The organism is Plantactinospora solaniradicis, from assembly GCF_042658085.1.
In the GTDB taxonomy this organism is placed as follows: Bacteria; Actinomycetota; Actinomycetes; order Mycobacteriales; family Micromonosporaceae; genus Plantactinospora; species Plantactinospora solaniradicis.
In genome coordinates this window covers 125,129-181,721 of the sequence record NZ_JBHSPR010000007.1, presented here as the reverse complement: position 1 = coordinate 181,721, position 56,593 = coordinate 125,129, and the positions used below count along the sequence as shown (strand labels likewise).

Here is a 56,593-nt window from a genome sequence, read left to right as displayed (position 1 = left end):
GTGCCGGGCGTGAAGGCGTACTCCCGGTCGAAGAACGGGGCCGGGCCGAGGCAGGCGTACGGCTCGGTGCGGACGAACCAGCGGGTCGGGCCGCCGAGGTTCGCCGGGTCGTTCCGGAAGACCAGGGTGGAGGCGAGTGCGGCGGGTGGCCCGAGGCCGTCGTGCCGGCCCACGAACCCCATCCACGGGCCGCGCCAGCCCATCAGTTCGTCGGCACCCGGGCCGTCCTCGGTCACCACCTGCCCGCCGATGAACGAGCGGGGGCCGTGCCAGAACAGTCCGCCGTATCCGGCGTTCTCCCGACCCTGGGTGGTCGGACTACCGACCGTGATCACCTCGGCGGTGTCGTTGCGGAGCACCGTCTCGAACTGAAGTCGCCAGGCACTCATGTTGGCCCACACGGCCACGGCCAGCCGACGCCGCTCGGAGACCACCCGGTTCCCGTTCGGGCCGACCCAGCGGAGCCGTTCGACCAGGCGTACGGCGTCGGCGTCGCGGCGCAGCGCCGGGAAGTCGACGTGCGCGACGAGCCCGAGGTTGTCGAGCGACCGGTAGCCCTGACCCCGGACGTACGTCGACCCGCCCCAGAAGTTGTACGGCCCGAAGTTGGAGATGCCGAAGCACAGCCCCTTGTGCCACAGGTGGTTGTGCGGGCGGTACAGGCTGACCACGTTGCCGGCGAGGGTCCGGATCGGATGGAGGTAGGGCCTGGGGGACTCGGCCCGGGGTTCCTCCGGCGTGTAGACGTAGTCGAACAGGTCCGCCCCGTGCCAACCGACCCGTACCGACCGGCCGATGTCGTGGCTGACGGTCAGTCCACTGCTGGGCCGCGTCGCCGTCGCCCCGGAGGTCACCCCGGTGGTCGCCCTGCTGGGCAGCGCGTTGGGCAGCGCGGCGGGCGCGGTGGCCGGCGCCGGTACGGCGACAGCCGGGACTGGGATGTTCACCATCGGGGTCCGTTGCCTTCCATCTTTCGGTAGAACGGTGATTCGGTGGAGAGTTCGGCCGGCCGGACGGCGGCGCGGGTGAACGCCGAGGCGTACACCCCGGCGACGAGTTGCATCGTGCGCCGGGTCTCGGCGGAGGTCACCGGTGCCGGCGTACCCATCCGGAGATTCCGCAGCACCTCGGCGAACTGCGCGCGGTGTGCACTGCGTACCCCGGAGGAGCCGGCGTGCCAGGCCGCCATCACCTCGTCGGCGAACTCCGGTGCGGGGGTGATCCGCCAGTCGTCGTCGCCGTAGCCGTACAGGTGGGTCAGCTCCACCGTGGCCCGCTCGAAGTCGAAGCGCAGGTAGCTCTCCTCACGGATCGACAGCATGCTGTTCACCACGCTGGCCACCGCGCCGTTGGCGAAGCTGACATGGGCCATGCTCAGGTCCTCGGTGTCCATCCGCCGGGCCTGCTGCCGGGCGAGCGCGGAGACCTCGGTCCAGTCGCCGAGGATCGCGCAGAGCAGGTCCATCTGGTGGATGCCGTGTCCCATGGTCGGCCCGCCGCCCTCGGTGTCCCAGCGGCCCCGCCACTCGACGTCGAAGTAGGCCTGGTCCCGGAACCAGGTGGTGTGACAGATCGCCACCAGCGGTCGGCCCAGCACCCCGGAGTCGAGCATCGCGCGCAGCCGCAGTGCGCCGGTGCCGAACCGGTGCTGGAAGACGGTGGCCAGCGCCGCCCCGTGCTTCCGCTCGGCCTCGATCAGGTTGTCCAACTCGGCCAGGCTCAGTGTCGGCGGCTTCTCGACCAGTACGTTGCTGCCCGCCTCCAGGCAGGCCAGCGCCAGGTCGTGATGGGTGCCGGGCGGGGTGCAGATGTGCACCAGGTCGGGCCGGTCCTTCTCCAACAGGCTGGCCAGATCCGGGTGGCGGGCCGGTACGTCGTGCCGGTCGCAGAACGCCGACAGCCGGTCGCCGTCGACGTCGACGGCACCGACCAGGCGTACGTCGTCGCCCAGTTCCCGCAGTGACTCCGCGTGAATTCGCGCGATGTTCCCGGTCCCGACGATCGCGGCACGGATGGGTTCCACAGAGGCTCCTTCGACGGTTGCCGGACGGCGCTATCCGCGTCCGGCACGGAGGGGGTCGTACGCGGAGAGGAAGCCGCACATGCCCAGGGTCGTCTGGTCGGGTCGGGCGATCCGGGAGACGGCGGCGGCGGCCAGGTGGCTGTGGTCGCCGCGCCGGAGGGCGTCGATCTGCTCCCCGGTCTGTCGGCTCACGGCCACCGGTCCGGATTCCCAGCGGGCCTGCCAGGCGTCCAGTTGCGGACCCGCCAGGGCGGTGGCCGCCGCGTAGAACTCGTCGAGCGCGGCGGTGTCTCCGGCCTCGTACCTGCGACGAAGTTCGGTGAATCCCTCGATCGCGAGGTCCCGGCGGGCCCGGGCCCGGTCGGCGGACGGCGGCCCGGAGCCGTCCGGCCCGGTTAGCGAGACCGCCCGCCGGTACGTCGGCAGGTCCGCCAGGTGTGCCGGTGGCACGGTGAGTACGGCGTCGCCGGCCTCCGGCAGTCCGCTGTTCTGCATCACCACGACGACTCCGAGCGCGCCGTCGTCGTTCACGGCCCGGTGGATGGTGCCGGGGGTGAACCAGACCACGTCGCCCGGGGTCAGCGTCGACTCCTCGAATCCCTGTGGTGTCAGTGTCTGTAGCCGGCCCCGGCCGGCGACCACGACGTAGCACTCCGCGCAGCAGAGGTGCACGTGTGGCGAGCCGCCGTGCAGGCCGTCGTCGGTCTGCCAGGGGTAGACCTGGAGTCCGCTGATGCCGACCGCGCCGGGGAAGGGCGGCATCCCGGCCGGGTTGCCGGGTGCCCCGCTGCCGGCGGTCACCGCGACTGCTCCGCGGCGAACGACTCGATTTCCTCCCGGTCCCAGGCGCGGTCGGCGAAGACCACCCGGTGGGTGAGCCGGAAGGTCTCCCCGGGTGCGAGTTCCACCTCCTCGTCGAAGGCGGGCGACGGGTTCACGGCGGGGAACGGGTCGTTGCGGACGAACCACTTCAGCGGGACGGGAGCGCTGGTGGTACCGGCGAAGACCAGCACGGTGCCGCCGCCGTCGACCTCGTCGTGCTGCCCGGTGTACGCCAGCCACGGCGATTCCCGGCCCATGCTCTCCGGGCCGCCGCCACCGTCGGCGGTGATGATCTGTCCGCCGGTCCAGCCGCGTGGCCCGCGCCAGAAGAAGCCGGTGTACCCGGCGTTCGGGCGACCGTGCGTCGTCGGACTGCCGAAGCGCAACTCCGCGCCGCGGATGTTGCGCAGCTCGGTGCCGAAGTCGAGCATCCAGCTTCCCCGGTCGGCGTCGACGCCGTGTATCCGCAGCTCCCGGCGTTCCGCGACCCAGTGCTCGTCGGTCGAGGTGATCCAGGTCAGCGACTCCCGCAGGGTCAGTTCGGTGTCGGTGACGTCGACCAGGTCGAAGGAGTCGTGCCGCATCCGCCCGATGTTGTCCAGCTTGGTGTAGCCCTTGTCGCGTACGTACGAGTGCCCGCCCCAGAAGTTCTGCCCCGACAGGTGGGAGATGGTCATCTGGATGCCCTTGTGCCACCGGTGGTCGTTCGGCCGGTACGCCGAGACGAGCGCGCCGCTCAACGTACGCAACGGGTGCAGATAGGGCTTGCGTGACTCGTAGTCCGGCACCGGCGGGTCGTACACGTAGGTGGCGATGTCCACTCCGGCGGCGTTGACCACGATCTGACGTCCGTGCTCGTGGGTGACGGTGAGCCCGCCGGTCGGCCCGGCCGTGCTGCTTGCGGAGGTCATGGAAGTGATCGTGCCTTTCACTCGGTGTGTGGACGCGGCACCGGTTGGGGCGAGACCACCATTGTCCCGAAGTCGGCCGGACATCGCTGGGGACCGACTCGACGGTGCGGCCAGATGAAGCGTGCTGACTGTCTCCAGTGGACATGACGGGTGGAATTTCCGGGCGGTAATCGTTTTCCGAGCTAACCGCTTTCGCACGTCAACGTCAAGATCCAGCCCGTCCTGAAAACCTTTCGGTGCAGGTCAGCACCGTACGCAGGGGTACCGTCACGGCTCGGCCGATCCGCCCGGTGCCGACCGCAGGAGCGGCGGCGGCAGGTTCAGCCGGCCGGGGACGCCGATTGCAGCACCACGTCCCAGGCGGCGAGGGTGGCATCGGCGATGCGCCGCAGCGTCTGCCCGGAGGCGCCGTCGCGGGCCCGCAGCGCCATCCCGAGCGACACGGCGTAGACGAACTCGGCCACGGTGTCGGTGTCGGTGCCGGTCGGGACGTCGCCCTCTGCCACACCCCGGTCGAGCCGCTGTCTCAGGTTGGCGACGTCGGCCTGCCGGCACTCGGCGAGGAACGCCCGGACCTGGTCGTTCTCGGCGCTGATCGTGGTGGCCGCGAGAGCCACCATGCAGCCGGTCGGGCGGGCCGGATCCACGTACGCCCGCGCGTAGTGGCGCAGCAGTGCCTCGAAGCCGGCCCGCGCGGTCGGCGCCTCCCGGAGCACCTGCCGGGGGATCCGCCCGTCGACCTCGTCGTACAGCGCCACCGCCTCCCGGAAGAGTGCCTCCTTGCTGCCGAACGCGGCGTACAGGCTGGGCGAGCCGATGCCCATCGCGGCGGTGAGGTCCGTCATCGACGCGCCCTCGTACCCGCGCTGCCAGAAGACCTCCATGGCTCGCTCCAGCGCCACGGCGCGGTCGAACGTCCGGGGCCGCCCTCGCCCGCCCACCGGCCACCGCCTTCCGCGCACCACGTCCACCGGTCAGGTCTCGTAGGCCTTCAACCCGATGATGCCGACCGCGATCAGGGCCACGAACAACATGCGCTGTGGGGAGAGGCTCTCGTCGAGGGCGACGATACCGGCGATGGTGACCCCGACCGCCCCGACACCCACCCAGACCGCGTACGCCGTTCCCACTGGCAGGTTCTTCAACGCCAGCGACAGCAGCACGAAGCTCAGCAGCGCTGTCGAGCCGGCGAGCAGGCTCGGCCAGAGCCGGGTGAAGCCCTCGGTGTGCTTCAGTGCCAGCGCCCAGACGATCTCGAGCAGGCCGGCGACGATCAGCAGGACCCAGGGCACGCTGTCCTGCTCACGCCGTCCCCGCCCTGCGTCCGCTGCGTCCGGTCATGCCGCGAAGCCGCCGTCCACGCTGATCGACGTGCCGGTGATGTACCGACCGCCGGGCCCGGCGAGATGGCTCACCGTCGCGGCGATCTCGGCCGGTTCGGCGTACCGGCCGAGGGCGATGAAACCGAGTTCGGTCTCGGCGGTCTCGCCGTCGGCCGGGTTCATCTCGGTGTCGGTCGACCCCGGATGTACGACGTTCACCGTGATGCCCCGGCCGCCGAGGTCGCGGGCGAGGCCACGGGTCAGGCCGCCGAGGGCGCTCTTGCTCATCGCGTACAGGCTGACCCCGGGGTACGGGACCCGCTCGACGAAGCAGCTGCCGATGCTGATCACCCGTCCGCCCTCGCCCATGTGCGGCACCGCCGCCTTGATCGTCAGGTAGACACCCCGGACGTGTACCGCGAGCGTGTGGTCGAGGTCCTGCACGGTGGTCTCCTCGATCGACCCGTACGGAAACACCCCGGCGTTGTTGACCAGGATGTCGAGCCGCCCGAGCTTCGTCGCCGTGTGGTCGACCGCCGACGTGACGGCCTCCGGGTCGGCGCTGTCGGCGGCGATCGCCAGCCCACGCCGGCCCAGTGCGGCGATCTCCCGCACCACCCGCTCGGCCCGGTGCTCCGCACGCAGGTACGTCAGCGCCACGTCGGCGCCGTCTCTTGCCAGGTGGAGGGCGATCGCGGCACCGATGCCACGACTCCCTCCCGTCACCAACGCGACCTTGCCAGCGAGCGGTCCCACGGCGTCCCCATTTCTGTGTCGATCGATACAATAATCGAATGCTACGGCCCGCCGCCCACCGGGGCAACCGTCGCCTCGCCCGGCGGAGTCGCGTGGTCGTCGATCCGGGCGGCTGGCATTCGTATGGATGGTGGGATGGCGTGCGGCGGGCGCGAGATGGCCGCCTCTGACGTCGTACCCCCAGAAGGCAGCGCCAGGTCGAGCCGGAGATGGAGAACCAACATGGCATTCACCGAGGAAGAGGTCCGCTACCTGAGGTCGCAGCCGATCGCGCGGCTTGCGACGCTCTCCACCGACGGGCAGCCGGACGCTGTCCCGCTCGCCTTCGAGTTCGACGGGACGTTCTTCTGGGTCGGCGGCTCCGGCCCATCGGTTCTCGACACCCGCAAGTTCCGCAACGTCCGGGCCGGGAACGACAAGGTCGCACTGGTCATCGACGACATGCCGTCCTTCGATCCGTTCGTGGCGCGGGGCATCCGGATCTACGGCCGGGCCGGGCAGCCGGTCGAACGGATCGGGATGGTCGGCCCCGGCAACTACCTACGGATCACGCCGACCGTCTCCTGGAGCTGGAACCTGGCCGGTGAACCCGTCGGCGACACCTGGTACGAGTCGAAGAAAACCCTCCATCAGATCCCGGCGCCGTAACGAAGAACGCGGTGGCGGCCACGCCACGGTCGCGGAGACCGGGTCTCGCCCCGCCGCAGCGGCTTGGCGGCCACCATTGGGCGGGTGGTGGGCATTAAGGTGCGGATGCCAGGCGTGCGGCCTGCCCGTACGTCGCCACCGATCAGCTCGTGGGGGCCGCCAACATGACCAAGCGATCATCCGGAACGATCACGCTGATGGATGTCGCCCACGAGGCCGGGGTGTCGGTGGCCACCGCCTCCCGGGTGCTGAACGGGAGCGGCACCCGGCAGGTGCGGGCGGACCTGACCGACCGCGTGCTCGCCGCCGCCGCCGCGTTGAACTACTCCACGAACGCCCAGGCCCAGGCGATGGCCCGGGGGCACACCAACGTGGTGGGGCTGCTGGTGCACGACATCGCCGACCCGTTCTTCTCGTCCATCGCGGCGGGCGTGATGCGCGCCGCCGAACAGCACCGCAGCATCGTGATGATGTACAGCACGACGGGGCGGGCCGAACGTGAACTCGACTACCTGGCCACCCTGCGCAGCCAACGTCCCCGGGCCGTCATCCTGGCCGGCAGCCGGTTCGCCGACCGTACCCTGCGGGACCGGCTCGGTGCCGAGCTGCGGATCATCGAGGAGACCGGGGCGCGGGTCGCGCTGGTGAGCCAGAACGTCCTGCCGCTCGACACGGTGCTGATGGAGAACCGCGAGGGCGCCCGGATGCTGGCGCGCAGACTCGTCGAGCTGAGGCACCGGCGGTTCGCCGTACTCGCCGGACCTCGTGCGCTGCTCACCGCCCGGGATCGGCTCGCCGGGTTCCAGGCCGGGCTGACCAGCGCCGGGATCACCCTGCCGAAGGGGCAGGTGGCGCACGGCGACTTCACCCGGGACGGCGGCTACGCCACGATGCGCGACCTTCTCGCCCGTGGCCTCGACGCCACCTGTGTCTTCGCCGTCAACGACGTGATGGCGGTCGGCGCCATCTCGGCGCTGCGCGACCACGGCGTACCGCTGCCCGGTGGCATGGCGGTGGCCGGCTTCGACGACATCGTCACGCTCCGGGACGTGACACCGTCGCTCACCACCGTCCGGCTGCCGCTGGAGGAGGTCGGGGCGGCGGCGCTCGAACTCGTGATGCAGCCCCGGGCCGAGCGGCCCCGGCTGCGGCGGGTCCGCGGCGAGGTGGTCGTCCGGGACAGCACGCCCGCGCTGGCCTGACGGTGTCCGGCCGTCAGCGCGCCCGCGCTGGCCTGATGTCCGGCCGTCAGTGCGCGCCGTGGGTCTGGGCGGTGCCGGTCATCCGGCGGCTGTGCTCGACCAGCGCCGGATAGTCGGTGGCGACGCCCCGCAGCAGCGCCTCGACCGCCCTGCCGATGTCGGCGTCGCCGGTCGCCGCGTGGCCGAACAGGGCACGGTAGTGCACCAGCGACCCGAGCATGTCCAGGACGAGGTCGCGGTCGAGATCGGTACGCAGGTCCCCGCGCGCGCTCGCGCGGTCGATCATCCGGCCCACGGCGGCCCGGGGCGGGTCGAACAGGGTGGTCATGAACGTCTGGCGTAGGGCCGGCTCCGGTGCGCAGTCCGCGAGCAACGGTCCCAGCACCTCCGGCCGGATGCGGTCGAAGAGCGCGACGAACAGGGTGATGCCCTCGTGCAGGTCGCACAGCGTGCAGCCGGTGTCGGGGGTACGCGCGGCGCCCAGCCGTACGGCCAGCGCCGCGAGCACCAGCCGAGGGCGATCGGGCCAGCGGCGGTAGATCGCCGGTTTGGTGGTGCCGGCCCGGCGGGCGATCTCCTCGAACGTCAGGTGGACGTAGCCGACCTCGTCGAGCACGGCCGACGTGGCATCCAGCACCGCCTGGTCGATCTGCGGATCGCGGGGCCGACCGCCACGGGGCGGCGGGGGAGACTGTCCGGCTTCCACGACGCCAGCCTACCTGATACGTTACGAGTCGGACCGGAACGATACTGCGAAACGGGAGTCGACGATGGAGATTCCGATCGGTGTGCTCGGTCTCGGCGCCATGGGCACCGGACTGGCGCGCGTCCTGCTCGGCCGGGCCCATCCGGTGACGGTCTGGAACCGTACCCCCGGCAAGGCCCGGGAGCTGGTGGCCGAGGGAGCGATCCTGGCCGACACGCCCGCCGACGCTGTGGCGGCCGGCGAGTTGATCGTGGTCAGCCTGACCGACTACGACGCGGTGGAGGAGGTGCTGGGGGCCGTCGCGGACGCCGTACCGGGCAAGGTCGTCGTCAACCTGACCACCGGGGCTCCCGACCGGGCCCGGCGGGTGGCCGACTGGGCCCGGCGGGCCGGTGCCGACTACCTCGACGGCGTCGTGCACGCCGGCCCCGACCAGCTCGGCGGCCCGGAAGCCACCCTCTTCTACAGCGGCTCCGAGCCGGCGTTCTCCGCCCATCGCCGGACCCTGGAGCAGCTCGGCACCACCCACCACCTCGGGCCGGACGCCGGTCTGGCCGGCCGGTACGACCTGGCGCTGCTCGGCCTCTGGTACGAGGCCGAGCTGGCCTACCTGAACGCGTTGGCGCTGGTGGGCGGCGCCGGCAACCCCGCCCTGGACGCCTTCGCCACGTTCGCCGGCCGGCAGTTGGGTCATGTCGCGCGGGCGGCGGCCGAGACGGCCCGCCAGGTCGGCGAACGCCGCTATCCCCGTGGGCCCGCCACCCTGGCCGAGCACGCCCCGGTGCTGGAGCAGTTGTCACGACTGAGGTCGGCGGCCGGTCTGCACCACACCCAGCTCGTCCACCTGCACGAGGTGGTGCGGCGACGCATCGACCGGGGTCACGGCGCCGAGGGCCTGACCGGCGTGATAGAGGAACTCACCGTCCCGATCCGGCCCGCATCGGCGCGGTGATCAGCCGGCCGGCGGCACCTCAGCCCTCCGCGCCCCGGTAGTTGTAGAGCTGGTCGACGAACTTCCGGCGCAGCGGGGGCAGTCTGCTGGTCACGCTGAAGTAGCCCCGGGCGGCCAGCATGGCGAACCGGCCGATGATCGGCTTGTAGATCGGATCGTCCCCGTTGGTGCCGTTGGTACGCAGCGAGTCGGCGACCCGGGCGAAGCCGTACCGGATCATCTCGGTTTCGTAGTCCGCGACCGCCTCCACCAGCGGTCGTTCGTCGGCCACCGCCGCGACCAGGTGCCGGCAGAGCAGCGCCGCGTCCCGCAGCGCGGTGTTGGCCCCGACCCCCCGCCCGGGGGTCATGGTGTGGATTGCGTCGCCCAGCAGCGTGATGTTGCTGCTCTTCCACGGCTCGACCGGTACGGAGGTGGCGACCTTGATCGGTATGACGCTGCCCGGATCACTGTGCCGGAGCAGTTCGCGCAGCGTCGGGTGCCAGTTCCGGGTCAGGTCGAGCGCGACCTTGGCGAGCCGTTCACCCCGCAGTTCCATCACGTCCGGGGGGAACCGGTCGGCGGCGCTCCAGATGATCAGGTTGATGCAGTCCCGGGTGTTGTCGTAGAGCAGTCCGGGCCAACTGCCGATCAGACTCGCGTCGGTCACCCCGACACCGGGCTTGACCGAACCGCGCTGGTCCCACTTGAACTCCATCACGTGCAGGACGCCCATCAGGCCCCCGGCGCCGAAGATCAGCGAGATTCCGCCCCGGATCTCGTCGGAGAGCAGGCTCCGGGTGTACTCGGTGAGCGGAATCTTGCTGGCGATGTTGATGCTTCCGGCATCCTTGACCTCGGCGTGCGGCAGATACTGCCGACGTACCGCCGAGTGGGTGCCGTCGGCCGCGACCAGCAGGTCCCCGGTCGCAGAGGTGCCGTCGGCGAAGTGGGCGGTGACGGTGCCGTCGTCGTGCCGCTCGTAGTGGGTGAAGGTCTTGCCGAAGTGGACCACGTCGTCCATGTCGGTGAGCAGAACCTGGCGCAGGGTCATCCGGGAGACCGACTGGTCGATGCTCGTCGGGTCCGCCCCGGGCCGCAGCGCGAAGGACGCCGTCCGGTGCAGTTGCTCGGTCAGCACGTTGAAGTACCGGGGCGCTCGGGCGCAGGTCGCGAGGAAGGTGGTGAACAACTCCGGCGGCAGGCACTCCCGCAGGGCCCGGCAACCGGTCGGGTTGATCCCGACCCGGTAGCCGAGGAGGCCGTCGCTCCGGGTCCGGTACCGCTCGTAGACCGCGACGCTGATGCCGGCACGCCGGAGGCCGTGCGCCAGGCACATGCCGCCGGTGCCGGCCCCGATGACGATGACGTGTAACGGTCTGCCTTGCATCGGACCCTCTTCCGCTGTCAACTCGGGTTGCCGGTCGCCGATCCGGGACCGTCCCACTGGTAGAAACACCGGGCCATGGCGTCGCGGGGGGACTGCCAGTTCGGTGAGTACGGCGAGATGTACGTCGAGAGCCGTTCCGTGACGCTGGCGAAGAGCGGATGCCGGTTGGCCTGCTCCAGCCGGGCCGGCGAGAACGCCTCCGTCTCCATCAGGTGCAGGCAGAGGTCGCCGAGCTGGTAGAGCGAGCGGTGTCGTACCCCCGTGACGGTGTGCAGGTCCGTCTCGTCGGATTCGGCGAAGATCTTCGCGATCTCCTCCTCGGTTCCCGGAACGATCCGGCCCACGATCAGCACGCGATTCATGTCGTCTCCCCACTGGCTGGTACGGGTCGGCCCGGTCGGCCGAGAGGCGACCGGTCAGGTCCCGGCCGGCTCAGCCGGCGGTGCGACGGGACGTTCCGGGCCCGGTCACCATGCCGTTGTCGACGTCAAGGGGACGTCACCCGGTGCGCATGCAACCCTTGCCCCGGTTGACGCCCCGGTGACGCCGGTGGCGCCACGATGAGAGCCGCCGAGCGCACGGACGAACACTGCCGTCGTCGGACTGGACCGGTCCCGTCTGGACGGCCCGGTCCCGTCCGGCGGAGGGATCTGTCCTGTGCCGGAGGAATCAGCGCGGGCCGGGTATCGCCGGCAGGGCCGACCGTTCGGCGTACGGCCCGGGGCGCGACGGCTGGGGCTTCGGGCGTGGCGAATGCGTGATCGTCGGCCGGGGAATCGGGGCGAGAACATCACTGAGCAGGCCGCACATCGCCTCGGACGGCTCCAGTTGGAGTTCCCGCAGCAACAGGTCGCGGTAGACGTAGAAGGCCTGTAGAGCCTCGTAGGCGTTGCCCTCGGCGAGGTGGGTCTCGACGATCAGCCGGTGCGGTGTCTCCCGGAGCGGCTCCGCCCGTACCGCCTCGAGGGCCGCCTGTAGAGCCTCGCCGTGCTGCCCGGCCCGCAGGTGGCTACGGGCGATCTCCTCCAGCATGTGCAGCCGCAACTGGCGCAGCCGTTCGCGTTCGGGCAGGACCCATTCGTCGTACCAGCCGGGTAGCAGGTCGTGTCGGCCGGTGGTGAGGATCTTCGCGGCCCGGCGGGGGTCGGCACCGTCCCGGACCCGCTCGGCGGCCCGGACGAGATCATCGATGTCCAGCATGACCACCGGGTCGAGTCGGACGGTGTCGCCGGCCGTCAGCACCGGGCAACTGCCCTCTTGCCGCAGCCGCCACAGTGCCGTACGCAGGGACGACATCGCCCGTTCCTCTGCGGTGTCCGGCCACAGCAGACCAGCCAGGTGCGCCCGGGTCGCGCCCGGGCGCAGGCCGATCAGCGCGATGATCCGTTGCAGTCCACGCGGCACGACGATGGGTACGTTGTCGTGCAGCAGGTTGAACCCGTCCAGGAGCAGTAGCTGGATCGTCTGAGCGGGCGGTTGGGCCGGCGCCCGGCGTGCCCCGTCGTGCGGCTCGCTCTCCTTCGAGGTCACGGCCCACCCTCCTGCATCCGGAACCCGTGTCCCGAAGTCCGCTCTGCCTGGACGGTGGCCGTCCAGCACTCCGGTACGCCGATGGTGCTCTGGACGCCGCCTCCGTCAGCCGGCCGCTGACGCCGCAAAGCGTGACGAAGGTTATCAATCACCGTCACGCTGGGTCAATCGGCTGGTCGACAATCCGACGTACCCGTCCGGTCAGATCTGTACCTGCCCTGACCTGGGTATAAGGGGCTCCCTTGTGCCATCGGCGGGGCGCTCGGGACGCCTGCACGGAGGTCAGGATCGCGCATCTTGCCCGATCACCGTCACCAGAGCGTCACCAAACCAGGTTCGTCTGGTACGTGATCGGGTGACATTCCGTTGACACCGCCTGGGCAGGGTGGTCACCAGTCATTGGACGAGGTGACGGTCGGGGGAGTGGTCGGGGGGAGCAGACCCGTTCGCGGCCCGGAATCGAGTGTCACCGCACGCGGAGCGCGGGAATCGCCCAGGGAGGCCACCCCATGGATCGCTCGCTGATCGTCGCGAAGGTTGTTCCGGCCGCGGAGCAGCAGGTGGCACAGATCTTCGCCGAGTCGGACCGGACCGAACTACCCCGACTGGTGGGTGTGCGGCACCGCTCGCTCTACCGGCTGCATGATCTCTACGTCCACCTTGTCGAGACCGACAGCCCCGGCTCGGCCGCCGTCGAGGGCGTGCGCCGGCATCCGGAGTTCGTCCGGGTGAGCGAGCGCCTGGCGCCGCACATCTCGCCGTACCTGCCGAACTGGCGGGTGCCGGCGGACGCGATGGCGCGCTGCTTCTACCGCTGGGACGCGTCGGCCGACTCCGCCGAGGGCCGGCGATGACCGGGCGAACGGCGACCGGAGCCGCCATCCGCCGGAATGCCTTCGTCGATCTCGACCAGCAGCCCTGGACCCGCTGTCGGTCGTGCCGAACACTGGTGTACCGGAAACGCCTGCGGCGCAACCTGGACGTGTGCCCCGAGTGTGGCGACCACCGTCGGCTGGAGGCGCCGGAGCGGATCCGCCAACTCGTCGACCGGGGAACGTTCAGCCAACTGCCCGACGTGGCGGTGCAGGTCGACCCGATCGGATTCGTCGACTCGATGCCGTATCCGCAGCGGCTGGCCGCCGCGCGTGCCGAAACCGGACTGGCCGAGGCGGTGCTCTGCGGCACGGCGAGCATCGGCGGTCACCGGCTCGTGCTCGCCGTGATGGACTTCCGGTTCCTCGGCGGCAGCCTCGGATCGGCGACCGGTGAGCTGATCACCCGGGCCGCGGAATGCGCCCTGACCGGCCGGCTTCCGCTGATCCTGGTCACCGCGTCCGGCGGGGCGCGGATGCAGGAGGGCGTACTGGCGCTGATGCAGATGGCCACCATCAGCCAGGCGATTGCCGCACTGCGCGAGGCGGGGCTGCTCACGGTCAGCCTGGTCACCGATCCCACCTACGGCGGAGTGGCCGCCTCGTTCGCGACCTGCACCGACATCGTGCTGGCCGAGAGCGGGTCCCGGCTCGGCTTCGCCGGCCCCCGGGTGATCCGGCAGACCATCCGGCAGACGCTGCCGGAAGACTTCCAGACCACGGACTTCCTGCTCCGGCACGGCCACGTCGACATGGTGGTGGAGCGGAGCGTCCTGCGCCCCCGGCTGGGCTGGCTGCTCGGCGCCGCACAGCGCCGGACCGGCGGCGGTGTCTGTCGCCAGGCCGGTGGCGGCATCTCGGGCCCGATCGGCGGCGGTATCTCCGGCCCGATCGGCGGCGGCACCTCACGGCAGAGCGGAACGGACGGCGACCGGCCGGTCGACGGGGCGAGCGGTCGTGCCGCCGGGGCCGAACCCGAGCGGCTGGCCACAACCGGCGGCGAGGGCTTCGGACTGCGGCGCCGAATCGACGGCCTCGACCCGGGCGACGGAACCGATGCCTGGCGGATCGTCCGCTCGGCCCGGCATGCCGGGCGGCCGACCACGCTGGACTACCTGGCCACCGCCTTCGACGGCTTCGTCGAACTGCACGGCGACCGACTGGGCGTCGACTGCGCGGCGATAGTCGCGGGCCTGGCCCGGCTCGGCGACCGGTACGTGGCCGTGGTCGGACACCAGAAGGGCCACCATCCCCGGGAACTGCGGGCCCGCAACTTCGGCATGGCCAGTCCGGCCGGCTATCGCAAGGCCCTGCGGGTCATGCGGTTGGCCGCCGGACTGGGCCTCCCGGTGGTGACCCTGATCGACACGCCGGGTGCGTACCCGGGGGTCGAGGCCGAGCAGCAGGGCCAGGCCGGTGCCATCGCCGCGAGCATCCTGGCGATGACCGGTCTGCGTACTCCGGTGGTGGCGGTGATCATCGGCGAGGGCGGCAGCGGTGGCGCACTCGCGCTGGCCGTGGCCGACCGGGTACTGATGCTGCGCAACGCCGTCTACTCGGTGATCAGCCCCGAGGGGTGTGCCGCGATCCTCTGGCAGGACCGGGCCGCCGTGCCCCGGGCCGCCGACGCGCTCCGGCTCACCGCGCCGGATCTGCTCCGGCTCGGTGTCGCCGACGCGATCATCGCCGAGCCTGCGGACGGTGCACACCGTGACCCGGCCGGAGCGGCCGCGCTGCTTCGCCGAGCCCTGGTGGACAACCTGACACCGCTGCTCGACGTGCCCACCGAGGAACTGATCCGGCTGCGGCGCCAACGCTTCCGCCGGTACGGGGCAGCGGCCAGCGTCGTCCCTACCCGAACGGAGTCCCGATGACCAGGGCGTCGGTCGCCGGAGAGCCAAAGTTGGCGGTGCCGGTCGGTAGGGCACCGGATCTGGCCGGAAAGCCGGAGTCGGCGGTGCCGGTCGGTAAAGCGGATCTGGCCGGGAAGCCGGAGCCGGAGCTGGGCCCGGAGTCGGAGTCGGTGCCGGTCAATGGGACGGGGGATCTCGCCGCGCTGTGCCGGCAGGCGAGCCGGCTGGTGGCGGAGACCGCCGGGCCGCTGCGCCGGATCCGTCTGCGCAGCGGCGAGGCCGTGCTGGAGATCGAGTGGCACGGCGGTGAGGCCGCCGCGGGCCCCGGGACCGGCGGCACGGAGCTGGCCGGCAGCGCGCCCAACCCCGGCCCGTTCGCCGTACCGGCGGCCACCGGAGCGGCCATCGGCACCGACGGCCGCCGGACCGTGCTCGCGCCGATGGTCGGCACCTACTACCAGGCCGCCGAGCCCGGTGGCCCACCGTTCGTCGAGGTCGGCGACAAGGTGGAGCCCGGTCAGGTGGTCTGCATCGTCGAGGCGATGAAGCTGATGAACGAGGTGGTCGCCGACCAGGTCGGCAGGGTCGTCGAGGTACTCGTGCACGACGGCGAACCGGTCGAGTTCGGACAACCGCTGATCGCTCTGGTACCCGCATGAGCGCAAGGACGGTGCGGCCATGTTCGAGAAGATCCTGATCGCCAATCGTGGCGAGATAGCGCTCCGGGTGGCCCGGGCCTGCCGCGAACTGGGCGTACGCTCCGTCGCGGTGTACTCGGTCGCGGACCGCGATTCCGCCGTCGTACGCCTTGCCGACGAGGCGGTCTGCATCGGGCCGCCGGACGCTCGGCAGAGCTACCTGAACGCCGCCGCCATCATCGAGGCGGCCCGGAAGACCGGAGCCGAGGCCGTGCATCCGGGCTACGGCTTCCTGTCCGAGGACGCCGACTTCGCCGAGATCTGCGCCGACAACGGACTGGTCTTCATCGGACCCCGGCCCGAGGTGATGGTGGCGCTGGGCGACAAGTCGAAGGCGCGGGCGTTGATGAGCGACGCCGGTCTTCCGCTTCCGCCGGGCAGCATGGAAACCCTCGGCACGGTCGCCCAGGCCAGGGCGGTGGCCGAGGAGATCGGCTACCCGGTGATCATCAAGTGCGCCGCCGGTGGCGGCGGTCGGGGCATGACGGTCGTGCTCTCCGCCGAAGACCTCGCCTCGGCGTACGACCGGACCAGGATCGTCGGGCAGGCCGCGTTCGGCGACGACCGGGTCTACGTCGAGCGCTATCTCAGCCCGGCCCGGCACGTCGAGGTGCAGGTGCTCTGCGACGGGTACGGCAACGGGGTGCACCTCGGGACCCGGGACTGTTCGGTGCAGCGGCGGCATCAGAAGTTGATCGAGGAGGGTCCGGCGCCGGCATTGTCCGGCGTAACCCTCGACGCGATCGCCGAGACCGCCCTGCGTGGCGCGCTCCGGGCCGGTTACACCGGGGTCGGGACCTTCGAGTTCCTGGTCGACGAGGCGGAGCGCTTCCAGTTCATCGAGATCAACTGTCGGATCCAGGTGGAGCACCCGGTGACGGAGATGATCACCGGCGTCGACCTGGTGCACGAGCAGTTGCACATCGCCGGGGGCGTACCGCTGCGGCTGCGCCAGGAGGACGTACGACTCCAGGGTGTCGCGATCGAGTGCCGGGTCAACACCGAGGACCCGGACCGCAACTTCATGCCCACTCCTGGCCGGCTGACCAGGTTCATCCCGCCGAACGGGCCGGGCACCCGGACCGACACACACGGCTATCCGGGCTATCTGGTCGGCCCGTACTACGACTCGCTGCTCGCCAAGGTCGTGGTCTGGGCGCCGGACCGGGACCTGGCGCTCGGCCGGATGGAACGCGCGCTGCACGAGTTCGAGGTCGACGGTCCCGGCGTACACACCACCATCCCGTTCATCCGACGGGTCCTCGACGACGCGGGATTCCGCAAGGGGCGGTACTCGACCGGACTGGTCGACCGGCTGCTCGGCGTCCCCGATTCGCCGAAGGACTCCGTCCCGGCCAGTTCGGCGCATCTTTCGAGGAGGACCAGATGACCGTGAGACACGAGGACCCGGCGTTGGCCGAGCCGTCCCGGCCCGGAGAGGAACCGGTCCGGAGCGTGGCGGAGCCCGCCGCGCCGCCGCAGGCGACCGTGGCGGAGATCATCGCGATCCTGGTCCGACACTGCGGCCTGGACGCCGACGCTGCGGCCGCGGCGCCGACGACCTCGTTGGAGGACCTCGGCATGGACTCGTTGGCGCTGCTCGAGCTACAGGCGGTGGTCGCGGACCGCTACCGGGTACAGCTTCCCGAGGAGGCCGGGCAGCTCAGCATCGCGGAGATCTCCGATCTCGTCGTGCGGCAGTCCACTCCGGAAACCGGGGCGGCTGGTCCGCAGGACGGTCGGTCCGCCGGTGACAAGGGTCGGCCCGGCCACACCGAGAACAGTGTGGTGATCGCGGCCCCGCCGCACCTGGTCTGGGACCGGACCAACGACGTCGGGAACTGGACCGGCCTGTTCACCGAGTACCAGTCGGTGCAGATTCTCGAGCAGCACGGCGACACCGTCCGGTTCCGGTTGACCATGTACCCGGATGAGAACGGCGTGACCTGGAGCTGGGTCAGTGAGCGCACCGCCGATCCGGCCCGGCGGGAGGTGCACGCGCACCGGGTGGAGACCGGGCCCTTCGAGTACATGCGGATCCACTGGCGGTACGACGAGGTGCCGGGCGGTACCCGGATGACCTGGACCCAGGACTTCGAGATGCGCCCGACCGCCCCGGTGACCACCGCCCAGATGACGGAGCGGATCAACGCCAACAGTCGGGTGCAACTGGACATCATCCGGGACAAGATCGAGCGGATCGCCGCCGAACTCGCGGCGACCACCCCGCCGGAGCAGGCGGTCGGCACGTCCGCCGGACCGCCGGCTCCCGGAGCTGTCGGTACGGCGGCCGCGACGGTCGGGGTCGGCGATGAGTGAGCACGATCGCCGGCTGATGGCCGCCCGCGACGTCGCGCCGGACCGCCGCCGAGGCGGCGAGATCCGGGTACTGCTCGGCCCGCGCACCGTCGGCAGCACCTCCGGCTTCCTGGGCGTGGCGAACCTCGCCCCGGGCGAGCGCATCGCCGAGCACTACCACCCCTACAGCGAGGAGTTCCTGTACGTCGCCCGTGGCGAACTGATCGTCGACCTCGACGACGAGCCGGTGCCGGTACGTACCGGAGAGGCTCTCTACGTACCGGTCAATGTCCGGCACCGGCTGCGCAACGTGGCGGACGAGCCCGCCGAGGTGGTCTTCCAACTCGGCCCGCTCGCGCCTCGGCCGGAACTCGGGCACGTCGACACCGAGTCGGCGGCGGAGGCCGCAGAGGGGGCGGAGGCGGCGAACTTCGGCGGCCGGCGGGAGGCCGGGGCTCTCGGCGGCCGGACCGAGGCCGCGCCGTGACCGGGCGGCGGGCCGTGGTGACCGGAATCGGAGTGGTCGCTCCGGGTGGAGTCACCCGGGAGAGCTTCTGGGACACCATCACCGCCGGCCGGACGGCCACCCGGCGGATCAGTTTCTTCGACCCGTCACCGTTCCGCTCCCAGATCGCCGCCGAGTGCGACTTCGACCCGGTCCGGGCCGGCCTCAGTGAAACGGAACAACAGCGGTCCGACCGGTACGTCCAGTTTGCCCTGGCCGCCTCGATCGAGGCGCTCTCGGACAGCGGTCTGGAGCTGTCCGACCCGACGCGCGAGCGCACCGGGGTGGTGCTCGGCTCGGCGGTCGGCGGCACCACGGCGCTGGAACGGGAGTACGTGGCGGTCAGCGACTCCGGTACGGACTGGCTGGTCGACCCGGACCGGGCCGGACCGTTCCTGTACCAGGCCCTGATGCCGAGCAGCCTCGCCGCCGACGTCGCCTGCCGGCACGGGCTGCACGGCCCGGCCCAGGTGATCTCGACCGGCTGCACGTCCGGGATCGACGCGATCGGCTACGGCCAGCAGTTGATCGAGGACGGCGAGGCCGACGTGATGCTCGCCGGCGCCTCGGACAGTCCGATCTCACCGGTCACGGTCGCCTCGTTCGACGCGATCAAGGCGACCACCCCGGACAACGACGACCCGGCGCACGCCTCCCGGCCGTTCGACCGGGACCGGCACGGGTTCGTGCTCGCCGAGGGCGCCGCCGTGCTCGTCCTGGAGGAGGCGGAACATGCGCGGCGGCGCGGCGCCCGGGTCTACTGCGAGGCCGCCGGGTACGCCAACCGGAGCAACGGCTACCACATGACCGGTCTTCGTCCGGACGGCGTCGAGATGGCCCTGGCGATCGACGACGCGATGGCGCAGGCCCGGTGCGATCCGGAGGACGTCTCGTACATCAGCGCGCACGGCTCGGGCACCCGGCAGAACGACCGGCACGAGACGGCGGCATTCAAGCGGGCGTTGGGCGATGCGGCGTACCAGGTCCCGATCAGTTCGATCAAGTCGATGGTCGGGCACTCGCTCGGCGCGATCGGCGCGATCGAGATGGCGGCCTGCGCGCTGGCCATCGAATTCGGTGTGGTGCCGCCGACGGCGAACTGGGTCAACCGGGACGCGGAATGCGACCTGGACTACATCCCGAACGTGGCCCGGGAGGTCCCGGTGCGGGTGGCGCTGTCGGTGGGCAGCGGATTCGGCGGCTTCCAGTCGGCGATGGTCTTCACCCGGTTCGGCGGGTCGCGGCGGTGACCGCCCGGGCCGTGATCACCGGGATCGGCGTCGTCGCGCCGAGTGGAATCGGTGCCGACGCGCACTGGAAGTGCGTCCTCGCCGGACAGAACCGGATCGGTCGGATCACGCTGTTCGATCCGGACCGCTACCCCGGACAGTTGGCGGGGGAGGTGGCCGACTTCGACGCGCTGCACCACGCCGACAACCGACAGGTGGTGCAGACGGACCGGTGGACGCACCTCGGGTTCGCCGCCACCCGGCTCGCCCTCGCCGACGCCGGCCTGCCGGAGGTGGCCGACGATCCGTACGGCTACGCGGTGACCCTGGCCAGTTCCTCCGGAGGAAACCTGTTCGGTCAGCGTGAACTCCAGCGGCTCTGGCGCGGCCCGGCCCGGACGGTCGGTGCGTACCAGTCGATCGCCTGGTTCTACGCGGCGAGCGTCGGCCAGCTCTCCATTCGGCACCAGTTCAAGGGCCCCTGCGGGGTGCTCGCCGCGGAGACCGCCGGTGGGCTGGACAGCCTGGCACACGCCGCCCGGATGATCCGCCGGGGTACTCCGGTGGTGCTTGCGGGCGGCACCGAGTGTCCACTGAGCCCATACGCGCTGACCTGTCAGCTCCGCAGCGGGCTGCTGAGCGCCTGTCCCGAACCGGATCGGGCGTACCGGCCGTTCGACGTGGCGGCCAGCGGGTACGTCCCCGGCGAGGGCGGTGCGATCTTCGTGGTCGAGGATCTGGACCACGCCCTGGCCCGGGGCGCCGACACCATCTACGCCGAGGTGGCCGGTTGGGGCGCCAGCCACGACGCCCGACACACCGCCCCGCACGATGGCGGTGCCGATGTCGACGGGACCCAGTACGCGCGGGCGATCCGGCTCGCCCTGACCCGGGCCGACATCGACCCGGCCGAGGTGGACGTCGTCTTCCCGGACGCGCTCGGTGTGCCACCGTACGACCGGAGCGAGGCGATCGCGCTGCGTACGGTGTTCGGGCAGCGGCCGCCACCGGTGACCACGCAGAAGCCGCTGACGGGCCGGGCCCACCAGGGCGGGGCGGCACTGGACGTCGCCACCGCGCTGTTGGCGATGCGGCACGGAACACTGCCGCCGACCGCCGGCCCGGACCGCCCGGCGCCCGGCTGCGAGCTGGACTTCGTCCGGGAGTCCGGACCACGGCGGGTGGACGTCGCACTGGTCTGCGCCCGCGGATTCGATGGATTCAACAGTGCCGTGGCGCTGCGGCACGGCCCGGTGGAGGTGTCCAGATGGCGGAGAGCATGACCGAGACGGCCAAGGCCCGGGTGGTGTTCCTGATCCGGGTGCCGCGCGAACGCGCCGAGGCGTTTCTCCAGGCGTACGAGCGGATTCGATACCAGGTCGCCGAGGGGGTGGACGGACACCTGGTCGATCAGGTGTGTGCCTCGCCGACCGATCCGGAACAGTGGCTGATCACCAGCGAGTGGGAGTCGCTCGGACATTTCGAGGCATGGGAGCGCAGCCCCGAGCACCGCGAGCTGGTCGGGCCGATGCGCGCCTGCATGACGGAGGCGAAGTCGATCCGGTTCGTGGTCCGGGAGCAGACCTCGGCCCGCCGCCGCTGACGTCCGGGGTCAGTACCCTGGTGCGGTGGCCCCCGATCTTGTCCTGCTGTCACGGGTGTCCTTCCGTGGCCGGGAGATCGCGGGTCCACGACTGCAGGGTCTCGTCGCCCTGCTCGCCGCTGACCTGCGTACGGGCTGCGGCGTCGGGCGGCTGGTCGAGGGGCTCTGGCCGGACGCGCAGCCGGAGAACCCGCCGAAGGCCCTGCAGATCCTCGTCTCCCGGGCCCGGTCCCAGCTCGGCGCCGACGTCATCGCCCGGACCCCGACCGGCTACCGGCTGACGCTGACCGAGGACCAGATCGACAGCTCGGCGGTGCTGATCCGGGCCGCGGCGGCGGCCCGATGCTCGGGTGCCGGTGACCATGCCGCCGCGCTCTCGCACGCCGACGCCGGCCTGGCCCTGTGGGGTGGCGCCGGGCCCGGTCCGGCCGACGACGCCGACGGCCCGGTCACCGCGCTGCGGGCGGAGCGGCGGGCCGCCTACCGCACGCTGGTGCGGGCCCGCGCGCTCGCCCTCGCCCGTCTCGACCGGCCGGCTGAGGCGGTGGACCGGCTGGCCGAGCTGGCCGCCGAGCGACCGCGCGACGAGGAGGTGCTGGTCGAGCTGCTGCGGTGCGAGGCGGCGACGGTCGGCCCGGCCACGGCGCTGGCCCGCTACGACGCCTACCGGCGGGCGCTGCGCGACGAGCTCGGCGCCGATCCCGGCGTGGCGCTGCGGGCCGAGCACCGGCGGCTGCTCCAGGGCGTGGTGCCCACGGTCCGGCACGGCGTCGCGCACGAGCCCAACCCGCTGCTCGGCCGGGACGACGACGTCGCCGCGGTGGAGGCGCTGCTGCGCACCTCCCGGGTGACCTCGATCGTCGGGCCGGGGGGCCTCGGCAAGACCCGGCTCGCCAACGTCGTCGCCCGCCGCGCCGAGATGCCGACGGTCACCGTCGTCCCGCTCGCCGGCATCGTGGCCGCCGACGACGTGGCCCGCGAGGTGGCGACAGCCCTCGGGGTGGGCGAGCACCGGGCGCCGGGCGCGGTCGGGCACTCCCCGGGCGCCGGTGACGCCGCCGCCATCGCGGCCAGGCTCGGGGCCGGCCCGTCCCTGCTGGTGCTGGACAACTGTGAGCACGTCGTCGCCGCTGTCGCCGACCTGGTCCGCACCTGCGTGTCGATGACCGCCGAGCTGCGGATCCTCACCACCAGCCGGACGCCACTGGGCCTGTCGTCGGAGTCGGTCTACCAGCTACCGGAGCTGAGCCTGGCGACGAGCGTCGAGCTGTTCGGGCAGCGGGCGCGGGCGGCGCGGCCGGGAGTCGACCTGCCCACGGCGGCCGTGGCGGAGCTGTGCCGCCAACTCGACGGGCTGCCGCTCGCGGTCGAGCTGGCCGCCGCGCGGGTGCGGATCATGTCGGTGGCGGAGCTCGCCCGGCGGCTCGACGACCGGTTCAGCCTGTTGCGCGGCGGTGCCCGGGACGCGCCGCGGCGCCACCACACGCTGCACGCGGTCGTCGACTGGAGCTGGAACCTGCTGGATCCGGCCGGCAGGGCGGCGATGCGCGCGCTGTCGGTGTTCACCGACGGGTTCACCATCGACGCCGCGCGCCTGCTGATCGAGGCGCTGCCCGCGACCACCCGCGAGGTGGACGTGCTCATCGTGCTCGAGCACCTGGTCGACCACTCGCTGATCAAGGTGTTCGACACCCCGTCGGGCACCCGGCTGCGGATGCTCGAGACGGTCCGGGAGTTCAGCGCCGCGCGTCTCGCGGCGGCGGGTGAGACCGACGACGTGACGGCCGCCTTCTTGGGCTGGGCGCGGGCCTTCGGCATGGCCAACCACGCGAACCTGTTCGGCGCCGACCCCTACGAGACGGCCAGCGCGGTCCAGGCGGAGCAGGAGAACCTGCTCCAGGCGCTCCGGCTGGCCCTCGGCCGCGACGACCGACCCACCGTCGCGGCGATCGCCGCAGTCCTTGGTGGCCTGTGGAGCCTTCGGTCCGACCACCCACGGCTTACGACGCTGGTCCGGCAGACCTCCTGGCCGCTGTCGCACTACCGGCCGGAGCCGGCCTTCGCCGAGGTGACCCGGACCGCCCTGACCACGGCCGTCGCGTACACCTTCGGCACCGAGGGGCCGCGGCCGGTACGGGCGGTCGTCGCGCTGCGCCGGCTCGGCCTGGCGCAGCCGGACACGGTGAGCAGGGCGATCGGCTGGGTGATCGGCGCGCTGGGTGACCCGGTGGAGCTGCAACGGCTGTGCGACAGCACCGAGCCACTGCTTGCCGGCGCCGCCAACACGCTCGCCAGCTACCGCTGGGAGGCCGCCGGCGACGTCGACGCGGCGCTGAGGACGGCCCGGCGGGCGCTCGACCTCTTCACCGACCGGGACCTGCCGTGGCTGCGCTCGGTCGGCCACGGCCGGGTCGCCGAGCTCTGCCTGCGGCTGGAGCGGGGCGCGGAGGCCCGCGACCACCTGGTCGCGGCGCTGCCGGTGCTCCAGCGACTCGGCGCCCGGACCGACGCGGTCGGTGTCCGGGCGTGGCTCGTGCTGGCCAGCCTGCAGATCGGCGACACCGTCGAGGCCGAGCGGTGGCTGGACGGACTCACCCAGATCACGCTCGACGAGGAGGAGGCCAGGTCGGTCGGCTACGACCTCGGCCTCCGGGGCGAGGTGCTGTTCGCCCACGGCGAGGTGGAGGCGGGCCTGCGACTGTGGCGCCGCGTCGTCGACCAGGTCCGCGACGCCGGCGCCATCGCCTCCACCGGCGCCCCGCTCGACCTGGACCCGTGGGTGGTGGAGGCACGGTCCGTGGCCGTCGTCGCGCACGCCCGGCACGGCCGGCTCGACCTCGTCGCCGACGTCGCCGACGCGCTACCCGGGCGCCTGACGCACCTGTTGATCCATCCGCTGGTCAATCCGCCGCCGTACCTGAGCGAGCAGGCGATCTGCGGCACCCTGCTGCTCGCTGTGGCCATGGTGGACCTCGCGTGCGCCCGAGGGAGCGGTGATCCGGCCCTGGCGCGGTCGGCGGCCCGGATGATCGCGCTGGCCGAGCGGTTCCGGTTCCTGCGCAACTTCCAGCCGACGATGTCGGCGGCGTCGGCCCGCGCGGACGCGGAGCGGGCCGACCGGGCGGCGTACGACGAGGCGGTGTCGTCCTACGCGGACCTGGACCGGGCCGGGATCCGTGCGGCGGCGCTGGACCTGCTGCGCGAACGCCCGACCGATGCGGAGACGACGGCGGACCGGCGCCCACCCGATCAGCCAGGCCCGGTCGCGTGAAGCTGGGCCGACGACGAAGGCCAGGCCCGGCACAGCGCCGGGCCTGGGCCGTGAGGACTGATCAGCGGGTGCGGTCCCGGTTGTAGAGCCACTTCGCCCACCCGTACCCGACCATTGCGACAACGGCGCACCAGCCGAGCGCGACAACGCCGCTCTTGCCGATCGGCGTGCCGAGGAGCAGGCCGCGCAGCGTCTCCATGATCGGGGTGAACGGCTGGTACTCGGCGAACCACCGCAGCCCGACCGGCAACGAGTCGGTGGGCACGAACCCGCTACCGAACAAGGGCAACAGCAGCAGGGGCATGGGCAGGTTGCTCGCCGCCGCGACGGTCTTCGTCACCAGGCCCATCGCGACGGCCAGCCACACGAGGGCGAACGTCGTCGCGGTGAGAACCCCGGCGGCCGCCAGCCACTCGATCGCGGTCGCGTCGGGCCGGAAGCCGACGAGCACGGCCACGCCGAGGACGGCGGCGAGTTGGAACAGGGTTTGCAGCAGGCTGCCCAGCACGTGGCCGGTCAGCACCGACACCCGCGCGATCGCCATGGTCCGGAACCGCGCGATGATGCCCTCGGTCATGTCCAACGCCACCGAGATCGCGGTGCCCTGGACGGCACTGGCGATGGTGATGAGCAGGATGCCGGGCGTGACGTAGTTGACGTAGGCGCCGCGACCGCCCGACCCGCCGCCGAGGCCGTCGCCGAGGGTGTTGCCGAGCACGTAGACGAACATCAGCAGGAGGATGATCGGCACGGCGAGCAGCATCAGCATCATGGGCAGGGCGCGCGACATGTGCCGTAGCTGGCGCCGCAGCATAGTGGTCGAGTCGCGGACGGCGAGGGCCATCGTGGTCATCGTGCGGTCACCTTCTTGGAGCCGGAGGAGGAAGCAGAGTCGGAAACGGTCGCCGGGGCAGTGGCCGTCGAGGCGGGCTGGCCGGTCACGGCGAAGAACACGTCGTCGAGGTCGGGGGTGTGGACGGTCAGCCCGTCCACCTCGATCGCGGCGACGTCGAGGCGGTCGAGCAGGGCCTTTAGCGAGCGGACGCCGCCGTCGCCGGGTACCCGCAGGACCAGCGACCCGTCGGCCGGGTCCGGCGCGACGTCCAGGATCGCGGCGGCCGCGCCCAGAGTGCGGTCGTCGGCGAACCGCAGCTCGACGTGCCCGCCCGGCACCCGCCGCTTGAGCTCGGCCGGGGTGCCCTCGGCGACGAGCCGGCCGTGGTCGAGCAGGGCGATCCGGTCGGCGAGCTGGTCCGCCTCCTCCAGGTACTGCGTGGTGAGGAAGACCGTGACGCCCCGGCTGACCAGGTCCCGGACGATCTGCCACATGTCGCGCCGGCTGCGCGGGTCCAGCCTGGCGGTCGGTTCGTCGAGGAAGATCACTCGGGGGTTGCCGATGAGGCCCATGGCGAGGTCGAGCCGGCGTCGCATGCCGCCCGAGTACGTCGCGCTGCCCTTCCTCGCCGCCTTCCCGAGATCGAAGCACTCGAGCAGATCCGCCGTCCGTCGCCGACCCTCGGCCCGGTCCAGGTGGTGCAGGTCGGCCATGAGCAGCAGGTTCTCCTCGCCGGTGAGGAAGTTGTCCACCGCGGAGAACTGGCCGGTGACACCGATCGCCGCCCGTACCCGGTCAGGATCCTGGACCACGTCGTGGCCGCAGATGCGGACCTCGCCCGCGTCGGCCCGGATCAGGGTCGACATGATCTGGACCATGGTGGTCTTGCCGGCTCCGTTGGGGCCGAGCAACGAGAAGATGGTGCCCTCGGGCACGTGCAGGTCGATGCCGTCGAGCACCACCTGACTGCCGTACCACCTGCGCAGGCCGGTCACCGTGATCGCCGGCCCGGTCGGGATGTTCGTCATGGGTACGACGGTGCCGCCGGGCCGGATCGCGGCGGTTTCACCGTGGTTTCAGCGCCGGACCCGGGGTTTCGGATTGATGAATATGTATGTAAATTGAATCCATTCATCTGGCGGCGCCCGTCTCCACCGGGGCGCCAGGCGCGAGGGAGAACCTCATGTCCGCCCCGTCGTCCCGCCGGACCGCGCTGGCCGCATCCGTCGTGCTCGGCCTCCTCGCCGGGATCCTCGTCCTGCCGGACCGGGCGGTGGCCGCGGCACCGGTGGTCACCCGGCTCGGCGACACCCAGCTCGACGCCACGGCGCTCTACTTCGTCTCCTACGACGGACTGGTGAACAACAACTCGTTCGCCGACGGCATCGTCAGCCACGCCGGATACCAGTACGCGGCCTGGTACACCTCGACCCGGAACGCCGTCCTCGCCCGTCGTCAACTGCCCTCCGGAGCCTGGCAGACCCTCCGGCTGTCGCACCAGTTGACGACGAACGACTCGCACAACTCCATCTCCCTGGGCATCTCCCCGGGCGACGGCCGGCTGCACATCGCGATGGACACCCACGACACCGACATCCACTACGTCAAGTCCGAGGCCGGGCTGGTCTCCGCGCCGGGCTCCCGCAGTTGGGAGGCCAGCCGGTTCGGCGCGGTGCAGCGCAGCCTCGACGGCATCGGGCTGGGCGCCATGACGTACCCGCAGTTCCGCCTCGCCCCCGGCAACCGGCTGCAGCTCAGCTACCGCACCGGCCGATCCGGCAACGGCACCAACGAACTGGCCGAGTACGACGGCTCCACCTGGCGCCGGCTCGGCCGCTGGCAGTCGGCGTCCGGGTCGTACTCCGCCAACGGCGCCACCAGCACCACCCGGAACATGTACCTGCACGGGCTCAGCTACGGACCCGGTGGCCGGCTGCACGCCGCGTTCACCTGGCGGGAGGGCAACTCGGCGGTCACCTGCAACAGCGGCGGCCTCACCAACCACGACACCGGGTACGTCTACAGCGACGACCAGGGGCGGACCTGGCGCAACAACGCCGGGACCGTCGTCGGCACCACCGGCGCGACCAGCCTGGTGTCGATCTCCAGTCCGGGGCTCGTGGTCGACCCGTTGCCGCCGAACTACGGGCTGATCAACCAGGAGAGCCAGGACGTCGACTCGGCCGGCAACCCGCACGTCATCATCAGCTACGTGCCCGGCCGGTTCACGTCGTGCGTCACCTCGTACGCGTCCGCGCGCCGGGCCAACGGCCGGGCCTTCCACCTGCTCCGCAATTCTTCGGGAGTCTGGCGCAAGGTCGAGATCCCGGTCGCGTTGAACGCCACGGGCCGATCCCAACTCGTGCTCGACGCCGCCGACAACGCCTACGTCGTGCTGCCGTACGGCCGGATCGTCACCGCCAGCAAGGCCAGTGGCTACACCGACTGGACCGTACGCTTCGACGGCGCCGGCCTGAACGCCTTCGGCGAGATCGTGGTGGACCGGACCCGGGTGGAGAGCGACGGAATCCTGTCGATCATGTACCAGCGGGCGTCCGGCGGCAGCACCCCGTCCCCGATCCGGGTCGCCGACTTCCGGCTCGGCTGACCGTGGGCTCGACGGTGTGTGTTCGGAGCGCGTCCAGCGGTGTCCGGGCGTAGGTTGGAGCCTGGGCGCCCCGGGATGGCGTGGCGACCCACGTCGGTTCGAGTGGCCCGCAGACTGAGGGGGAGCCGTGTTCAGCGACACCAAGGCGTTCAGTGGCTTCGCGGTGGACGACGTGGCGAAGGCCAAGGAGTTCTACGGTGGGACGCTCGGGCTGCGGGTGTCCGAGGCGTACGGGATGTTGCACCTGCACATCGCCGGAAGCCGGGACATCCTCGTCTACCCGAAGCCGAACCACACCCCGGCGACGTACACGATTCTCAACTTCCCGGTCGACGACATCGACCGGGTCGTCGACGAGCTGACCGCGCGCGGGGTCCGGTTCGAGCGGTACGACGGAATCGGGGCGGACGAGAAGGGCATTTCCCGAGGACAGGGCCCGGACATCGCCTGGTTCACCGACCCGGCCGGCAACGTGCTCGCCGTACTCCAGGAGAAGTGACCGGGTCCGTCGTCGGACCGCCTCAGAGTTCCCTGAGCTGGTACTCCCGGTCCGGGTTCACCACCTCGAAGAGCAGGTCGAACCCGTCGGCCCGACGTGGTCGCCGGGTCAGCTGGCTGTACTCCGGTTGCAGGTCGAGGAGCCCTGGCATGCCGACCTTCGGCGGCCGGGCCCAGTAGCCGACCACCCGCGCGCCACGGTCCGCCGCGACGAGCATGACAGCGCGTCGAGCGCTGTGCGAAGGGGCGTCGACGACCGCGTCTCGACCGGTCGCGAGGATCCGTTCGACCTGCTCGGCGAGTTGCCGGTCACGGTGTCGTTTCACGTCCGGATCGGGGCTGGCGCGTACCGCCCCGGCGGGGAGTTCGTGTTCCAGGAAGGCATCTCCCAGCGACAGTGCCATGAGGACGACGACGGTCTGCATCCCTCCTGTGTAACCACCGCCGGCAACGGTGACCAGACATCTGGTCCGCCTCGGACGCCTGTGACGGCATGAGCCCGTTGACGCGGCCGAGCCCGCCTCGGGACCGGGCAACCCCGGGGCGGGCGTTCGGCTGACGATGCCGAGGTTTCACGGATCCGGTGGTATCCACCCGAGGAAGCGGGTTGTCAGGGCGGCCGGATCGCTCCCGGGCTGGTCGGCGATGGCGACCATCAGTCGCCCGGTCAGGCACTCGCGCAGGCCGACCGGATCATCGCGGTAAATGGTCAACAGTGCCAGGCGTGCGGGCTGGCACGGCCACGGGCCGCCGCAGGCGCGACAGAGGAACAGCGGGCGGGTGTGCGTATGGGCTCGGAATCTGGCGAACGGACGGAGCGTCATGACGCGGCCTGTTCCGTTGCCGGGTTCCGCGCCATGCCGCCCAGTTCCGTCGGCCGCGACCGTACGGCGCCGACCCGGGGCACGATGCGGTCAGCCCTGGACACGCTCGACACGCCGCATCCGGTCGGCTGGCGCGGCCGTCTTCCCGTTCCGGCCCGAGGCGTACCCGGAGGCACGCCGGTTGGTCGGCCGGACGCGCCCCGGCGGCATCGGGACGTCCGACGGCATCGGCACCGGCTGGCCCAGCGAGCCCCGCGCCGGTGGCAACACCGTGGGTTCGTAGGGCATCGGTACCCGCTCTACCGAATCCGGGCAGCGCCAGCGGTACCCGCATCGGCAGTACCGCCACAGATAGCGCCAGTAGCGCCGATGGCGCGGCTTGTTCTGACGTGGTCGTCGCATGTCGTCTCCTGTCGCCGAAATGGAAACGGGGACGACGTCGTGATCAATTCGATTAACCGGCGTCGTCCCCGCCGACAGCACCCGCCCGTCCATTCACGTGCCTTTTCTCTGTCGGATTCCGAGCGGGTGCGCTTGCCTTCCACCCTGGACGAACAGGCCCTAGGCTCGGTAGCGACAACGACACATCAGGGGAGTCCGGGGACCACCAGGGATCGTGCTGTCCGATCTGAGGAACTGGGGGAATCGTGGGAATGTCGCCTTTGGAATTTCTGCTGCGCGAAATGAAGCGACGTCGAGTGGCTGCCGGCCTGACGCAGACGGTCCTCGGTGATCGGATCCATTTCTCCGACACGCATGTGAGCGCGGTGGAGACCGGTACCAAGCCCATCAAGGCGGAGTACCTCCGGGCGGTCGACGACGAACTCGGCGCGGGCGGGTTGCTCGTCGAGATGTGGGAGGAGTTGGTCAGGGACGGAACGGCGCCGGTATGGTTCCGCGACTGGCTGGAGATCGAGCGGCGCGCGATCGCGCTCCGCACCTTCGAAACGGCGTACGTGCCGGGACTCATGCAGACCGAGGCGTACGCGCGGGCGACGCTGGCCGGAGAGCGGCTCACGCCGGACGAGGTGGACCAGCTTGTCACGGCCCGGCTTGAGCGACAGTCCATCATCACCAAGGAACGCCCGCCGCTGATAACCGCCGTTCTCGATCAGGCGGTGATCGCCAGGGGTGCGGCGGACGCCGCGTCGATGATGTCCGAGCAGCTCGCGCGCATTCTGACCTGCGCGCAACTGCCCAACGTCCAGCTACAGGTGGTGCCGACCGGTATCGGGATGTACCCGGGATATGGCGGGCCGTTCACCCTGGCGGACCTGCCCGACAATCGGCGCGTCGGCCACTCGGACAACCAGCTCGCCGCGCGAATCGTCGACGGGGCCGACGAGATTGCTACCCTCGCCGGTAGGTGGGAGCGGATCAAAGGCCATGCGCTCCCGGTGGACCAATCGTTCGAACTGATCAAGAAGGTAGCGACCTCATGGAGCTGACCGGCGCCACCTGGCGCAAGAGCACGCGGAGCGGCAACAACGGCGGCAACTGCGTGGAGGTCGCCGACAACCTGCCCGGCGTGGTCGGCGTACGGGACAGCAAGGATCGGCAGGGGCCGGCCCTCGTCTTCGGCCCGGACGCCTGGCGTGCGTTCGTGCGGGACCTGTCGGCCCGCTGACCGGGTCCGGTATCCCGCAAGGGGACCGCCATCACGGTGCGTGCGGTACGCCCGGTACGCTTCGGGCACTGTCCGGCGCTGACAGTACGCTCCCGGACGTGAAACGATCATGCTTGTCGGTGGTGGGTGTCGCTCTGCTTCTCGTCCTGGCCGGTTGTGGGGCCGGGACGTCAGGGGCGGCTGCCACCCCCACTCCCCCCGAGGACGTCTTCGGGCGAAAGGCCTGCGAGGCGAACGACGCGGCCCTGGACCAGATGCAGCCCGACAACCCGGACGTGATGCTGGCGGTCGTGCGGGACGCCCGCCAGTCCACCAACAAGGACATCGTCCTCGGAGCCAAGCTCCTCAACGCGCGGATCGACTCGGTGGTGTACTACAAGGGCACGGGCACCAACAGCGAAGATTACAGCGCCGTGGAGCTGATCAACGAGTCGTTGGCGTTCAACGACCGGTGCCACGCCGCTGGCCTCCTGCCCGCATCGGCATCACCCCCGCCGGCGGATCCGGCTAACCCGGACCTGCTGTCGGTGTCCCGCGCCAGCGGATCCGTCGACAACCTCCACATGATGGGGGTGGAGAAGTCGGGGGCCTGGACCTACCTCGACCCGGAGAAGGATCCAGAGGAGACCCGGGGCCAGCTCACCCCGGAGCAGAACCGTCAGTTGCTGGCGCTGTTCGCCGATCCTGGCCGGGGCGCCGAGGACGGATGGCAGCCGTTGGACCCGAACTGCGCCGAGCGAGTCGTGTACCTCGTGAGCACACCGGACGGTGGCGGCACCAGATGGGACATCTGCGGCCCGGAGCCGAGGGTGTACGGGGCGATCTACCGGCTGTTGGCCGAGGCGACGCCGTTCTGAGATGACCGTTGTGCCGTACGCCGACGGGTTGAACGCGGTCCGGCCCGGCCGCTTGTGGCGGCCGGGCCGGATGCGGGTGCCTGGATCAGGCTGGTAGCCGCCAGACCTGGTTGGCGCCGCCGAAGCAGTCCCAGATCTGCAGCCGGGTGCCGTCGGCAGAACTGTTGTCGGTGGCGTCCAGGCACTTGTTCGAGGTCGGGTTGCGCAGCGTGCCGTTGCTCTGCGCCTGCCAGACCTGCGCTCCGGTGCCGTTGCAGTCGTAGAGCTGCACCTTCGCGCCGTTCGTGGTGGCGGCGGCGGTGATGTCGGCACACTTGCCGAGCGCCCGCAGCGTGTTGTCGGTGCCGACCGTCCAGCGCTGGGCGGTGCTGCCGTTGCAGGCGAAGAGCTGGACCGCCGCGCCGTTGGCGCTGGAGGCCGCCGCGACGTCGACGCACTTGCCGCCGATGCCGGTGATCTGCCCGGTCCGGCCGCCGGTCGGCGGCGGGGTCGTGCCGCCCATCACCGTGTCGTAGATGGCGCTGACCAGTGAGGTGGCGTTGTTGGTGTCCTGGGAGAGTTCCCAGTTCATCATGCCGCCGGCGTTGGCCAGGGCCCACTGAGTCTTACGCTTCACCGTCGGGATGCCGTTGTAGCACTGCTGCGCGCCACCGGCGGTGGTGCAGTCCCGGTTGGCGTTCGCCGGATCCATCGCGACGAGCGCGGAGTAGGTGTAGTACCCGGGCCGGCTGTAGAACGGTACGCCCAGCACCGCCTTGCTGGCCGGCAGGCCACGGGACTTCCAGATGTTGACGCTGTTGATCGACCAGTCGTAGTTGGCGTGCGGGCTGCCGCCGTCGTACGCCATGATGTTGAGCCAGTCGACGTAGCCGAAGACGGCCGGCTGCACTCCGTTCACGGTGCCGCCCTCGGAGACGACGGCGGCGGTCAGCAGCTTGCCGCGACTGCGCAACTGGCCGCTCAACTGCTGCATCAGCGCGGTGTAGTTGTTGGCCGAGGTGCCCGGGTCCGGGTACTCCCAGTCCATGTCGACGCCGTCCAGGTTGTACTGGGTGACGAAGCTGATCACGCTGTTCACGAACGTGGTCCGGCTGGACGCGTTGCCGGCCAGCGCCTCGAAGGCCGAGTCGTCGCCGTCGTTCCAGCCGCCGATCGCGATCGACACCTTGACGTTGCTGCCGTGGGCCCGCGACACGAGTGCGGAGAGCTTGCTCGGGTTCTCCACCGCCCGCAGCGTCCCGTTCGCGTTCGGCAGGACGAAGGCGTAGTTGATGTGCGTCAGCTTGCCGTACTGGACGGTGTTGACGTCGCCGGCCCAGCTCGGCATGTAGCCGACGCTCTTGAAGTTGTTGGGCAGGACGACGGCCTCGGCGGGGGAGTCCGGGGCGATGGCGAGGGTGGTCCCGGCGGCTGCGGTGGCGAGCGCGAGCGCCCCGGCGGACAGCATGGAGCGGACGCCGCGGCGACGTCCCGGCGGGTGGGCCTGCTCGGCGCTCATGGTGGATGACATCAACGATCCCTTCTGTAGCTGGCGCCTCAGTGGATCGATCGGACCCGTGCGCTGCCGCCCGCCCTTCGGCGTGGGCGGGCGGAGCGGGGGTTGCTGGAGAGGCGTCGGGTGCCGGGGGTGGGCAGGTTCCGGCGCCTCTGCCGGCGGGGCGGGTGGGGATCGATGTGGCTGAGTGGCTGAAACATTAGGAAAGTTAACTAATAATGTCAATGCACCGATGTTCAGGAGTTGCGGTCGGGCCGCTTAAGCGTCGTGGCACCGGGTAGGAGGAAAGTCGGTCCGGAGGGACCGCCTCGGGAGCGACGAGCGAGGAGGAACCGGGATGAAGACCACTTGGAAGCCGATCGACCAGCACGGCGTGATCAGCAGTAAGCAGTCTCGGGAGTTGCCGGACAGCGCGTTCGCGTTCCCGGGCAAGCGCAAGGAACCGCTCACCGACGCCTCGCACGTACGTAACGCCCTGGCCCGGTTCGACCAGACGCACGGCGTCAGCGACGCCGAGCGCGACCAGGCGTTCGCGAACATTCTCGCGGCGGCGAAGCACTACGACATCCAGGTCGCCGAGTCCGACTGGCGGCAACTGGGCAAGCGGCCGCACACGCCGAACCCGGCGCACTGACGCCCGCCGGAGTGGTCTGCCGTCGTTCACTCCCCGGCGTCGCCCCCGATGACCTCGATATGATCAAATTCAGTCGTGGACATCGAGCGGTGCTGGGAGATCGTCGAGGCGGCGCGGGCCGAAGCCGGCACGGAGTGGAACGAGCTGGACGAGCGGCTTGAGCGGGCGTTGGTCGACCAGTTGGTGCGGTTGCCGTTGAGCGACATCGTCGCGTTCGAGGTCCGCTTCGAACAGCTTCGGTCGCGTGTCGACCGCGAAGACCTGTTCATGGCCGCCTTCCTGATTCACCACGGCTGTGGCGACGACTCGTTCACCGACTTCTGCGCCGGAGTCGTCGGGCTTGGCCGGAACTGGTACGCCCGGGCCCTGGCCGATCCTGACAACCTCGCCGGACATCCAGCCGTCCAGGGCGTCGCCGCCGGCACGGTAAACACCAGTGTCCTGCTGACCACGGGCTTCCAGTTCGCGCCGCTGCACGCGTACGAGCAACTCTCCGAGGGAGATGACGGCGCGTACTACCAGGCCCTGGCCGCTGCCGGGGAGTCGGTGTCCGGCGACGACAGCCCGCCCGATCCGTTTCCTCCGCTGCCACGGCGGCTGGAACGGCTCGCGGCCATGTTCCCGCAGCAGCAGGTACTCCTCGACCAGTTCTACCCGGCCCTGACCGGGGCTCCCGACGGGCCGACCGGGTCTGGAAGGTCCGACGGGGAAGACGCAGCGGACTGGCTGTGAGCATGGCGGGGTCGGCACGGCCGCATGGCGGCGGCGTGCCCTTCGACCCGGTCACGGGGGCAGGGCCCGTTCCGGTCCGGGCGGGTCAAGCCGGCTCCTGTGGTCATGGCGCCGATGGAAGCGAGGAGACGAGGTGACCCTCGCCGAGATTGTGGTGATCGCGCTCGCCGGGTTCGTCGCGGGCACGATCAACGCCGTCGCCGGGGGCGGCTCACTGCTCTCTTTCCCCGCGTTGCTGTGGCTGGGCCTGCCGCCGCTGGCGGCCAACGTCACCAACACGGTCGGGCTGCTACCCGGCTACCTCGGCACCGCGCTCGCGTACCGCCGGGAGTTGGCCGGTCAGCGCCGGCTCGCCGTGGTCAGCGGCCTGGTCGCGCTGGTCGGGGCCGGGCTGGGGGCGGCGCTGCTGCTTCTGCTGCCGCCCGACGTGTTCACCCGGGCCGTACCGTTCCTACTGGTCGCAGGCTGTGTCCTGATCGTCGTCCAGCCGAGGCTGTCCCGGCTGCTCCGGGCGCGTACCCGCACCGAGGGCGCGCATCCGGTCTGGACGTACGGCGGCATCCTCGTCGCCGGGGCGTACGGCGCCTACTTCGGCGCGGGTCTCGGCGTCATGCTGTTCGCGGTTCTCGCCACCGTACTCAACCTGGCCCTGCAGGAGGTCAACGCGATCAAGGGCTGGCTGTCACTGTTGATCAATACGCTGGCCGCCATCGCGTTCGCGGTCTTCGGGCCCGTGCACTGGGTGGCCGTGCTGGTGCTCGCCACCACGAGCCTTGCCGGCGGGCACCTCGGCGGTCGGCTGGCCCGGCGCCTGTCCGACCAGGTGCTCCGGCTCTGCGTCCTGGCGGTCGGCATTGCCAGCGCCAGCTGGCTCGTCGCCACGAGCTGACCCCAGCGTCGAGGGTCAGGCGGCCCGGTGGTGGCTGCGTGCCTGCGCCGTACGCGGCCGGCTGCGGACCAGCCGTAGGCGTGGCGGCGCGGGGACCTCGTCCTCCTCGAAGGTGGCCCGCCACGCCGATCCGGTCCGCCGCTCGTGCCGGCTGGGCGGCCCGCCCGACTCGAAGGTCGGTCGGGACAGTCCGAGAATGATCAGATAGCCGGCCAGGATGAGCCCGTGGCTGAGGATCCGGCCGACGTCGACCCGTCCGGCTATCGCGTCGTTGGTGGAGAGCAGCGTGAGGACGGCGACGAACGCGGTGAGCGTCGGCACCAGGCCCAGCGGCCGGGTCCGGCGGATCGCGATCCAGGCAAATCCGGCACCGAGCGCGACGTTCCAGGCGGCCGACTCGTGCCAGAGATGGTTGGGGCCGCCGCCGAGGACGACATCGAGCCCGTGCGGATGGCCGACATCGCCGATCCCGGCGATCTGTGCCGCGCCGAGCAGGAACTGGGCAACGCCGACGACGCCGAGCGAGATGCGGAGCGCACCGGCGAGGCGCGCCCGGCCCGGACCCGGCACGGCCGCGAGGAGATCCTCGTCGACCGCCATCGGCGGCGGAACGACGCTGGTCCGGGCGAGCCGGTTGAGTGCCGTCGCCCGGTCCAGCCAGATCCGGCACTCCGCGCAGCCGGCGAGATGGCGATCTGCCGCAACCCGCTCCGCCGGCTGGTCCTCGCCGTCCAGCCGTGCCGACAAGGCTTCCCGATACTGTTCGCAGCCCACACTGACATAGTCGGCTGCCGGCTGGCCCTGGTTCCCGGCGGGGTACCGGTTCCTCCGGTTCTTCCGGCGTTTCCATGCCCACCGGGGGTATTCGAGGTGGCGGCCGGCCCGGGTAGTTTTGGGACATGCCTTCCCCCGGCGTCGAGAACGACGAGATCACCAGGTGGGCGCTGGCCGCCAAGGCCGGCGACCGGTCGGCGGCGGCGGCCTTCATCCGGGCCACCCAGCACGACGTGCACCGGTTCGTCTCGCACCTCGTCGGTGCGGGGGAGGCGGAGGACCTGACCCAGGAGACGTATCTGCGCGCGATGCGCGGCCTGCCGGGCTTCGCCGCCAGGTCGGCCGCGAAGACCTGGCTGCTGGCGATCGCCCGGCGGGCCTGCGCGGACCACATCCGGATGTCCATGCGGCGTCCCCGGGTGGCGTCGTTGCCGGACTGGCAACTGGCCGCCGACGCCGAACTCGCCCGGGAGAGCACCGGGTTCGAGGGCGCGGTCGAGTTGGCCCGGCTGTTGGCGGACCTTCCACGGGATCGCCGGGAGGCGTTCGTCGCGACCCAGGTGGCCGGGCTGAGCTACGCCGAGGCGGCCGAGGTCTGTGACTGCCCGGTCGGCACCATCCGGTCCAGGGTGGCCCGCGCCCGTGAGGATCTTGTCGCGGCGATGAGCTCGGACGGCTCCGGCCGGCGCCTCCGCTCGACCAGCTAGTACGGGATCCATGATCCCCTTGATCGACCGGACCATGATGGAGTCCGTATTTTCCGCCCACGAACTGGTCACCCTGGATGACCGCGCACTCGCCGCGATCGCGCACGAGCCGACCCGGACCTTCCTGCGGGAGGTCGGCCTGCCGGACCAGATTGGCTGGTTCGAGGCGACCCAGCGCCTTCTCGATGGCGACCTCCAGATCGGCGGCGATCCATGGCAGGCGGTCTCGCGGAGGTATCCGAGCTGTCCGTTCGACATGTCGGCCTGGTTGACCCTGGGCGGGATCGCCCTGGACGACGTCATCGTGGACACGGTCACGGGGGCGGTGTACTCCATCCCGGAGGACGGTGCGCCACACCTGCTCAACACGAGCATCGACGCGCTGGCGTACTTCCTGTACGCGCTCGAAGAGGAACGGCCTGAGTACGACGTCGAGGCCAGCACCGACGAGGGCGTCGACCCCGAGGGCGCCGAGCGGCGGCTGCTGTTCCGAATGCGCCAAGCAGACGCCGTCGCGATGGAGAATCCCGAATCGACCTGGTTCTTCGTCCTGCGGTACGTGCGCAATCTGCTTCAGGACTAGCGAAGTCGCGCGGACCTCCGTGGCCCGGACATCACGGACGCCGGCCCGGTTCGGCCCGTCGATCGGGCATCAGCCCTCCGTACCGTCCGGGATCTCGGACGCAGGACCGGCGATCGGCAGGCTGACCCGGAAGCTGGTACGTCCCGGTTCGGAGTCGACCCGGATGTCCCCGTGATGCTTGTTGACCACGATGCGGTACGAGATGTCCAGCCCGAGCCCGGTGCCGTCGCCGATCGGCTTCGTCGTGAAGAACGGTTCGAAGATCCGGGAGCGGACGTCGGCGGGGATCCCGGGTCCGGTGTCGGTGACCACCACCACGATCCGATCGTCCTTCCGCCCGGTGCGTACGGTCAGCACGCCGCTCTCCCCGATCGCGTAGAGCGCGTTGTCGATCAGGTTGGTCCACACCTGGTTGAGTTCGGCGGCGTAGACCGGGATCGCCGGCAGGCTGCGGTCGTACTCCCGGACCACCCGGACCCCGGGCTTGATCTTCGAGTTGAACATCGCCAGCGTGGCATCCAGCAGGTCGTGCACGTCGGCCGTCTGGTTCGGGGCCCGGTCGAGCTGGGAGTACTGCTTCGCCGCCCCGACCAGTCCGGTGATCCGGCCCAGGGCGTCGTCGATCTCGCCCAGCAGCAGCTCGGTCTCGACGGTGTACGTCAGCCACCGGATCGCCGGTTCCAGGTCGTCCGGCCGGACCGCCGCCGTGACCTGCTCCAGCCACGGTACGTCGATCCCACCGGCGGTCAGCGTGGGCGCCAGGTCCCAGCCGGCCGTGATGTCGTGCTCGTCCAGCCAGTCGGTCAGGGTGTCCTCGGCGTCGCTGGTCTCCAGGGGCGACAGGGTGGGCGCCGAGGCGGCCTTCTTGACGGCCGTCTCCTGGAGTTCGACCAGGCGTTGCAGCCGTTCGCCGTCGAGCCGGCCGTCGGCGATCATCGCGAGCTTGTGCCGCATCCCGGCCACCCGGTCCCGGAGCACCGACGTGGCCCGGACGGCGGCCGCCGCCGGATTGTTCAGTTCGTGGGTCAGCCCTGCCGACAGCGAACCGAGCGCCAGCAGGCGTTCCCGCTCGCCGACCACGGTCTGCGTGGTGCGCATGCCGAGGAACAGCCCGTCCAGCAGGTGCATCGCCATCGGGAACCAGCGCCGCATCGCGGTGGTGATCACCTCCGCCGGCAGTACGAAGAGCGTGACGTCGGTGATCGCCCGCATCCCCTGCAGGTACGTCTGCACCCGCTCCTCGTTCAGGTACGGCTGGGTCGCCCCGCCGTAGGCGCCACGCTGGTTCGTCCGGCTGAGCTCGACCCGGTCGCCGTGCACCAGCCGGGTCAGCGAGACGCTGCCGTCGAGCAGGACGTAGAAGCACTGCGCCGGTTCACCCTCGACGTAGATGTCGGCGCCGGCCGGCAGTCGCTTGATCCGCCCGTGTTCGTGGATGTACGCCAGCTTCTCGTCGTCCAGTGACTCGAACAGGAACAGCGTCCGTAGATCCTCGGTCGCCAGCCGTTCGCCCGCCTCGGTCATCTCGTCATCCGATCCGGAACTCGTTGCTCTGTGCCCGATAGCTTTGCTCTGTGCCCGATAGCTTCCTGCTACTCCGGGTCCTCACTGCGCGGCCAGGTACTGGTGGGCCAGTGAGACGACCATCGCACCCTCGCCGACGGCCGAGGCGACCCGCTTGATCGAGTCGGCCCGTACGTCTCCGGCCGCGAAGACCCCGGGCAGGCTCGACTCCAGCAGGTACGGCTCGCGGGGCAGCGCCCAGCCGGCCGGTCGCCGGCCGTCGCTGGCCAGGTCCGGGCCGGTGAGCACGTACCCCCGGGCGTCCCGGGCCACCACGTCGGCGAGCCAGTCCGTCCGGGGCTCCGCGCCGATGAAGACGAACAGCCAGGAGGCCTTGACACTGCGCTGCACGCCGAACCGGTTGTCGCAGATGGTGATCTGCTCCAGGTGGTCCGTGCCGTCGCCGCCGACCACCTCCGAGTGCGGGTGCACCTCGACGTTGTCGATCCGCTCGATCTGCTCGATCAGGTAGTGGGACATCGAGCGGCGCAGGTCGGGGCCGCGTACCAGCAGGTGTACCCGGCGGGCGTGCCGGGCGAAGTACACCGCCGCCTGCCCCGCCGAGTTCGCCCCGCCGACGATGTAGACGTCCTGCCCCGCACAGTTCGGCGCCTCGGTCGAGGCGGAGCCGTAGAAGACCCCGCGCCCGGTCAGTTCCGCCAGGCCGGGGGCGGTCAACTGGCGGTAGGAGACTCCGGTGGCGAGTACCACCGTGTGGGCGGCGATCGACGTACCGTCGCTGAACCGGAGCAGTCGGGTGGCGCCGGCCGCCTCCAGCCCGACGACGTCCCGGGCGGTCAGCAGCTCCGCGCCGAACTTCAGCGCCTGCCGACGGGCCCGGTCCGCGAGCTGCGCGCCGGACACCCCGTCGGGAAAGCCCAGATAGTTCTCGATCCGGCTGCTCTGACCCGCCTGCCCGCCGGTCGCCTGCCGTTCGACAAGCACCGTACGGAGCCCTTCGGAGGCGCCGTAGACGGCCGCCCCGAGCCCGGCTGGTCCGGCGCCGACCACCACCAGGTCGTAGAACTCGGCGGCCGGGGTGGTGGAGAAGCCGACGTGCCTGGCCAGCTCCGCCTCGGTCGGCTTGACCAGCGTGGTGCCGTCGGGGGTGATCACCACCGGCACGTCCTCGGCGCTGGCCTCGGCGGCGGCCAGCAACCGCCCGCCCTCGGGCTCGTCGGCCAGCAGCCACCGGTACGGCACGAGGTTGCGGGCCAGGAAGTCGCGGACCGCGAACGACGGCGCGGACCACCGGTGCCCGATGACCCGCACCTCGTTCGTCGTGGTCTCCGGGGTCGCCGCCCAGGCGTCGAGCAGGGCGTCGAGCACCGGGTAGAGCTTCTCCTCCGGCGGGTGCCACGGCTTGAGCAGGTAGTGGTCGAGGTCCACGACGTTGATCGCGTCGATCGCCGCGTCGGTGTCGGCGTAGGCGGTGAGCAGCACGCGGCGGGCCATCGGGAAGAGGTCCATCGCCGCTTCCAGGAACTGGATGCCGTTCATCTGCGGCATCCGGTAGTCCGCCAGCAGCACCGCGACCTGGTCGCCACGGAGTTTGACCTCCCGCAGCGCGGTCAGCGCCTCCTCGCCGGAGGACGCCCGGACCACCCGGTACCGGTCGCCGTACCGCCGCCGTACGTCGCGCGCCACCGCACGCGACACCGCGGGGTCGTCGTCGACCGTCAAGATCACCGGGTTCGCCATGCCCCAATAAAAGCACCCTGCCCCGCCCTCGACGAACGCCGGGGAGGTAAGGAAGGGCCCCTTCTTATCGTTTTCTGTAGAAGAAGGGCCCCTTCTTAACCAGGGTGGTCCGGCTGGATGAGGCGGATTCCGGCGATTGGCGGCTTGTTCAGGGCGGTCAGCGCCGTCGGGGCCTGGGACAGACCGATCGTCTGGGTGATCAGTTCCGCCGGGCGGAGCACGCCGGAGCCGACCAGCGCCAGCATCTCCGGGTACGCGTGTGCGGCCATCCCGTGGCTGCCGCGCAGCTCCAACTCGTACGCGATGACCCGGTCCATCGGCAGGGCGGTCCGGCCGCCTGCGGCGGGCAGCAGGCCGACCTGGACGTGCCGGCCCCGGCGCCGGAGGCTCTCGATCGACCCGACACAGGTCGGTTCGCTGCCCAGCGCGTCGATGGACAGGTGGGCGCCTCCGCCGGTGGCCTCCCGCACGGCGGCCGCCACCGCGCCCGGGCCGGGAAGCGCGGTGCCGTCCAGGCAGACCGTGGCGCCGAACCGGCGGGCCAGCTCCAGCGCGGCCGGTGCGACGTCCACCGCCACCACCCGGGCGCCACAGGCGGCCGCGATCATCACGGCGGAGAGCCCGACGCCGCCGCAGCCGTGCACCGCCACCCACTCGCCCGCGGACAACCGACCCTGGGTGACGACCGCCCGGAACGCGGTGGCGAAGCGGCAGCCGAGGGCGGCGGCGCCGGCGAAGCTGAGGTCGTCCGGCAGCCGGACCAGGTTGACGTCCGCGTGGTCGATGGCGACGAATTCGGCGTACGAGCCCCAGTGGGTGAAGCCCGGCTGAGTCTGCCGTTCGCAGACCTGCTGCGCTCCGGCGAGGCAGGACGGACAGCCGCCACAGGCGCAGACGAAGGGTACGGTCACCCGGTCACCGGCCCGCCACCCGCGTACCGCGGACCCGACCGCCGTCACCTCACCGGCGAACTCGTGGCCGGGCACGTGCGGCAGCCGGATGTCGGGATCATGGCCCTGCCAGCCGTGCCAGTCGCTGCGGCAGAGCCCGGTCGACGCCACCCTGACGACCACCCCGGTCGGCGTGGGGACCGGATCCGGCACCTCACGTACCTCCGGCTGGCCGCCGAACTCCTCGAACACCACCGCCCGCACGCGAGACATCCTCACATGCGCCTTCGGGATGTCGCGCGCCGCCTGGGGTGTTAGGAAGGGCCCCTTGTTATACAAAAAGCGATAACAAGGGGCCCTTCCTTACATCTCATTGGGCGGCGGCGTGGTCCTTGGCGACGCGGAGGAGTTCGATCAGGCCGGCGGCGTACTCCTGGGACTCGGCGTGAGCCTCGTCGAACGGCGGCTGGAAGCCGACGCCCTCCCACTCGCCGGTGGCGTCGTTCCACAGGTCGTTGCCGACCTCGAAGTCCCAGGCCAGGATGCCCAGCTCGTAGTAGAGCTGGTCGGCGGAGTTGCCGGCGGCCGAGTAGAGCACGTCGGCGACCGGGCCGGTCTGGGACGGCCAGGTCACCGTGCCCCGCTCGGTGGAGATCGCCCCGACGATCCGGCGGGCGCTGTCGAGGAACATCTTCGACTCGTCGATCGTCGGCCGGGGCAGCGTGATCCGGCCGTCCGCCTGGTACGCGCCCGGCGGCCACATGAAGTAGCCGCCGTAGCTGTGCACGTTCATCGCGAACTTGATGTTCGTGTGCGCCTTCGCCAGCGCGATGACGTTGCGGCTCTCCGCCTCCGACAGTTCGGCCGTGCCGGCGTAGGTGCCGGAGAGACAGTTGGTGCTGGCGCCGGTGTAGCCGTCGAAGAGCGACCCGACGGTGTAGTTGCGGTTGACGTCGACGCCCCACGAGTCCCGGTTGGCCGGGTCGCGCTGCGCCCCGGTGCAGTGGTTGACCAGGTTCTTGCGCTGGAAGTTGGCGTCGTGGAACGAGTAGTTCGCCCCGTCGGGGTTGACCGTCGGGATGACGAAGACGTCGACCGAGTCGAGCAGTTCCCGGGTCGCCGGATCGGTGCCGGCGTTGGCCAGCAGCCGCTCCGCGAACTCCAGGGTGACCAGCGGGGTGGCCCACTCCCTGGCATGCTCCTGCGAGTAGGCGAGTACGCCGATCCGGGAGCCGTCCCGGTGGGCACCGATCCGCAGCGCCTGCACCGTCCAGGGTTTCTTCGGCACCTCGCTGCCCTTCAGGCCGTCGTCCAGGCGTACCGGCCCGGCGATCGGCATCGGCAGCCCGGCGGAGCCGTCCTCCACGAACGCCGAGAACTGTTGCGGGTAACGGGCGGAGATGAAGGCGGCCACCTGGTCGGTGGTGCTGATGGTCGTGCCGGCGCCGTCGGTGGCGAGCGAGACGGTCAGTACCCGGTCCCGGTAGCTGGCCGACAGCGGCCGGTTCGCCCGGCCGGGGTCGACGGTCCGGACCTGTACGCCGTTCATGTTCTGTGCGCCGAACTTGACCGACTCGACCACGACGGCGGCGGCCGCCGGATCGCCGAGGTAGCCGGCGGCGGTGCGCCGGTAGCCCTGCGTCTGGTGCGGCAGGTCGATCACGTCGACCAGTTCCGGGTACTGCCGGGCCAGCCGGCGGATCCGGGACTGTACGTCGACCGGCGTCAGGTACGCGTCGATGAAGTCCTTCTGGTAGCCCTCCGGCAGGGCCGGCGGCGTGGCGTTCGGCCACTTCGCCGGCGTGCTCGGCCGGGCGGTGCCGCCGAGGCTGGAGGTCGCGGTGACCTGCGTCGGCCGGGCCGGCACCGCCTGCGGCACCGAGAAGTGGTACTGGTACTCGCCGGCGTCGGAGAACCGGGCCAGCGGGAACGATCCGGTCGTACCGTCGGCGGTCCGCCAGGTCACCGTGATCTCGACGTCCGGGTCCTCGGCGGCGGTGGTCGCCACCTGGGTCTGCAGGAAGGTCTTTCCGTTGGAGGTCCACCAGTAGCTCTGGAGGAAGTGCAGCGTGTCGACGGCGGCCACGGCGACGCCGCGACCCTCCGCCGGAGCCCGCAGCCCCTTGCTGGTCCGGGCCTGCGCGGCGCGCACGCTGTCGGCGTACCTCCGGGCGCCGTCGCCCTCCCGCTGTACGACCTGACGGGCCACCGCGCCCTGGGCGGTGAGCGCGGCCAGTTGCCGGCCGGTCAGCACCAGGTCGGCGAGGATCCGGCCATCCTGCTGCCGTGGCCGATTCGCGATGTCGGCCCCGTCGGCGAGGAGTTCCCGGAAGTGGGCCTCGTCGCGGAGTTCGACGCGGATCAGCGCGGTCTCGTCGGCGGCGAGCGTCACCGGAGCGGTTGCTCGGGCGGATACGGCGTCGGGCGCGGCCATCCCCGTTCCGGGATGTACGAGCGCCGCCGCGGTCAGCACCAGCGTGGCGGCGGTGGCCGTCCAGCATCGTCTGTTCAAGATGGACCTCCTGACGGGTCATCGAGGTGCGTGGGTACCAGACCAGTCTCTTGATCGACATATGTCAAGTCTTCGACGACCCGTCCGTCGTGGCTCGTCTCCGGTCCGCCGGATGACCACTATGGATCGACTGCGTTTCCCCGGAACGTCGGATCGGCGCCTCCGAAGTCCGATTGGTATTGTCGTTGATCTACGGATGCCCTTGCCGGGGCGGTGATAGTTTCTGGCACTTATCCGTTTCCGCCACCCGCCGGGACGACGGGCGGAGTGCCGGCCGGCGCCCGGAGGTGAACCGGTCTGGAGTGTACGGTGTCCCGGGGCCGGACGGCAGCCGTGCCAGTGGGTGTGACCAGGAGGCAAGTGCACCTCGCAACTTGCAACCTGGCTCTTGGCCGGGCGGCTGGCCGGCTGTGCGGAACCCTCGCCAGACGGGCAATACAATGGCACAAACCAATGGCTTGACTTACCGTCTGGCGCAGCGCATCGTGAGATTCCAGATGTCGTAGAAGTTGCGGGGCGGCACATTCTCGATGGGGTGAAGTATTGCCCGCTTCTCCTGCGACACCGCGCCATAGCGTGGGCCAGGAGGCGGCCATGGAACTCAGCCCGTTCGCTGGTACCTATCTCACCGATCCGGCCGCCGTCTGGCGGGACCTCCTGAACCGCCCCGAGGAGGTGCACTACGCCGATGACCTCGGGATGTGGCTGATCACCCGGCACGAGCACGTACGGCAGGCGTTCGGCGACGCGGAGAGCTTCGGCAACGCGTTGACCCTTGCCCCGGTGTACGAGATGTGTCCCGAGGCGCTGGCGGTGGTGATGCGGCTCGACGTACCGGCCACCACGGCCGCGGCGGACTCGCCGGTGCACACCCGGACCCGTCAGGCATTGCGGGCCACCTTCGCCAACACCGCGCCCCGGGTCTCGGCCCAGTACGGCCCGATCGTGCGTCGGCGGGTCGACGAGCTGGTCGCCGGGCTGGTCGATCGCAGGGGTGAGGTGGTCGACCTGATCCCCGAGTTCGCGGCCCTGCTGCCGCTGCTGGTGGTGGTCGACATCCTCGGCGTGCCGGACCGGGACGTGGCCCGGATCAGAAGCTGGGCGGACGGGCAGATCGCGCTGATCTGGGGCCAGCCCGAGCCGGCGGAGCAGGTACGGCTGGCCCGGGGGCTGTTGGATTTCTGGCACTACTGCCAGGACCTGGTGGCGCGGCGGATGGGCGGCGACCTGACCGGTGACGACTTCGTCAGCCGGGCGCTGCGCTACCGCGACGGTGACGACAGTGTGCTGACCGCGGCCGAGGTCGCCAGCATGGCGTTCAACCTGCTGGTGGCCGGGCACGAGACCACGGCCGGGTTGCTGGCCCACGGTCTGGAGCAGGCGCTCTCGGTGCCCGGCCGGTGGCGCCGGATGGCCGAGGAGCCGGACAGCGTGCCGGCGTTCCTGGAGGAGGCGTTGCGGTTCGGTCCGGCCATCGACGGCTGGCTGCGGGTGACGCTGCGGCCGGTGACGATCGGCGGAGTGACCATTCCGGCCGGTGCGCGTTGCCTGCTGGTCATCGGCGCCGCCAACCGTGATCCGGCGATGTTCGGCCACCCCGATCGCTTCGATCCGGACCGTCGGGATGCCAAGGATCACCTGTCCTTTGGTTACGGTCCGCATTTCTGCATCGGTGCCGCGCTCGCCCGGCTGGAGGCGCGGATCGCGCTCGTCCGGCTCGCGGAGACAATTCCCGGGCTTCGTCTGGCGCCCGGCCACGCGAGTGTCTACAAGCCCAATGTCGCGTTCCGTGCGCATCGGGTCCTGCCCGCCGTCGTCGATATCACGAGTGTCCCATGTGAACGGCGCGATGATCCACCGGAGGCGGTACCCGCACGCGCCGCGTAGCCAATCCCGTGTCAGATAAGCAATTCGGATGATGGTTCGCCCGGGTCATGTCGCGGCGGCATCCGCTTCGCGTACCCGGGCGTTCCGGTCGGCTGATGCTCGTCGACCCCGGCTCTGATCACCGCACGTCAGGCCTGCGCGCCCCGGTGACGTCCGGCCGCCCGGACCTGCTGACGGGCTCCCGGGAGAGCGGCCGGCGCCGCCCGGCCCCGTCCGCGCGCGGCTTGTGATCTTCGCCGGCCATTGCGGAGTGTCGCCATTCGCCGGTCGCGGCGGAAGGGATGAATCCGGGCAACAGGTGGCGACGTCGGGCCGTGTCCGAGATCATTTTCCTACCGTCAAGTAGATCGGCATGTGAGGTTTTTCAGTTGCCGGAAACGATAGGTGGCGCGTATGTCTTCACACCCGTGCGTCGGGCGGTGAGAATTGGCCCCGGCAAATGCCGGGTCATGATCTATGCCGCACGTCTCATGATCTGGCTCGACTGATCGAATCGCTGACCAACGAAGGTGAGCAAATGGACGCTGCGTCCTCGTCAGGTACTGCGGACTCGATGGCCACCCGACAGTTTCAACGGGAACTGCGCCGCTGGCGTACCCGCAAGGGACTGACCCAGCGCGCCCTCGCCGACCGGGTCCGGTTCAGCCGGGAGACGGTGGCGGCCGTGGAGGCGGGCCGCCGGTACGGCAGTCAGGAACTGGCCGTCCGCTGTGACGAGGCACTCGGTACCGGAGGTCTGCTCACCGCGCTCTGGCCCCGGGTGGCGCGCGAGCAGATCGCCGCCGACGGGCGCCGGGGCCCCCGCGCCACCGAGGTCGGGGGGTCGGCGGCGGAGCGGGATCTCGACCCCTTGCACGATCCACAGTCCGTGGTGGAGGCGATCGACGAGCTGCGGGAGCTGATCGACCACATGCTGCGGATCCACTTCCCGGCCGACCAGCACCCGCATCCGGAGGCGGACCACCACCAGCCGGCGCTGGCGGCGGGCGATCCGGCGACCGAGTCCCAGCCGCAGTCGGCGGAGTCGCGCCGACCGGGCGGAGAGCCGCATCGGCCCTTCACCGAGTCCCACCGACGTGGCCGGGTCGGTGCGCTGGGTCGTCGCCGCTGAGTTCGCGACGGTGGCATGACGGTCGATGGAAGCCGGTACGACCGACGGTCCGGGCGCCGGGTGGGCCTCGCTCGCTGCGGATGTAACTGCCTGTTCATCGGCGGGTACAGATAGTGGTACGAGCTGTTTGTACCACGGTTAACCCTGTTATCTGTCGGCCCTGTCCGGCGCAATGGGATTTGCTAACTGCAAGATGCAGATCCCCTCGATGACGAGCCGTGGGAGTCAGCCTTGGCCTCGACCACCAGATCCCACGCGGCCCGGCCCCAGCCCGTACGTCGACGGGGTTGGAAGATCGCCTCTCGGATGCGCATCATCGTGGCCGCACCACTGGTGGCGGTCGTCGGCTTCGCCGGGCTGGCGCTCGCGGACAGCGCCCGGCAGGCCGGGCAGGCCAGCGATCTCGGCGTGCTGGCCCAGCTGGGCGCGGAGGCGGGCCGGCTCGCCTACCAACTGCAACGGGAACGGGCCGCCGCCGCCGACCTGCTGACCTCGGCCAGCCCCCGGCAGCAGGACACCTACGCCCGGCAGTCCGGCGACACGGACGAGATCGTCGCGCGCTACCACCGGCAACGGGCGCTCGCCCCCGACGCGTCGTCCGGCCCGGCGGTGGTACTCGGACGGATCGACAAGGCGCTCGCCGCGCTGCCGCCACTGCGTACCCAGGTACGCACCGCAGCCCACGCCGCCGTCTCCGCCACCACCTTCAGCTACCGCATCATCATCGCGGACCTGCTCGCATACCGGGAATCCATCGCCCAGGGCGTCGTCTCGGCCGAGGTGGCCGACGGGATCCGGGCCGCCGCCGCGCTGTCGAAGACCGCGGAGGCGCTCGGCCAGCAGCAGGTCGCGGTGCTCCGGGCGATCGCCGCCGGGCAGTTGACCCCGGCGATGCAGCAGGACATCACCGCCGCCCGGACCGGGTTCACCGAGTCCAGCCTCTCCTTCCTCAGCCTCGCACCGCCGGACTGGAAGGTGTGGTGGGAGCAGGCGGGCAGCGGCAGGGAGGCGCTGGTCCTGCAACGCCTACAGGACCAGGTGTCCCGCGCGGAGATCGGTGCCCCGCTCGACGTCGCCACCAACGCCTGGATCGGCGCCACCCAGGGCTGGGCCACGCGCCTCTTCGAGGTGCAGCAGCGGGTCGACTCGGCCGTGCTGGACGACGTCGACGCGGCCCGGGTCGAACAGCGCTGGCGGGCGTTCGCCGAGGGCGCGGCGATGGCGGTGGCGCTCGGCTTGACCGTGCTGGTGACCTGGGCGGTCGCCCGACAGATCACCCGCCGGTTGCGGCGGCTGCGGGACGCGGCACACGTCGTCGCCTTCACCGAACTGCCGGCGATGGTCGCGGACCTGCGCAACATCGACAGCGCCGGGATCCAACCCGAGGCGCTCGCCCGGCAGTCGTCGTCGACGCTGGAGGCGTCCAGCGGGGACGAGATCGGCGAGGTCGGCCAGGCGTTCAGCGCCGTGCACCAGGCGGCCGTACGGACCGCCGCCGAGCAGGCGGTCATGCGGGCCAACACGGCCGACATCTTCGTCCATCTCAGCCGCCGGGAGCAGCGGCTGGTGGACGCCGTGCTCGCCCAGGTCGACCGGGTCGAGCGGGACGAGACCGACCCGGAACGCCTGCAACAGCTCTACACCCTGGACAGCCTGGCGACCCGGATGGGACGGATCAACGCCAGCCTTCTCGTGCTCGGCGGTGTGGGCGTCGGGCGGGTACGGCACGAGGACGTGCCGATGCAGAAGGTCGTACAGGCGGCGCTGTCCCAGATCGAGCACTACACCCGGGTCCGGATCGGGGTCGTGGACCCGGACGTGGCGGTGGCCGCCGACAAGGTGGACGAGGTGGTGCACCTGCTCGCCGAGCTGATGGACAACGCGACCGCGTACTCGCCGCCGGAGACCGAGGCCTGGGTGACCGCCCGCAGCCTGGGTGACCGGGTGATCGTCCAGGTCAGCGACGAAGGCGTCGGACTGTCGTTGCAGCGGCTGGCCCAACTCAACGACGTGCTGGCCAGACCACCGGCGACCGACGTCGCGGCGGTCCGGGCGATGGGTCTGGTCGTGGTCGGCCAGCTCGCCGGCCGCCTCGGTGTCGCCGTCGAACTCCGTCCTGGCCCCAAACTCGGCACGATCGCCGAGGTGTCGCTGCCCGCGTCGCTGATCCGGCCGATTCCACCCGAGAACCAACTGCTGGCACCCGGACGCCTGGCCACCGTTCCGGAGAGCCGGACCCGGGGCACCGCCACGCTCGCCCCACCCGCTCCGGCCGCCGCGAACGGCCCGGCGCGGAGACCGGCGACCGACCGGGCCCTGCCGGTCGGATCGGTCTTCCGGCCGACCCCCCCACATCCGGGCAGGGGGGACGACCCGACCCAGGAGCTTGTCATCTTCGAGCAGGTCAACAACTGGTTCCGTACCGACCGGCCGGGGGCCCCCGCCGCCACGGGCCCGGCCAACGGGGCCGGCAGCCCGGTCGGAGCGGGCGTCCCGGCCGGGCCGGCCACCCCGGCCCCGGCCGCCGCGCCGGAGCCCGGTGGCGGTGTTCCCAACGGCACGGGCGCCTCCAACGGGGCCGGCGGCTACGCCGCGGCGGGTTGGCAGACCCGGGCCGACGAGGGCTGGCGGGCCGCCACCGAACTGGTCAACCCCGACATCGTCGGGACCACCCCGTCGGGGCTCCCGATCCGTCAACCGCAGCGCCATCTCGTGCCGGGCGGCGTCGCGCCGCCGCGGGAGCAGCAGCCGGTCTCGGAGCACCGCGACCCGGCCGAGGTGGCCAACGCGATGGCCGCCTACGCCCGTGGCGTGGCCGCCCGCCGTCCCAAGCTGGTGAACGCCTCGGCGACAAGCGACGCGACAGGGAGTGCTACGTGACCAACCAACGAGATCTCGGCTGGATGCTGGACAGCTTCGTCGAGCGGGCCCCGGAGGTCAGCCACGCCATCGCGATCTCCAGCGACGGCCTGATGGTGGCGTCCACCCGGAACCTGCCACCGGACCGGGCCGATCAGCTCGCGGCGACCGGCAGCGGCCTGGTCAGCCTGCTCCGCGGCGCGGCCGGCTTCTTCGAGGCGGGTGCGGTGATCTCCAACGTCACCCAGCTCGAGGGCGGCTTCATGTTCTCGATGGCGTTCAACGACGGAGCCTCGCTGCTGGTTCTCGCGGCCCCCTCCTGTGACGTCGGCAAAGTCTCCTACGAGATGACGGAACTGGCGAATCGGATTGGAGACGTACTGACCCCCGCGGCCCGGGCCGTGGTGGCGCAGCGGCGCTGACCCTCGGTACCGGGTCCATTGCCGTGGACCCGGCCGATCTTCCCCAACACCCCCTTCCTCACCCCCTCTACTGGAGAAGTCATGCCTTTCCCCACCGGTATCAGCCGGCGTCGTGTCCTGACCGCCGCGCTGCTCGCCCTCGGGTTGACCGTGGCCAGCAGCGGCTGCAACAGCGGCAGTGACACGGGCGGCACACCGGACACGATAAAGATCGGTCTGCTCGCCTCACTGTCCGGCACCTACGAGGCCGTCGGCACGGAGATCCGCGACGGCTTCGAGCTGTACCTGAAGACCCACGACAACAAACTCGGCGGCCACAAGATCGACTTGATCGTCGCCGACGAGGGCAACGGCGCCCCCACCGCCGTACCCGCCGCGACCAAGCTGCTCAAGCAGGACCGGGTGCACGCCCTGACCGGCATCGTCGGCGGCGGTTCGGTGGCGGCGGTCGCGCCGGTGCTCGCCGAGGCGAAGATCCCGTTCGTCGGCTCGAACGGTCGCCCCGAACTCAAGGACGTGTCCCGGATCTGGACCACCTCCTACCTCTCCGACGAGACCGGCGCGGCGATCGCCGAGTACGTCCGGGACAACGTCAAGGGCGAGGTCTTCACCATCGGCCCGAACTACCAGGGCGGCTACGACCAGCTGCGCGGGTTCACCGACACCTTCAAGGAGATCGGCGGCAAGCTCGCCAACGAGGACGGCAAGACCCTCTGGACCCCGTTCCCGCAGACCACCAACTTCCTGCCGTACTTCGCGCAGATCAAGGCGTCCGGGGCCGAGGCCGTCTACACGTTCTACGCCGGCACCGCGGCGGTCGACTTCGTCAAGCAGTACGCCCAGTCCGAGATCAAGGACCTGCCGTTGTACGCGGCCGGGTTCCTGACCGAGGGCGGGGTGCTGAACGCCCAGGGCGAGGCGGCCCGGAACATCTACTCCGTACTCAACTACTCGCCCGACCTCGACAACGCGGAGAACCGGTCGTTCGTGGCGGCCTGGAAGGAAGACCACGACGGTTCACCGACCACCTACGCGATGGCCTCGTACGACGCGGCGGCGGTGCTGGACAAGGCGATCGGCGCGGCCGGCGAGAACCCGACGTCGGAGCAGATCAACAAGGCGATCTCCGAACTCGGGCAGATCAACAGCCCGCGCGGCACTTGGCAGTTCTCCAAGGAGACGCACTCGCCGGTGCAGAAGTGGTACCTGCGACAGGTCCGGCAGGACGGTCGGGCGCTCTCCAACACCGTTGTCGGTGACCTGGCGACCGTGGGCGGATGATGGTCAATGCGGCGCCGGTGCTCGGTCCGGTCGACCCGTACCTGATCCCGGCTCTGGACGGAGTCGCCTACGGGCTGCTGCTCTTCGTGGCGGCGTCCGGGTTGGTGTTCTGCTTCGGCGTGGCGAACATCCTCAACCTGGCGCACGGCACGTTGTACGCGATCGGCGCGTACACGGCGGCGGCGTTGCTGGACGGTGGCTGGGCGATGCTGCTGGTCGCGCTCGGCGTCGGAGTGGTCGCGTCGGCCGGTGCGGGAGGGCTGCTCGCCGGCCTGCTCGCACCGGTCGCCCGGCGCGACCACCTCACCCAGGCGCTGCTGACCTTCGGGGTCGCGCTGGCCGGCGGCAGCCTGCTGGTCACCGCGTTCGGCCCGGACAGCCTTCCGGTGCGGATTCCCGCCGCGCTGGACGGGTCGGTGGTACTGGCCGGGCACCGGTACGCCGCGTACCGGCTGGTGTTCATCGGCGTGGCGGCCCTGCTCGCGCTGCTGCTCTACCTGGCGGTGTCCCGGACCCGGGCCGGCATGCTGGTCCGGGCCGCCGTCGACGACGCCGACATGGTGGCCTGCCTCGGGGTGAATCCGGCCCGGATCCGGCTCGGCGTGCTCACCGCGGCCGGCGCGCTGGCCGGCGCGGCCGGGGTACTCGGCGCGCCGATCATCGGACCCGCGCCCACCACCGCCGACAACGTCCTGCTGCTCTCCCTCGTGGTGGTGGTGCTCGGCGGTCTCGGCTCGGTCCGGGGGACCCTGCTGGCCGCCCTCGCGGTCGGCGAGATCCAGAGCCTCGGCGTCGCGCTCGCTCCGACGGCCGCGCCGTTCCTGCTGTTCGCGGCCATGGCCGTGGTGCTCGCGGTCCGGGCCCGGGGCCTGTCCGGCCGATGGCTCCGGCCCCGGCTCGGAGGCACGGCGTGACGGCCCCGGCTCGGAGTCACGGCGTGACGGCCCCGGGTCGGAGTCACGGCGTGACCCCGGCCAGCCGGCGCTGGCTGATCCGGGCCGGCGGCGCCGGGTTGCTCGGCTACGCGATAGCGGTGCCCTGGCTGGTGGACACCTACACCACCTCGGTCTTCGCCCGCACCCTGGTGCTCGCGTTGGTGGGGGTGAGCGTGGCGCTGCTGACCGGGCTCGCCGGGCTGCCCACGCTCGGTCAGACCGGCCCGTTCGCGGCCGGCGCCTACGCCAGTGCCCTCGTCGCCATGCACGTCTCGTCGGTCGGGGTGGTGCAGGTGTTGACCGGGGCGCTGGCCGGCGGGCTGTTCGCGCTCCTCACGGTGCCGCTGGTGGTGTACGCCCGAGGCGTCGTCGTCCTGATGATTACCCTGGCCATCGGCGAACTGACGGTGACCGCCGCCAGTCGGTGGAGTTCCGTCACCGGAGGGACCGACGGCCTCGCCGGGATTCCGCCGATCCAGCCCGTCTGGGGCATGGCCGCACTCGACGGCGACCGGGCACGCTATCTGTACACGCTGGTCGTGGTCGGGGTGGTGATAGCGGCCATGGTGATGGTGTTACGTACGCCCGCGGGCCTGCTGCTGCGGGCCAGTCGGGACGACGAGGGGCGGATGCGCGCCTCCGGGCACCGGGTCACCGGTTACCTGGCGGTGGCCTTCACCGCCGCCGGGGCGGTGGCGGGGGTCGCCGGCTCGTTGCTGGTCACCGCCCAGCAGTACGTCTCGCCGGCCGACTTCGGCTTCGACGTCTCCGCCCTGCTGCTCCTCGGCGTGGTGATCGGCGGCGCGACGTCGATCGGCGGCGCGATAGCCGGTACCGCACTGGTCATCGCGGTCCGGGACTGGCTCTCCGGGCTGCTGCCCGGCCACGCGCCGCTGCTGCTCGGCGGGCTGTTCGTACTGACCGCCTATCTGTTCCCCCGTGGTGTGGCCGGCTTCGCCACCGACGTGGCCAGCCTGCTCCGGTCCCGCTCGGGAATGCGGAACGGAGGCGCGGTCCGGGCCGGACACGCGATCCGGGACGGGGACCGGGACGGGTACGGCCACCCGGACCGGCCGTCTCCGGCGGGGGTTGGCGCCACCACCCCGCCGGCACGCGGATCGGAGGCCGACGCGTGACCGCCCTGCTGACCGCCGAGGCGGTGACCCGGCGCTACGGTTCGCTGGTCGCGGTGAACCGGGTGGACCTCCGGGTCGGCGACGGGGAGCGGCACGCCCTGATCGGGCCCAACGGTGCCGGCAAGACCACCCTGCTCGACCTGATCGGTGGGGCGAGCCGGGTGGACGAGGGACGGATCGTCTTCGCGGGCCGGGACGTCACCCGGCTCGGCCCGGCCCGCCGGGCCCGGAGCGGCATCGGTCGGATCCACCAGCGACCGGCGGTCTGGCCGTCCCTGACCGTGCTGGAGAACGTCGTGGTGGCCGGCTGGCGGCAGGCCGGCGGATTCCGTGGCATGGGCACCCGGGGACGGTTCCGGCGGCGGCTGCGTGAGCCCGCGACGGAGCTGCTCGACCGGGTCGGACTCGCCGGCTCGGCACCGACGACGGCCGCGCACCTCTCGCACGGCGAACGCCGGCAACTGGAGATCGCGATGGCCCTGGCCGGTCGTCCCCGGCTGCTGCTGCTCGACGAGCCGGCCGCCGGACTCTCCGGGGTGGAGGTGCACCGGCTGGTCGAGCTGCTGGCGGCGCTGCCGCGCGAGATGTCGGTGCTGCTGGTCGAGCACCGGCTGGATCTGGTGTACGCGCTGGCCGACACCGTCACCGTGCTGCACGACGGTCGCCTGGTCGCCAGCGGCGTACCGGACGAGATCCGCAACGCGCCGGCCGTCCGGCGGGCGTACGCCGAGGCGGTGCGGTGATGTTGCGGGTGAGCGGCCTCTTCGCCGGGTACGACGGCGGCACCGTACTGCACGACGTCGACCTCGAGGTGGCGGCAGGTCGGGTACAGGCGCTGGTCGGCCGGAACGGCGCCGGCAAGAGCACCCTGGTGCACGCCATCGCGGGGCTGCTGCGCCCGTACCGGGGCGTGGTCTCGGTCGACGGGCGGGACCTGGCCGGTAGGCCGGCGCACCGGGTGGCCCGGGCCGGTGTGGGCCTGGTGCCGCAGGGACGCCGGGTGTTTCCCCGGCTGACGGTGGCCGAGCACCTGAGCCTCGCCGCGTCGGTCCGGCGGCCCGACGCCACCCGGTCCGGTCCGAACTGGACGGTGCCCGGGGTGCTGGAACTGCTGCCCCGACTGGCCGAGCGGCTGCGCCACCGTGGCAACCAGCTCTCCGGCGGCGAGCAGCAGATGTTGGCGATCGCCCGGGCGTTGCTGACCCAACCCCGGGTGCTGCTCCTCGACGAACCGGGCGAGGGGCTCGCCCCGGAGCTGGCGGCCCGGGTCCGGGAGGTCATCACCGGACTGGCCACGGCAGGACTGAGTGTCCTGCTCGTCGAACAACAACTACAGCACGCGGTCGAGGTCGCCGACCGGATCGCCGTGCTGGACTACGGCCGACTGGTCTTCGCTGACTCGACGGCCGCCGTGCGCGCCAACCCCGCCCCGGTGGAGGCGGTACTCAGTGTGGCGGGCACGGCCATCCCGGACCGGACCGGATCGGTTCCGTCCGGCCAGGAGTCGACCCCGATCGGGTCCGGCTCCGCCCGCTCCGTACCAACGGGAGGTACGAAGCGGCCCGCCCTTTTCCCCGACCCTTCGGAAGAAGACGCGCCCTCCTCAACACCCTCATCCGCATCCCCTTCCTCATCCGCACCCTGACGTCTCTCGTCGCAGTCTGACCCCGCGTCGCACCAGTGGCCCCCCGCGTTCCCCGGTGCCGACGCGCGATGACGCGTGGCCGGATCGTCGTCACTGATCACCGTCAAGGAGGTAACCGAACGTGACTACCACCCCTGTCAAGTCCGGCTACGCGTTCGACAACCGTTCGCCGGAAGCCGAGGCGCAGATGCGCGCACTGGAGGCGTTCCTCGATCCGATAACGGCGGACCGGCTGGCGCCGATCCTGGGACCCGGCGCAACCTGCTGGGAGCTGGGTGCCGGCGGCGGCTCGGTCGCCCGGCTGATGTCCCGGGTGGTCGGTCCCGGCGGCAGGGTCATCGCCACCGACATCGAACCGTCGCGCCTGACCCCGGCCGGCAACCTCGAGGTACGCCAGCACGACGTCCGGACCGGAGCGCCGGAGGGCGGCCCGTTCGACGTGATCCACGCCCGGCTGGTCCTGCTGCACCTGCCCGAGCGTCGGCGGGTACTGGCCGAGCTGATCGGCGCGCTGGCGCCCGGCGGCTGGCTGGTCGTCGAGGAGTTCGACTGTACGGCCGGACTGCGGGTCCTGGCCGCGCCGACCGACGACGCGGCGAAGCTCTTCCAGCAGGTGATGGAGGCGACGCTGGGCATCCTCCAGGACCGTGGTGCCGACCTGGCGTGGGCGCAGGACGTACACACCGAGATGGTGCTGGCCGGACTGACCGATGTGGACACCATCACCCACTCGCAGAGCTGGGCCGGCGGCTCGGCGGGGGCGTCGCTGCACGAGACGAACTCCCGTCAGCTCGAACCCCGACTGCTCGCCACCGGGCTCTCCCCGAACCAGTTGGAGGGCTTCCGCGAGTTGGCCAACGATCCGGCCTTCGCCTCGCTGTCGTACCAGTTCGTCTCGACCCGGGGCCGCCGGCCCGGCCGGGGCGCCGTGAACTGAACATCCCGGGCCAGCGGGCGGCGGGTCGGGGCCGATCGGCGGCCGTCTCCCTCCCCGGCGGCAGGCCGCAGGGCCCACCGA

General features: G+C 71.2%; 54 protein-coding genes (1 of these 54 only partly in view). 33 read left to right on the top strand and 21 right to left on the bottom strand.

Going from position 1 to position 56,593, the window contains the following annotated elements; all coding sequences use genetic code 11:
• The 7 genes from ACFP2T_RS06950 to ACFP2T_RS06920 all read right to left on the bottom strand — a co-directional run.
• On the bottom strand, positions 1-950 hold the 5' portion of the coding sequence (locus tag ACFP2T_RS06950) for a DUF6807 domain-containing protein (protein WP_377418720.1). Its footprint begins 130 nt before the window's first position; the window shows 950 of its 1,080 coding nt (coding positions 1-950); its start codon is at positions 948-950; its stop codon lies beyond the left edge, outside the window.
• A complete protein-coding gene (locus ACFP2T_RS06945) occupies positions 944-2,023 on the bottom strand; it encodes a Gfo/Idh/MocA family protein (protein WP_377418717.1) in 1,080 nt (359 codons plus the stop codon). Before ACFP2T_RS06945 ends, ACFP2T_RS06950 begins: the two co-directional genes overlap by 7 nt.
• 30 nt (positions 2,024-2,053) lie before the next feature.
• A complete protein-coding gene (locus tag ACFP2T_RS06940; RefSeq protein ID WP_377418715.1) occupies positions 2,054-2,824 on the bottom strand; it encodes a cupin domain-containing protein in 771 nt (256 codons plus the stop codon).
• Entirely contained in the window at positions 2,821-3,756 is a 936-nt protein-coding gene (locus ACFP2T_RS06935) for a DUF6807 domain-containing protein (protein ID WP_377418712.1), read from the bottom strand. Before ACFP2T_RS06935 ends, ACFP2T_RS06940 begins: the two co-directional genes overlap by 4 nt.
• Before the next feature lie 320 nt (positions 3,757-4,076).
• On the bottom strand, positions 4,077-4,697 hold the full coding sequence (locus ACFP2T_RS06930; RefSeq protein ID WP_377418709.1) for a TetR/AcrR family transcriptional regulator: 621 nt from the start codon (positions 4,695-4,697) through the stop codon (positions 4,077-4,079).
• Between the two features lie 33 nt (positions 4,698-4,730).
• A complete protein-coding gene (locus tag ACFP2T_RS06925; protein WP_377418706.1) occupies positions 4,731-5,048 on the bottom strand; it encodes a DMT family transporter in 318 nt (105 codons plus the stop codon).
• Between the two features lie 45 nt (positions 5,049-5,093).
• Positions 5,094-5,834: an SDR family NAD(P)-dependent oxidoreductase gene (locus ACFP2T_RS06920; protein ID WP_377418703.1), complete on the bottom strand. Its 741-nt coding sequence runs from the start codon at positions 5,832-5,834 to the stop codon at positions 5,094-5,096.
• A 222-nt stretch (positions 5,835-6,056) separates the two neighbouring features.
• On the opposite strand from ACFP2T_RS06920, the gene ACFP2T_RS06915 reads away from it, so the two are divergent.
• Together ACFP2T_RS06915 and ACFP2T_RS06910 are read left to right on the top strand one after the other, a co-directional pair.
• Positions 6,057-6,482, top strand: a complete 426-nt coding sequence (locus tag ACFP2T_RS06915; RefSeq protein ID WP_377418700.1) for a PPOX class F420-dependent oxidoreductase — start codon at positions 6,057-6,059, stop codon at positions 6,480-6,482.
• 164 nt (positions 6,483-6,646) lie between these two features.
• On the top strand, positions 6,647-7,684 hold the full coding sequence (locus tag ACFP2T_RS06910; RefSeq protein WP_377418697.1) for a LacI family DNA-binding transcriptional regulator: 1,038 nt from the start codon (positions 6,647-6,649) through the stop codon (positions 7,682-7,684).
• Between the two features lie 46 nt (positions 7,685-7,730).
• Here the strand turns inward: ACFP2T_RS06910 and ACFP2T_RS06905 are convergent, their stop codons facing one another.
• Complete coding sequence (locus ACFP2T_RS06905) at positions 7,731-8,390, bottom strand: TetR/AcrR family transcriptional regulator (RefSeq protein ID WP_377418694.1); 660 nt, start codon at positions 8,388-8,390, stop codon at positions 7,731-7,733.
• Between the two features lie 64 nt (positions 8,391-8,454).
• Here ACFP2T_RS06905 and ACFP2T_RS06900 point away from each other — a divergent pair, with 64 nt between their 5' ends.
• Positions 8,455-9,342 (top strand): NAD(P)-dependent oxidoreductase, encoded by an 888-nt coding sequence (locus tag ACFP2T_RS06900; protein ID WP_377418691.1) that lies wholly within the window; start codon positions 8,455-8,457, stop codon positions 9,340-9,342.
• Between the two features lie 19 nt (positions 9,343-9,361).
• Here ACFP2T_RS06900 and ACFP2T_RS06895 read toward each other — a convergent pair whose 3' ends face one another.
• The 3 genes from ACFP2T_RS06895 to ACFP2T_RS06885 all read right to left on the bottom strand — a co-directional run bounded on the left by ACFP2T_RS06895 (position 9,362) and on the right by ACFP2T_RS06885 (position 12,241).
• Entirely contained in the window at positions 9,362-10,711 is a 1,350-nt protein-coding gene (locus ACFP2T_RS06895; RefSeq protein ID WP_377418688.1) for an FAD-dependent oxidoreductase, read from the bottom strand.
• 17 nt (positions 10,712-10,728) lie between these two features.
• On the bottom strand, positions 10,729-11,073 hold the full coding sequence (locus tag ACFP2T_RS06890) for a TcmI family type II polyketide cyclase (protein WP_377418685.1): 345 nt from the start codon (positions 11,071-11,073) through the stop codon (positions 10,729-10,731).
• A 307-nt stretch (positions 11,074-11,380) separates the two neighbouring features.
• Positions 11,381-12,241 carry an AfsR/SARP family transcriptional regulator gene (locus tag ACFP2T_RS06885; RefSeq protein WP_377418682.1) on the bottom strand — a complete coding sequence of 287 codons (861 nt, stop codon included), beginning with the start codon at positions 12,239-12,241 and terminating at the stop codon, positions 11,381-11,383.
• A 509-nt stretch (positions 12,242-12,750) separates the two neighbouring features.
• Between ACFP2T_RS06885 and ACFP2T_RS06880 the strand changes: the two genes are divergently transcribed.
• Genes ACFP2T_RS06880 through ACFP2T_RS06835 form a run of 10 tightly spaced genes read left to right on the top strand, consistent with a single transcriptional unit; the run spans position 12,751 to position 24,570 of the window.
• Positions 12,751-13,095 carry a TcmI family type II polyketide cyclase gene (locus tag ACFP2T_RS06880; protein ID WP_377418679.1) on the top strand — a complete coding sequence of 115 codons (345 nt, stop codon included), beginning with the start codon at positions 12,751-12,753 and terminating at the stop codon, positions 13,093-13,095.
• Positions 13,092-14,987 (top strand): acetyl-CoA carboxylase carboxyltransferase subunit alpha, encoded by a 1,896-nt coding sequence (locus tag ACFP2T_RS06875; protein ID WP_377418676.1) that lies wholly within the window; start codon positions 13,092-13,094, stop codon positions 14,985-14,987. The genes ACFP2T_RS06880 and ACFP2T_RS06875 overlap by 4 nt, the downstream gene beginning before the upstream one ends.
• Positions 14,984-15,625: an acetyl-CoA carboxylase biotin carboxyl carrier protein gene (gene accB / locus ACFP2T_RS06870; RefSeq protein WP_377418673.1), complete on the top strand. Its 642-nt coding sequence runs from the start codon at positions 14,984-14,986 to the stop codon at positions 15,623-15,625. The genes ACFP2T_RS06875 and accB overlap by 4 nt, the downstream gene beginning before the upstream one ends.
• Positions 15,626-15,644: 19 nt before the next feature.
• Entirely contained in the window at positions 15,645-17,054 is a 1,410-nt protein-coding gene (locus ACFP2T_RS06865) for an acetyl-CoA carboxylase biotin carboxylase subunit (RefSeq protein WP_377418670.1), read from the top strand.
• Complete coding sequence (locus tag ACFP2T_RS06860) at positions 17,051-17,983, top strand: SRPBCC family protein (protein WP_377418667.1); 933 nt, start codon at positions 17,051-17,053, stop codon at positions 17,981-17,983. The genes ACFP2T_RS06865 and ACFP2T_RS06860 overlap by 4 nt, the downstream gene beginning before the upstream one ends.
• Positions 17,976-18,449 (top strand): cupin domain-containing protein, encoded by a 474-nt coding sequence (locus tag ACFP2T_RS06855; protein WP_377418664.1) that lies wholly within the window; start codon positions 17,976-17,978, stop codon positions 18,447-18,449. The genes ACFP2T_RS06860 and ACFP2T_RS06855 overlap by 8 nt, the downstream gene beginning before the upstream one ends.
• A complete protein-coding gene (locus ACFP2T_RS06850) occupies positions 18,446-19,717 on the top strand; it encodes a beta-ketoacyl-[acyl-carrier-protein] synthase family protein (protein WP_377418661.1) in 1,272 nt (423 codons plus the stop codon). The genes ACFP2T_RS06855 and ACFP2T_RS06850 overlap by 4 nt, the downstream gene beginning before the upstream one ends.
• Entirely contained in the window at positions 19,714-20,979 is a 1,266-nt protein-coding gene (locus tag ACFP2T_RS06845) for a beta-ketoacyl synthase N-terminal-like domain-containing protein (protein WP_377418658.1), read from the top strand. The genes ACFP2T_RS06850 and ACFP2T_RS06845 overlap by 4 nt, the downstream gene beginning before the upstream one ends.
• Positions 20,964-21,299: an antibiotic biosynthesis monooxygenase family protein gene (locus ACFP2T_RS06840; RefSeq protein WP_377418655.1), complete on the top strand. Its 336-nt coding sequence runs from the start codon at positions 20,964-20,966 to the stop codon at positions 21,297-21,299. Before ACFP2T_RS06845 ends, ACFP2T_RS06840 begins: the two co-directional genes overlap by 16 nt.
• A gap of 25 nt (positions 21,300-21,324) precedes the next feature.
• Entirely contained in the window at positions 21,325-24,570 is a 3,246-nt protein-coding gene (locus tag ACFP2T_RS06835) for an ATP-binding protein (protein WP_377418653.1), read from the top strand.
• A gap of 61 nt (positions 24,571-24,631) precedes the next feature.
• Here the strand turns inward: ACFP2T_RS06835 and ACFP2T_RS06830 are convergent, their stop codons facing one another.
• Both ACFP2T_RS06830 and ACFP2T_RS06825 read right to left on the bottom strand, forming a co-directional pair.
• Positions 24,632-25,423 carry an ABC transporter permease gene (locus ACFP2T_RS06830; protein ID WP_377418650.1) on the bottom strand — a complete coding sequence of 264 codons (792 nt, stop codon included), beginning with the start codon at positions 25,421-25,423 and terminating at the stop codon, positions 24,632-24,634.
• Complete coding sequence (locus ACFP2T_RS06825) at positions 25,420-26,433, bottom strand: ATP-binding cassette domain-containing protein (RefSeq protein WP_377418647.1); 1,014 nt, start codon at positions 26,431-26,433, stop codon at positions 25,420-25,422. The genes ACFP2T_RS06830 and ACFP2T_RS06825 overlap by 4 nt, the downstream gene beginning before the upstream one ends.
• 155 nt (positions 26,434-26,588) lie before the next feature.
• Here ACFP2T_RS06825 and ACFP2T_RS06820 point away from each other — a divergent pair, with 155 nt between their 5' ends.
• Complete coding sequence (locus ACFP2T_RS06820) at positions 26,589-28,013, top strand: BNR repeat-containing protein (protein WP_377418644.1); 1,425 nt, start codon at positions 26,589-26,591, stop codon at positions 28,011-28,013.
• A gap of 127 nt (positions 28,014-28,140) precedes the next feature.
• A complete protein-coding gene (locus ACFP2T_RS06815) occupies positions 28,141-28,512 on the top strand; it encodes a VOC family protein (protein ID WP_377418641.1) in 372 nt (123 codons plus the stop codon).
• Between the two features lie 22 nt (positions 28,513-28,534).
• Here ACFP2T_RS06815 and ACFP2T_RS06810 read toward each other — a convergent pair whose 3' ends face one another.
• Both ACFP2T_RS06810 and ACFP2T_RS06805 read right to left on the bottom strand, forming a co-directional pair.
• The gene (locus ACFP2T_RS06810; protein ID WP_377418638.1) at positions 28,535-28,936 is read right to left on the bottom strand and encodes a hypothetical protein; all 402 of its coding nucleotides are present in this window, start codon (positions 28,934-28,936) and stop codon (positions 28,535-28,537) included.
• A 489-nt stretch (positions 28,937-29,425) separates the two neighbouring features.
• A complete protein-coding gene (locus tag ACFP2T_RS06805; protein WP_377418636.1) occupies positions 29,426-29,737 on the bottom strand; it encodes a hypothetical protein in 312 nt (103 codons plus the stop codon).
• A 281-nt stretch (positions 29,738-30,018) separates the two neighbouring features.
• Between ACFP2T_RS06805 and ACFP2T_RS06800 the strand changes: the two genes are divergently transcribed.
• The 3 genes from ACFP2T_RS06800 (at position 30,019) to ACFP2T_RS06790 (ending at position 31,819) form a co-directional block, all read left to right on the top strand.
• Positions 30,019-30,783, top strand: coding sequence for a helix-turn-helix domain-containing protein (locus tag ACFP2T_RS06800; RefSeq protein WP_377418634.1), 765 nt, complete (start codon positions 30,019-30,021; stop codon positions 30,781-30,783).
• Positions 30,774-30,962: a DUF397 domain-containing protein gene (locus ACFP2T_RS06795; protein ID WP_377418631.1), complete on the top strand. Its 189-nt coding sequence runs from the start codon at positions 30,774-30,776 to the stop codon at positions 30,960-30,962. Before ACFP2T_RS06800 ends, ACFP2T_RS06795 begins: the two co-directional genes overlap by 10 nt.
• Positions 30,963-31,060: 98 nt before the next feature.
• Positions 31,061-31,819: a hypothetical protein gene (locus ACFP2T_RS06790; RefSeq protein WP_377418628.1), complete on the top strand. Its 759-nt coding sequence runs from the start codon at positions 31,061-31,063 to the stop codon at positions 31,817-31,819.
• 85 nt (positions 31,820-31,904) lie between these two features.
• Here ACFP2T_RS06790 and ACFP2T_RS06785 read toward each other — a convergent pair whose 3' ends face one another.
• A complete protein-coding gene (locus ACFP2T_RS06785) occupies positions 31,905-33,329 on the bottom strand; it encodes a glycosyl hydrolase family 18 protein (protein WP_377418625.1) in 1,425 nt (474 codons plus the stop codon).
• Positions 33,330-33,651: 322 nt separating this feature from the next.
• Here ACFP2T_RS06785 and ACFP2T_RS06780 point away from each other — a divergent pair, with 322 nt between their 5' ends.
• The 3 genes from ACFP2T_RS06780 to ACFP2T_RS06770 all read left to right on the top strand — a co-directional run bounded on the left by ACFP2T_RS06780 (position 33,652) and on the right by ACFP2T_RS06770 (position 35,569).
• Complete coding sequence (locus tag ACFP2T_RS06780; protein ID WP_377418622.1) at positions 33,652-33,948, top strand: DUF6582 domain-containing protein; 297 nt, start codon at positions 33,652-33,654, stop codon at positions 33,946-33,948.
• 75 nt (positions 33,949-34,023) lie between these two features.
• On the top strand, positions 34,024-34,680 hold the full coding sequence (locus ACFP2T_RS06775; RefSeq protein WP_377418619.1) for a DUF4240 domain-containing protein: 657 nt from the start codon (positions 34,024-34,026) through the stop codon (positions 34,678-34,680).
• Between the two features lie 133 nt (positions 34,681-34,813).
• Positions 34,814-35,569 carry a sulfite exporter TauE/SafE family protein gene (locus ACFP2T_RS06770; protein WP_377418616.1) on the top strand — a complete coding sequence of 252 codons (756 nt, stop codon included), beginning with the start codon at positions 34,814-34,816 and terminating at the stop codon, positions 35,567-35,569.
• 15 nt (positions 35,570-35,584) lie between these two features.
• On the opposite strand, the gene ACFP2T_RS06765 is transcribed toward ACFP2T_RS06770, so the two are convergent.
• On the bottom strand, positions 35,585-36,343 hold the full coding sequence (locus ACFP2T_RS06765) for a zf-HC2 domain-containing protein (protein WP_377418613.1): 759 nt from the start codon (positions 36,341-36,343) through the stop codon (positions 35,585-35,587).
• A 125-nt stretch (positions 36,344-36,468) separates the two neighbouring features.
• On the opposite strand from ACFP2T_RS06765, the gene ACFP2T_RS06760 reads away from it, so the two are divergent.
• Positions 36,469-37,050 carry a sigma-70 family RNA polymerase sigma factor gene (locus tag ACFP2T_RS06760; RefSeq protein ID WP_377418610.1) on the top strand — a complete coding sequence of 194 codons (582 nt, stop codon included), beginning with the start codon at positions 36,469-36,471 and terminating at the stop codon, positions 37,048-37,050.
• Between the two features lie 10 nt (positions 37,051-37,060).
• Positions 37,061-37,633, top strand: a complete 573-nt coding sequence (locus ACFP2T_RS06755; RefSeq protein WP_377418607.1) for an SUKH-4 family immunity protein — start codon at positions 37,061-37,063, stop codon at positions 37,631-37,633.
• Positions 37,634-37,702: 69 nt separating this feature from the next.
• On the opposite strand, the gene ACFP2T_RS06750 is transcribed toward ACFP2T_RS06755, so the two are convergent.
• The 4 genes from ACFP2T_RS06750 to ACFP2T_RS06735 all read right to left on the bottom strand — a co-directional run bounded on the left by ACFP2T_RS06750 (position 37,703) and on the right by ACFP2T_RS06735 (position 44,302).
• Entirely contained in the window at positions 37,703-39,157 is a 1,455-nt protein-coding gene (locus ACFP2T_RS06750; RefSeq protein WP_377418604.1) for an ATP-binding protein, read from the bottom strand.
• Between the two features lie 81 nt (positions 39,158-39,238).
• Positions 39,239-40,897 carry an NAD(P)/FAD-dependent oxidoreductase gene (locus tag ACFP2T_RS06745; protein ID WP_377418600.1) on the bottom strand — a complete coding sequence of 553 codons (1,659 nt, stop codon included), beginning with the start codon at positions 40,895-40,897 and terminating at the stop codon, positions 39,239-39,241.
• A gap of 95 nt (positions 40,898-40,992) precedes the next feature.
• Positions 40,993-42,060: a zinc-dependent alcohol dehydrogenase family protein gene (locus tag ACFP2T_RS06740; RefSeq protein ID WP_377418597.1), complete on the bottom strand. Its 1,068-nt coding sequence runs from the start codon at positions 42,058-42,060 to the stop codon at positions 40,993-40,995.
• A 97-nt stretch (positions 42,061-42,157) separates the two neighbouring features.
• A complete protein-coding gene (locus ACFP2T_RS06735) occupies positions 42,158-44,302 on the bottom strand; it encodes a M14 family zinc carboxypeptidase (protein ID WP_377419919.1) in 2,145 nt (714 codons plus the stop codon).
• Positions 44,303-44,893: 591 nt separating this feature from the next.
• Between ACFP2T_RS06735 and ACFP2T_RS06730 the strand changes: the two genes are divergently transcribed.
• The 10 genes from ACFP2T_RS06730 to ACFP2T_RS06685 all read left to right on the top strand — a co-directional run bounded on the left by ACFP2T_RS06730 (position 44,894) and on the right by ACFP2T_RS06685 (position 56,512).
• The gene (locus ACFP2T_RS06730) at positions 44,894-46,186 is read left to right on the top strand and encodes a cytochrome P450 (RefSeq protein WP_377418595.1); all 1,293 of its coding nucleotides are present in this window, start codon (positions 44,894-44,896) and stop codon (positions 46,184-46,186) included.
• Positions 46,187-46,739: 553 nt separating this feature from the next.
• Positions 46,740-47,297, top strand: a complete 558-nt coding sequence (locus ACFP2T_RS06725; protein ID WP_377418592.1) for a helix-turn-helix transcriptional regulator — start codon at positions 46,740-46,742, stop codon at positions 47,295-47,297.
• A 306-nt stretch (positions 47,298-47,603) separates the two neighbouring features.
• A complete protein-coding gene (locus ACFP2T_RS06720) occupies positions 47,604-50,177 on the top strand; it encodes a sensor histidine kinase (protein ID WP_377418589.1) in 2,574 nt (857 codons plus the stop codon).
• Positions 50,174-50,578, top strand: a complete 405-nt coding sequence (locus ACFP2T_RS06715; RefSeq protein ID WP_192770305.1) for a roadblock/LC7 domain-containing protein — start codon at positions 50,174-50,176, stop codon at positions 50,576-50,578. The genes ACFP2T_RS06720 and ACFP2T_RS06715 overlap by 4 nt, the downstream gene beginning before the upstream one ends.
• An 81-nt stretch (positions 50,579-50,659) precedes the next feature.
• Positions 50,660-51,859, top strand: coding sequence for an ABC transporter substrate-binding protein (locus tag ACFP2T_RS06710; RefSeq protein WP_377418586.1), 1,200 nt, complete (start codon positions 50,660-50,662; stop codon positions 51,857-51,859).
• On the top strand, positions 51,856-52,773 hold the full coding sequence (locus ACFP2T_RS06705) for a branched-chain amino acid ABC transporter permease (RefSeq protein WP_377418584.1): 918 nt from the start codon (positions 51,856-51,858) through the stop codon (positions 52,771-52,773). Before ACFP2T_RS06710 ends, ACFP2T_RS06705 begins: the two co-directional genes overlap by 4 nt.
• 50 nt (positions 52,774-52,823) lie before the next feature.
• Complete coding sequence (locus tag ACFP2T_RS06700; protein ID WP_377418581.1) at positions 52,824-53,930, top strand: branched-chain amino acid ABC transporter permease; 1,107 nt, start codon at positions 52,824-52,826, stop codon at positions 53,928-53,930.
• Positions 53,927-54,673: an ABC transporter ATP-binding protein gene (locus ACFP2T_RS06695; RefSeq protein WP_377418578.1), complete on the top strand. Its 747-nt coding sequence runs from the start codon at positions 53,927-53,929 to the stop codon at positions 54,671-54,673. The genes ACFP2T_RS06700 and ACFP2T_RS06695 overlap by 4 nt, the downstream gene beginning before the upstream one ends.
• Entirely contained in the window at positions 54,673-55,575 is a 903-nt protein-coding gene (locus tag ACFP2T_RS06690; protein WP_377418575.1) for an ABC transporter ATP-binding protein, read from the top strand. The genes ACFP2T_RS06695 and ACFP2T_RS06690 overlap by 1 nt, the downstream gene beginning before the upstream one ends.
• A 121-nt stretch (positions 55,576-55,696) precedes the next feature.
• A complete protein-coding gene (locus ACFP2T_RS06685) occupies positions 55,697-56,512 on the top strand; it encodes a class I SAM-dependent methyltransferase (RefSeq protein WP_377418572.1) in 816 nt (271 codons plus the stop codon).
• Positions 56,513-56,593: the final 81 nt, after the last annotated feature.

Coding starts and splice junctions, on each gene's coding strand:
- ACFP2T_RS06880 (WP_377418679.1), top strand. CDS start 12,751: ATGGATCGCTCGCTGATCGTCGCGAAGGTTGTTCCGGCCGCGGAGCAG.
- ACFP2T_RS06760 (WP_377418610.1), top strand. CDS start 36,469: ATGCCTTCCCCCGGCGTCGAGAACGACGAGATCACCAGGTGGGCGCTG.
- ACFP2T_RS06690 (WP_377418575.1), top strand. CDS start 54,673: ATGTTGCGGGTGAGCGGCCTCTTCGCCGGGTACGACGGCGGCACCGTA.
- ACFP2T_RS06780 (WP_377418622.1), top strand. CDS start 33,652: ATGAAGACCACTTGGAAGCCGATCGACCAGCACGGCGTGATCAGCAGT.
- ACFP2T_RS06750 (WP_377418604.1), bottom strand. CDS start 39,157: ATGACCGAGGCGGGCGAACGGCTGGCGACCGAGGATCTACGGACGCTG.
- ACFP2T_RS06830 (WP_377418650.1), bottom strand. CDS start 25,423: ATGACCACGATGGCCCTCGCCGTCCGCGACTCGACCACTATGCTGCGG.
- ACFP2T_RS06785 (WP_377418625.1), bottom strand. CDS start 33,329: ATGTCATCCACCATGAGCGCCGAGCAGGCCCACCCGCCGGGACGTCGC.
- ACFP2T_RS06875 (WP_377418676.1), top strand. CDS start 13,092: ATGACCGGGCGAACGGCGACCGGAGCCGCCATCCGCCGGAATGCCTTC.
- ACFP2T_RS06900 (WP_377418691.1), top strand. CDS start 8,455: ATGGAGATTCCGATCGGTGTGCTCGGTCTCGGCGCCATGGGCACCGGA.
- ACFP2T_RS06755 (WP_377418607.1), top strand. CDS start 37,061: ATGATCCCCTTGATCGACCGGACCATGATGGAGTCCGTATTTTCCGCC.
- ACFP2T_RS06865 (WP_377418670.1), top strand. CDS start 15,645: ATGTTCGAGAAGATCCTGATCGCCAATCGTGGCGAGATAGCGCTCCGG.
- ACFP2T_RS06740 (WP_377418597.1), bottom strand. CDS start 42,060: ATGTCTCGCGTGCGGGCGGTGGTGTTCGAGGAGTTCGGCGGCCAGCCG.
- ACFP2T_RS06820 (WP_377418644.1), top strand. CDS start 26,589: ATGTCCGCCCCGTCGTCCCGCCGGACCGCGCTGGCCGCATCCGTCGTG.
- ACFP2T_RS06860 (WP_377418667.1), top strand. CDS start 17,051: ATGACCGTGAGACACGAGGACCCGGCGTTGGCCGAGCCGTCCCGGCCC.
- ACFP2T_RS06910 (WP_377418697.1), top strand. CDS start 6,647: ATGACCAAGCGATCATCCGGAACGATCACGCTGATGGATGTCGCCCAC.
- ACFP2T_RS06915 (WP_377418700.1), top strand. CDS start 6,057: ATGGCATTCACCGAGGAAGAGGTCCGCTACCTGAGGTCGCAGCCGATC.
- ACFP2T_RS06840 (WP_377418655.1), top strand. CDS start 20,964: ATGGCGGAGAGCATGACCGAGACGGCCAAGGCCCGGGTGGTGTTCCTG.
- ACFP2T_RS06935 (WP_377418712.1), bottom strand. CDS start 3,756: ATGACCTCCGCAAGCAGCACGGCCGGGCCGACCGGCGGGCTCACCGTC.
- ACFP2T_RS06705 (WP_377418584.1), top strand. CDS start 51,856: ATGATGGTCAATGCGGCGCCGGTGCTCGGTCCGGTCGACCCGTACCTG.
- ACFP2T_RS06800 (WP_377418634.1), top strand. CDS start 30,019: ATGAAGCGACGTCGAGTGGCTGCCGGCCTGACGCAGACGGTCCTCGGT.
- ACFP2T_RS06810 (WP_377418638.1), bottom strand. CDS start 28,936: ATGCAGACCGTCGTCGTCCTCATGGCACTGTCGCTGGGAGATGCCTTC.
- ACFP2T_RS06710 (WP_377418586.1), top strand. CDS start 50,660: ATGCCTTTCCCCACCGGTATCAGCCGGCGTCGTGTCCTGACCGCCGCG.
- ACFP2T_RS06825 (WP_377418647.1), bottom strand. CDS start 26,433: ATGACGAACATCCCGACCGGGCCGGCGATCACGGTGACCGGCCTGCGC.
- ACFP2T_RS06730 (WP_377418595.1), top strand. CDS start 44,894: ATGGAACTCAGCCCGTTCGCTGGTACCTATCTCACCGATCCGGCCGCC.
- ACFP2T_RS06855 (WP_377418664.1), top strand. CDS start 17,976: ATGAGTGAGCACGATCGCCGGCTGATGGCCGCCCGCGACGTCGCGCCG.
- ACFP2T_RS06895 (WP_377418688.1), bottom strand. CDS start 10,711: ATGCAAGGCAGACCGTTACACGTCATCGTCATCGGGGCCGGCACCGGC.
- ACFP2T_RS06725 (WP_377418592.1), top strand. CDS start 46,740: ATGGCCACCCGACAGTTTCAACGGGAACTGCGCCGCTGGCGTACCCGC.
- ACFP2T_RS06720 (WP_377418589.1), top strand. CDS start 47,604: ATGCGCATCATCGTGGCCGCACCACTGGTGGCGGTCGTCGGCTTCGCC.
- ACFP2T_RS06795 (WP_377418631.1), top strand. CDS start 30,774: ATGGAGCTGACCGGCGCCACCTGGCGCAAGAGCACGCGGAGCGGCAAC.
- accB (WP_377418673.1), top strand. CDS start 14,984: ATGACCAGGGCGTCGGTCGCCGGAGAGCCAAAGTTGGCGGTGCCGGTC.
- ACFP2T_RS06745 (WP_377418600.1), bottom strand. CDS start 40,897: ATGGCGAACCCGGTGATCTTGACGGTCGACGACGACCCCGCGGTGTCG.
- ACFP2T_RS06805 (WP_377418636.1), bottom strand. CDS start 29,737: ATGCGACGACCACGTCAGAACAAGCCGCGCCATCGGCGCTACTGGCGC.
- ACFP2T_RS06890 (WP_377418685.1), bottom strand. CDS start 11,073: ATGAATCGCGTGCTGATCGTGGGCCGGATCGTTCCGGGAACCGAGGAG.